Source organism: Blastococcus jejuensis (assembly GCF_039534705.1).
GTDB classification, from domain to species: Bacteria; Actinomycetota; Actinomycetes; order Mycobacteriales; family Geodermatophilaceae; genus Blastococcus_B; species Blastococcus_B jejuensis.
The window spans coordinates 227,022-281,125 of the sequence record NZ_BAAAVV010000002.1 but is presented as its reverse complement, the minus strand read 5'-3'; the positions used below and the strand labels follow the sequence as shown (position 1 = coordinate 281,125).

The following is a 54,104-nucleotide window of genomic DNA, read 5'->3' as shown; positions in this document are numbered from 1 at the left end:
GACCGTGCGCCCCTGGAAGCTGATCGGACTGGCCGGCCTCGCCGGCGTCGCCGCCACCGGGGCGGTGCTCGCCCGCAACGAGCGCCAGCGCCGCGCGTACACCCCCGACGACGTGCGGGCCCGCCTGCGCGAACGGCACGCCGAGATCGAGGCCGAACCCGAGATCGAGCGCGAGTCCGCGACGCCGGCGGAACTGGCACGCGGCCGTCGGCACCGGTTGGCCCGGTTGCTGCGTCGCCGCTGAGCTCAGCTCGCGGGCGCCTGCGGCAGCACCACGATGCCGTCGCGGTCGGCGCAGACCCACTCGCCCTCGCGGAAGACGACGCCGGCGAAGATCACCGGGATCCCGATCTGGCCCGAGTGCATGCCCTTCTCGCTGCGCCGTGGATGAGCGGCCAGGGCACGCACGCCGATCGGCTGGGCGTCGATCTCGTCGACGTCGCGCACGGCCCCGTTCACCACGACCCCGGCCCAGCCGTTCTCCGCCGCGAGCACGGCGAGGTTGCCGCCGACCAGGGCGCAGCGGAGCGACCCGCCGCCGTCGACGACGAGCACGCGACCCTCGCCCGGCTGCTCCACCGCCGCGCGGACCAGGCTGTTGTCCTCGAACACCTTGAGGGTCGCGATCGGTCCGCTGAAGGCGGTCCGCCCGCCGAAGCTCTGGAAGAGCGGGTCGCAGACCTGCGCCTCCGGGTGGGCGTCGGACACGTCCGTGGTGGCCGGCGACGGGGTGGAGGTCATCAGGGGATCACTCGCTCTCGCAGGAGGATGAGGCAACGGTTATAACCTATAATCAGGCCCGACCATGGGCCAGCGGAAAGGGGCAGCGTGCATCCGAGGACCCCTGACGCCAGGGCTGTCGACGACCGCGCCCCCTTCGCCACCAAGAGCGACCTCGCCTACACCCGGGTGCGCGCGCTCATCCTCTCCGGCGAGCTCGAGCCCGGCGCCGTCCTGCCCCAGGCCACCCTCGCGCGGACGATCGGCATCAGCACCACCCCGCTGCGCGAGGCCCTCCGGCGCCTCCGGCAGGAGGGGCTGGTCTCCCTCGACGCGCACCGAGACGCCCGGGTCGCGCCCCTGGACGCGACCGAGGCCCGGGAGCTGGTCGAGCTGCGGCAGCACCTCGACCCGCTCGCCGCGTCCCTGGCCGCCACCCGCCGCTCCGAGGACGAGCTGGCCGCGATCGCCACCGTGCTCGCCGGCCTCGAGTCGCTGTCCAGCCACCCCTCGCTCGACCAGCTGGAGCACCACCGGCGGTTCCACGCCGCCATCTACCGCGCCGCCCACAACGCCCTGCTCACCGAGGCCCTCGACGGACTCTGGGACAAGAGCGACCGCTACCGGCTGCACGCGCTCGCGGACGAGCGGGACGAGGCCGACCGCGCCCGGTCGGCCGAGGAACACCGCCTCCTGTTCGAGGCCGTGCGGGACGGCGACAGCGAGGCGGCGGCCGACGTGATGCGTCGCCACGTGGCCGCCAGCCTCGGTGCACGCGCCGCGGAGCGGCTCACCGGCGACCAGCACCGGGACGGCGGCCCGGACCGGTGACGGGGATGCTCGGGCGGCCCGGAGGACGACGCCTGCTCGGACTGCTGCTGCTGCACTCCGCGCTCACCCAGGTCGTCACGTTCGTGCTCCGGCCGACGTCGGCCTACCGCGCGATCGAGCTCGACGTGCCGGCGGCGTGGCTGGGGGCGCTGACCGCGAGCTTCGCCGTCGTCCCGCTGCTGCTCGCGGTGCCCTCGGGGCAGGCGACCGACCGCTTCGGCGAGCGACGCGTCATGCTCGTCGGCTCGGTCCTCGTGGCGCTGTCCGGGGTCGTGTTCCTCACCCAGCTCGGCGGGGCCGCGGGCCTGGTGCTCGGCAGCGTCGTGCTGGGCACCGGCCATCTGTTCTCCGTCGTCGGCCAGCAGGCGGCCGTCGCCAACACCGCGGGGCCCGGTCGGTTCGACACCGCCTTCGGCTACTACACCTTCGCCGCGTCGCTCGGGCAGGCGATCGGGCCGGCGCTGATCACGCTGCTCGGCGGCTCCAGCGCCCTCCCCGACACCCGCCCCATCTTCGCCGTCGCCACGGTGCTGGGCGTGCTGCTCATCGCCTGCACCGCCGTCCTGCGCATCCCGGCCGGCGAACACGCCGGGAGGGCAGCCGAGACCGGCGGCATGAAGACGCTGCTGCGCCTGCCCGGGCTGGTCCGCGCCCTCGTGATCAGCTGCGTCGTGCTGTCCGCCGTCGACATCACGCTGGTCTACCTGCCCGCCCTCGGCGCCGACCGCGGGCTGGCGGCCGGCCTCGTCGGCGTGCTGCTGACCCTCCGGGCGGTCGCGTCCATGACGTCCCGGTTCTTCCTCGGCCGGCTCGTGGCGTGGGTGGGGCGGCGCCGGCTGATGATCGTCAGCGTCGCGCTCTCGGCCGCGGCCATGGCCGCCGTCGCCGTGCCCATGCCGCCGGCCGCCACCGCCGTCCTGGTCGTGCTGCTCGGGCTCGGCCTCGGGGTCGGGCAGCCGCTGACGATGTCGTGGCTGGCCGAGGTCGCACCGGCGGGGCTGCGCGGCCGGGCCATGTCGCTGCGGCTCACCGGCAACCGGCTGGGGCAGGTCCTGATCCCGAGCGCGGTCGGGCTGGTCGCCGCCGGGGTCGGGGCGGCCGGGGTCCTGTGGGCGACCGCGGCCGCTCTGGCGCTGGCCGGAACCGCGGCCCGCCGGCTGGCGACCGACGGCCCGGCCGGCACCTGAGCCGCTAGCCGCCCGCGGCGATGTGCTCCACCACGGCGGCCATGAAGCTGCTCGTGGTGGCGGTGCCGCCGAGATCGCGCGTGCTGGTTCCCCCGTCGACGACGGCCCGGACGGCGTCGTCGACGACCCGGGCGGCGTCGACCAGGCGCTCGTCGCCCCGGCGGTTGCCGAGCCAGTCGAGCAGCATCGCTGAGGACAGGATCATCGCGATCGGGTTGGCGATGTCGCGGCCGGCGATGTCGGGCGCCGACCCGTGCGCGGCCTGGGCCATGGCCCGCGTGTCCGAGCTGTTCAGCGACGGCGCGATGCCCAGCGACCCGGCGAGCTCCCCGGTCAGGTCGGACAGGATGTCGCCGAACATGTTCTCGGCGACGACGACGTCGAAGTCCGCGCCGCGGCGCACGAGGTGCACGGTCATCGCGTCGATGTGGAGGTCGTCGACGACGACGTCGGGATAGCGCTCCCCCACCTCGCGGCAGACGTCGCGGAACAGCCCCATGGAGAGCCGCAGGACGTTCGCCTTGTGCACGATCGTCAGGTGCTTGCGGCGGCGCCGGGCGAGCTCGAAGGCGGCGACGGCGATCCGCTCCACCCCCGCCCGCGTGATGATGCCGATGGTCACGGCGACGTCCGGCGTCGGCATGAACTCACCGGTGCCGGCGAACGTGTTGCGGTCGGCGTAGAAGCCCTCGGTGTTCTCCCGCACGATCACCAGGTCGGCGCCCGGCACCACGGCCCGCCCGATGGCCCGCCCGAAGGCCCGGGCCGGCCGGACGTTGGCGTAGAGGTCGAAGTGCTTGCGCAGCGCGCCGCTGGGATTCAGCTGCGAACGCTGCGGCTCCGGGTAGGCCACGCCGTCGACGGGGCCGAGCAGCCACCCGTCGGTGCCGGCGAGGGCCTCGAGGGTCGATGCCGGCAGGGCGCTGCCGTGCTCCGGGATCGCGGCGAGCCCCATCGGCAGCTCGACCCACTCGATCGCCGGCGCCCCCACCGCGGCGAGCGCGGCGTCCACGACGGCCACCGCGGCCGGGGTGATCTCCGGCCCGATCCCGTCGCCGAGCAGGACGCCCAGGCGGCAGGTGCTCATTCGGCGGCCGGGGCGGTCGCGGCGGGCTCGTCGAGGACCCACCAGGTGCGGACGTTGACGAACTCGCGGATGCCGGCGGCGGCCAGTTCCCGCCCGTGGCCGCTGGCCCGAGTGCCGCCGAAGGGCATGCGGACGTCGGAGGCGACGAGGGCGTTGACGAACACCGCGCCCGAGCGGATCCGCCGGCCGACGGCGATCCCGCGCGCCGGGTCCGACGTCCAGACGCTGGCGCCGAGGCCGAAGCGGGTGTCATTGGCGATCCGGACGGCGTCGTCGTCGCCGTTCGCGACGATCACCGCGGCGATCGGGCCGAAGACCTCCTCGTCGTGCGCCGGCTGGCCGGGGACGACGTCGGCGAGCACGGTGGGTGCGTAGAAGGTGCCGGGGCCTTCCAGCCGGAACCCCCCGGCGAGCAGCCGGGCTCCGGCCGCGACGGACGCCTCCACCTGCCGGTGCACCCCGTCGAGCAGGTCGGCGCGGGCCATCGGGCCGACGTCGGTGCCCGGTGCCTCCGGGTCGCCGACGACCAGCCCCGAGACCTCGTCGACCAGCAGCCGGGTGAACTCCTCGGCCACGGACGCGTCGACGACGATCCGCTTGGGCGAGATGCAGCTCTGCCCGGCGTTGAGCAGGCGCCCCCGAGCGGCGAGGGCGGCCACCCGTGGCAGGTCGGCGTCGGCCAGGACGACGAACGGGTCGGACCCGCCGAGCTCGAGGACCGACTTCTTGATCGCGCTGCCGGCTGCCGAACCGACGGCGATGCCCGCCCGCTCGCTGCCGGTGATCGTGACCGCCCCGACGCGCGGGTCCCCGATCAGCCGCCGCGTCACCGCGGGGACGTCCGGCTCGGCGACGACGAGTGCGGTGAACAGCCCCTCGGGCGCCCCGGCGGCGTCCAGCACCCGCTGCACGGCCAGCGCGCAGCCGGTCGTGTTCGGCGAGTGCTTGAGCAGCGCGGCGTTGCCGGCCATCAGCGCGGGCGCGGCGAACCGCAGCACCTGCCAGAGCGGGAAGTTCCACGGCATGACCGCGAGCACGACACCGACGGGCTCGTAGCCGATCCAGCTGCGGTCGGCCGAGGTGGCGACCGGTTCGTCGGCGAGGAAGTCCCCCGCGTGCTCGGCGTAGTAGTCGCACGCCGTGGCGCACTTCTCGACCTCGGCGCGGGCCTCGGCGAGCGGCTTGCCCATCTCGCGGGTGACCAGCAGCGCCAGACCGTCGACCTCGGCTCGCAGGATCCCGGCGGCCCGGCGCAGGACGGCCGCCCGCTCGGCGAAGGTCAGCGCGGCCCAGCCGGTCTGCGCGACGGCCGCCCGGTCCAGGGCGGCGTCGACGTCGGCGTCGGAGAACGCGGGGTACTCCGCGAGGCGTTCCCCCGTGGCGGGGTTGACCGTGACGACGGCGGTCACGAGCGCGCCGCGCTATCGCCCCGGCGCACGGGTCCAGCGCCACGGTCGGCTTCGGAGAGGTGCTCGAAGGTCTCCCCCGTGGCCGTGATCGTGCGGGTGACATCGCGGCCGCCGTAGACCCAGTAGATGGTCATCGGCCCGGCGCCCCGGTTGCGGAAGCAGTGCGGCACGCCGGCCGGCACCCACGTGGCCTGACCGGCCACGAGGTCGAACTCGTCGTCGCCCACCACGGCGGTGGCCTCGCCCTCGTACACCAGCACCGTCTCCTCGACGTTGTGCGAGTGCAGCGGGATGCCGGTGCCCGGGGTGAAGACCGTCATGCCGGTCGTGACCTCGTTGTCGGCGCAGTTCCACTTGCCGACGAACGGCACGGTGACGACGCCGTTGCCCCGGTCGAAGCGCTCGATCTCCTCGGGCCGCAGCACCATCGACGGCGGCAGGGGCTGGGTCCTCGGCGCGCTCACGCCGCCACCTCCGCCGAGTTCGTGGCGACCAGCGTGCCGGGGGTGTTGTGCTGCGACGCGACCACGCGGTCGGCGACCTCGCGCCACGCGTGGAAGTGCGGCGCCTGCTTGTGCGCGGCGAACGCGTCGGCGTCGGCGTAGAGCTCGTAGAGGACGAACCGGTTCTCGTCGCCCTCGACCGAGCAGACGTCGAAGCGCAGGCACCCGGGCTCGTCCCGCACCGACGCCTGCGCGTTCGCGGTCATGCCGGCGAGGAACTCCTCGCGCGACCCCGGCCGCACCTCCAACTGGACCACCAGGCTGAACATCGCCGTCCTCGTTCCGTCGGTCTTGTGTATGCGTTACTGTATACAGCATGGGACACAGGGTGGAGCACGCGACCGGGCCGCGGATCGCGCCCGACCGACTGCGGGCTTTCGGCACCCGGGTGCTCGCCACCCTCGAGGTCCCCGAGGACGACGCCGCCCTGGTCGCCGACAGCCTCGTCCAGGCCGACCTGTGGGGCCACCAGTCGCACGGTTTCCTCCGCCTCCCCTGGTACGCAGCCCGCCTCCGCAGCCGCGCCATGCTGGCCCGCACCTCCCCGGAGGTGCTGTCCGACACCGGTCCCCTCCTGCTCCTCGACGGCCGCGACGGGATCGGCCAGGTGCTGGCCGAGCGGGCGCGGACGACCGCCGTGGACCGTGCGCGGCGGTTCGGTGTCGGTGTCGTCGGCGTGCGCAACTCCAACCACTTCGGGACGGCGATGTACTTCACCCGCCGCGCCGCGGCCGACGGGTGCGTCAGCGTCCTGACCACGAACGCGAGCCCGGCCATGGCGCCGTGGGGCGGCCGCGAGAAGGTGCTCGGCACCAACCCCTGGTCCATCGCGGCCCCAGGGCCGGGCGGGCGCGTCGTCGCCGTCGACATCGCGAACACCGCGGTGGCGCGCGGCAAGATCTACCTGGCGAAGAACCGGGGCGAGCCGATCCCCGAGACGTGGGCGATGGGCCCGGACGGTGCGCCGACGACCGACGCGGCGGAGGGGGTGCTGGGCGTGATCCTGCCCATGGCGGGCCACAAGGGGTACGCGATCACCTTCCTCATGGACGTCCTCTCGGGTGCGCTCACCGGCAGCGGTGTCGGCAGCGAGGTGCACGGGCCGTACGAGGCCGCGGCGCGGAGCCGGTGCGGGCACCTCTTCCTCGCCCTCGACCCCGCCGCGTTCGGCGACCGCGAGGGATACGAGGGCCGGGTCGAGCAGTTGATCGCGGAGGTGAAGGGCGTGCCGCTGGCCCAGGGCTTCGACGAGGTGTTCTACCCGGGCGAGGTCGAGGACCGCGCCGAGGCGGCGACCCTGGCCGCCGGCGGCATCCTCCTGGCCGAGCAGTCCCTCGGCGACCTGCGCGGCCTGGCCGCGGAGACCGGCGTCCCGTTCCCGGCGGCGGTGGCACGATGAGCTCCCCCCTGGCCGACGGGGCCGTCAGCAAGGCCGACCTCGTGCACCGGCAGCTCAAGGAGGAGATCGAGCTGGGCGAGCTGGCGCCCGGCACGCCGCTGTCCGAGCTGTCGCTGGTCGAGCGCACCGGCGCCTCGCGCACCCCCGTCCGGGAGGCACTGCGCCGCCTGGCCGCCGAGGGCCTGGTCGACCTGACCCCGCGGCAGGGGGCCCGCGTCTCCCGGGTCTCCCTGCAGAACGTGCGCGACCTGTTCGACTTCCGCGCGATGCTCGAGCCCGAGGCGATCCGCCAGGCGACCCAGGCCGCCGCCACCGACCCCGAGCTGAAGCGGGCGTTCGCGGAGCTGCGGACCGAGTTCACCCGCATCCAGCGCCGCGTCCCCTCGCAGGCACGGTCCCGGGCGTTCTACGAGCTGGCCGACCGGTTCGACTGGGCGATCATCGGCGCGACCCGCAACGAGCACCTGCGGCGCACGATCGCCGAGCTGCGGCCGCACACCGCGCGGCTGCGCAACCTCTCCCACGTCGACCCGCAGCGGGTCGACGTCTCGGTGGCCGAGCACCTGGTCATCTGCGACGCGCTGCTCGCCGGGGATGCCGACGCCGCGGCCGCCGGGATCGCCGCGCACCTCGCCGACAGCCTCCGGACCATCTTCCGCAACCTGGCCGAGGCTCCGGGCGCCGGCCTCGACCTCGCCTAGCCCGCCGGCCCAGAGCGGGGCCGTCAGGAGTCGGCTTTCACCGCCAGGACGGGGCAGTTCGCGTCGAGCAGGATCCGCTGCGCCTGGCTGCCGGTGATCAGCTTCCCGGTGGGCGTGCGCCGCCGGAGCCCGATGACGATCAGGTTGGCCTTCACCCGGTCGGCGGCCTCGACGACCTCCTCGGAGGCGTCGCGCCCGCGCACCTTCTGGTCGATCTCGTAGACGACCCCGGAGGCGTCGAGGCGGGCGCGCAGCTCCTCGAGTCCCTGCTCCTGCACGAACCGGCTGTCGATCAGCGAGTCGCCGCGGGCGGAGTTGACGACGTGCAGGGGCTGCTCGCGCAGCCGCGCCTCGGCCAGTGCTGCCGTCAGCGCGGCCTCGCCCTCGGGGGTGGGGACGTAGCCCACGACGATGGTCATGCGGGCAGCCTGGCGCAGCGAGCGCGTGTCGTCAGCATTACGGCGCTAACGGTGGTTGTGGTCGTTGCGTACAGGCGCCCGTCAGCCCGGCCGGCGCTGGCCGCGCAGCGTGAACCGCCGTTCCGGCCGGCCGGCCGTGCCGTACCGCTGGCGGACGTCCGCCTCCTGTTGGGCGACGAGTTGCTCGAGGTAGCGGCGCGCGCTCACCCGCGCCAGGCCACTGCGCTCGCTGCACTCCGTGGCCGACAGTCCCTCGGCACCGGCGGCGCCCAGCGTCGCTCGCACGAGCTCCAGTGTCTCAGGGGCGATCCCCTTCGGTGTCGCGGCCGGGGCAGAGGACACCGGACCGCGGGAACCCCCGAACACCCGGTCGACGTCGGTCTGGCCGGCCTCCTCCAGCTCGGCCAGGTCGCTGCGCAGCACGGCGTAGTCCCGCAGCCGGGTCTCGAAGGTCCGGCGGTCGAAGGGCTTCACGAGGTAGTGGAGGACGCCGCCGTGCAGGGCGGAGCGGATGCTGTCGACGTCCCGGGCCGCGCTGATGACGATCACGTCGGACGGGCAGGCGGCGGCCCGCAGCCGGCGGAGCACGTCCAGTCCCGTCATGTCGGGCAGGTACACGTCCAGCAGCACGAGATCGGGCCGGAGCCGAACGACGTCCTCCAGCGCCTGGGCGCCCGTCGACGCCGTCCCGACGACCTCGAAGCCGTCGAGCGCCGCCACGAAGCCGGCGTGCACCTTGGCGACCATGAAGTCGTCGTCGACGATCAGGACGCTGATCACGCGTCCACCAGCGTCTCGTCAAGCGTCTCGGCGTCGACCGGGAGGCGGGCGGTGAAAGTGGAGCCGCCGACCGCTGTCGCGGTCACGTCGCCGCCGCGGCGGGTGCAGATCAGGTGCACCAGGGAGAGCCCGATCCCCCGCTCGCCCGCCTGTTCCCCGTGCTTCGTCGAGACGCCGCGGCGGAAGATCTCGCGCTCCATACCTGGGGGCACTCCGGGTCCCGAGTCGCGGACGACGACGTCCACCTCGCCGTCGACCAGCCCGAGTGACACCTCCACCCAGCGCTGGGGCGCGGTGGAGGCGGCCTCCAGCGCGTTGTCGACCAGGTTGCCCACCACGGTGGCGACGTCCGCACTGAGCTCGTCCCCGAGCACCGGGAGGGAGGAATCGGGGGCGATCCGCAGGGCGACGCCCAGCTCCGCCGCCTGGCTGGCCTTGGCGATGAGCAGCGCGGCGATCGACGGATCGCGGACGGCGCCGGTCACCGCCGCGCTGAACTCCGACCGGCTGGAGCTGATCCGGTGGACGAAGCGCACCGCCTCGTCGCCCTCGCCGATCTCGATGAGGCCGGCGATGGTGTGCAGGCGGTTGTCGAACTCGTGGGCCTGGGCGCGGAGGGTGTCCGTGACGTGCCGGGTGAGTACGAGTTCCCGGCGCAGCTCGAGCAGCTCGGTCCGGTCGCGCAGCGTCGTGACGGACCCGATCTCGCGGCCGCGGTTGACGATCGGGCGCCGGTTGACCACGAGGACCCGCCCGGCGCTGGCGACCGCCCGGTCCTGCTCGACCTCACCGGCGAGGAGGGCGTCGCTCACCTCCTCGCCCACACCGAGGTCCTCCAGGGTCCGGCCGAGCGCGTCACCCGGAATGCGGAGCAGGCGGATGGCCTCGTCATTGACCAGCGTGACCCGACCGCGAAGGTCCAGGCCGACGATGCCCTCGCGGATGCCGTGCAGCATCGCGTCGCGGTGTTCGACCAGCCCGGTGATCTCGGCCGGCTCGAGGCCGAGCGTCTGCCGCTTGACCCGGCGCGCCACGAGCAGTGAGCCCCCGATGCCGATCGCGCTCGCCAACCCGAGGTACGTCAGCAGGTTGGGCAGTGCACGAACCAGCCCCTCGCCGACCGAGGGGAAGGCGCGGTACACCGCCGCGAAGCCGATCGTCTCGCCGTCGAGGTCGAGGACCGGCACCATCGCGATCGCGGCCGGCCGGCCGTCCCAGGAACCCTCGCCGGACCACGACCGGCCTCTGAGCACCGTGCTCTCCCCGATCGGGAACCGCGTGCCGAGCAGGTCGGACTCGGTGCTGGCCAGCACGGTGCGGTGCTCGTCGACGATGGTCACCGACGCCGCATCGAACGCGGTGCGGGTGCTGAGGGCGGCGATCCGGAGGTAGCGCACGCCCGACTCCTCGATCGCCTCGCGGGTGGCCCGCGCGTTCGCGATGAACTCCCCAGCGGCGAGCGCGCGGCGCCCCTCGTTCTCGTGCGCCCCCTGGATGGTCTGCGCGACCGTCACCGCGGCGACGCCGACGAGCACCACGCAGATGATGATCACCTGCAGGGCGAGCAGCTGGCCGGCCAGCGAGAGCCGCCGGGTCACGCGCCCTCCTCGCTGGCGCTCGTCGGCCACGTGACCAGCGGTGCTGTGTCCATGCGTGACCTCGCAAGCTCGGTCACGTGCATCTCCTGACGTCGGGGGCGGGACACGCCCAGTCCAGCACGGGGCCGACCCCGGCCGGGCCGTGGACACAACGACCACAAAGCTCATTGCGCACGCAAGGGTGACACGGACCACCCTGGTTGCGACCTTGCTGTCAATCGGCGGGCAATCCGCCGGACACACAGGAGGACACAATGCGCACTGCTTCCATGCGGAAGCTCACCGTCGGCGCCATCAGCAGTGGTCTCGCCGCCGGACTCGTGCTCACCGGATGCGGGACCACGGCCGAGGGCGGTTCCGCCTCCGGTAGCGGCAACGACGGCCCGATCAGCGGCCTGCGGTTCATGGTCCCCAACTCCACTGGCAGCGGCTACGACACGACGGCCCGCGCCGTCGCCGCAGCGATGGAGGACGGCGAGATCGCCGAGGGCGTCGAGGTGTTCAACGTCGAGGGCGCCGGCGGCACGGTCGGCCTCCAGCGGCTGGTGAACGAGGACGGCAACGCCGAGATGCTCATGCAGATGGGCCTCGGTGTCGTCGGCGCACAGTTCAGCAACCAGTCCGAGGCCACCCTCGACCAGACCACCCCGGTCGCGAAGTTGATCGAGGAGGCGGAGGCGATCGTCGTCCCCGGCGACTCCCCGTACGAGACGCTCGACGACCTGGTCACCGCGTGGAAGGCCGACCCCGGCAACACCCCCGTGGGCGGCGCGTCCAACCCCGGTGGACCCGACCACCTCACCCCGATGCTGCTCGCCCAGGAGGTCGGCGTCGAGCCGACGGAGGTCAACTACGTCGCCTACGACGGCGGCGGCGAGCTGCTGGCCGGCATCCTCGGCGGGGACGTGGCCTTCGCCGCGACCGGTGTCGGCGAGGTGGCCCAGTCGGCCGAGGTGGGCGACGTCCGCATCCTGGCCGTCACCAGCGAGGAGGCCGTGGAGGGCGTCGACGCCCCGACCCTCACCGACGAGGGCGTCGACCTGGTCTTCGCCAACTGGCGCGGCATCGTGGCGCCCCCCGGCATCTCCGACGACGACACCCAGAAGTGGGTCGACGCGATCACCGAGATGCACGACAGCGAGAGCTGGCAGTCGGCTCTCGAGGAGAACGGCTGGACCGACGCGTTCATCACCGGCGACGAGTTCAGCTCGTTCCTGAGCGACGAGAGCAGCCGCGTCGAGGACGTCATGACCCAGCTGGGGCTGGTGTGAGTTCTGCCGCCCCCGGCGGCACCCGGGAGCAGGGCCGCTCCGAGTACGGAGTGGCCCTGTTCCTGGGGGCGCTCGGCGCCCTCGTCGTCGTGCAGGCGCTGATGCTGCCGGAGAGCCTGATCGCACGTGGTCCCGTCGGCCCCTCCAGCGTCCCGATCGTGGTCGGCAGCATGCTCGTGATCGTCGGCGGCTTCCTCGCCCTCGACGTGTTCCGCGGTGGCCGTGGCGAGCCGGAGGGCGGCGAGGACGTCGAGCTGACGGGGCGCAGCGACTGGCGCACCGTCCTGATGCTCGCCGTGGCGTTCGTCTCCAACGCCTTGCTCATCGAGAGTCTCGGCTGGCCGTTCTCCGGCGCGATCCTGTTCTGGGGGTCGGCGTTCGCCCTTGGCAGCCGCCACTGGATCCGTGACGCGGCGATCGCCCTCGCCCTGTCCTTCGGCTCCTGGTACCTGTTCGCCCTCGGCCTCGGCGTGGTCCTGCCCGTCGGCATCCTGAAGGGCATCCTCTGATGGACGCGCTGAACCAGCTGCTCGTCGGGTTCGGTACGGCCCTGACGCCGGAGAACCTGCTGTACGCCTTCCTGGGCGTGCTCCTCGGCACCGCGATCGGCGTGCTGCCCGGCATCGGCCCGGCCATGACGATCGCCCTGCTCCTCCCGCTCACGCGGGGCCTGGACGTCACCAGCGCGCTGATCATGTTCGCCGGCATCTACTACGGCGGCATGTACGGGGGCTCGACGACGTCGATCCTCCTGAACACCCCCGGCGAGAGCGCATCGGTGGTCACGGCCATCGAGGGCAACAAGATGGCCAAGTCGGGCCGCGCCGCCCAGGCCCTGGCGACCGCGGCCATCGGGTCCTTCGTCGCCGGCACCATCGCCACGCTGGCGCTCGCGCTCGTGGCACCGACGGTCGCCGACCTGGCCGTGGAGGTCTCCCCCGCCGACTTCTTCGCGATCATGCTGCTCGCCTTCATCGCGGTCACCTCGGTGCTGGGCAGCTCCCGGGTCCGGGGTCTCGCGGCGTTGGGCATCGGCCTGACCATCGGTCTGATCGGGATCGACAAGACCTCCGGCCAGCAGCGGCTCACGTTCGGCATCCCCGAGCTCGCCGACGGCATCGACGTCATCGTCGTCGCGGTCGGCCTCTTCGCCGTGGGCGAGGCGTTGTGGACGGCAGCCCACCTGCGCCGCAAGCCGATCGACGTGATCCCGGTCGGCAACCCGCGGATGAACCGCAGCGACTGGAGCCGCTCCTGGAAGCCGTGGCTGCGCGGCACCGCGATCGGCTTCCCGTTCGGCGCGATCCCCGCCGGTGGCGCCGAGATCCCCACGTTCCTGTCCTACGTCACCGAGAAGCGGCTCTCCAAGCACCCCGAGGAGTTCGGGAAGGGGGCGATCGAGGGCGTCGCCGGTCCGGAGGCCACCAACAACGCCTCGGCCGCCGGTGGGCTCGTGCCGATGCTCACGCTGGGCATCCCGACGACGGCCACCGCGGCGATCATGCTGGCGGCCATCCAGAGCTACGGCATCGAGCCCGGGCCCCAGCTGTTCGACAACGAGCCCGAGCTGGTCTGGGGCCTGATCGCCAGCCTCTTCATCGGCAACACCGTGCTGCTGGTGCTCAACCTGCCGCTCGCGCCGGTCTGGGCGAAGCTGCTGCGGATCCCCCGCTCGTACCTCTACGCCGGGATCCTGTTCTTCTCCAGCCTCGGCGCGTACGCGGCGAACGCCAACCCGTTCGACCTGTTCCTGCTGCTGGTCATCGGCGCGCTCGGCTTCATGATGCGGCGCTACGGGTTGCCGGTGCTGCCGGCCATCATCGGGGTGATCCTCGGTCCGTTCGCGGAGGAGAAGCTGCGCATGGCGCTGCAGCTCAGCAACGGCGACGTCGGCGGCCTGTTCGAGCCGATCTCGGTGGTCGTGTACTGCATCGTCGGACTCATCGTGCTGTGGCCGTTGGTCCGCCGCCTCCTTCCCCGGAAGGCGGTACCGAGCGTCCTGGAGGAGGCCGCCCACGAGATCGAGGAGTCGCACCACCAGCACGGGCTCACCGACTCCGTGTCCGTGGAGACCAACAAGCGGTCCCACTGGGAGGGCCCCGGCATGTGACCGGGCGTCCGAGTGGAGGCCGGGAGCACGCTGCGCTCCCGGCCTCTGCTCATTCCAGGGCCGGGCCCTCGTCCTTGAGCGCCACCCCGGAGGCGCCGAGCTCGCGGGCGGCGGTGAGCAGGCGGGCCACGACGTCGCCGGCCTGCTCGTAGGACAGCCCGTGCGGCGGGCGCACGTTGGACACGCAGTTGCGCTCGGAGTCCGCCCGGCCGGGCCGCGGGTCCCAGGTCAGGTAGCAGCCGAGCGAGTCCGCCGCCGAGAGCCCCGGCCGCTCCCCGATCAGCACGACCACCGCCCGCACCCCGAGGGCCGCCCCGACCTCGTCGCCCAGCCCGACGCGGGCCTGCGCCGCGAGCACCACCGGCGCCATCGACCAGCCCGGCAGCCGCTCGCGCAGCGCCGTCACCACCCCCGCCGCGTGCTCGTGCACGGCGCGGGGCGAGAGTCCGTCGGCGACCACGATGCCGAGGTCGGCGTCGACCCGGGGCAGGTCGGTGCCCTCGGCCAGCCGGCGGCCGAGGTCGGGCCGCTGCAGGTAGGTCGCCCGGTCGGGAGCCGCCGAGTGCACCTCGAGCACCTCGAGACCGGCGAGCGCCGCGCGCAGCAGGTCGACGTCCAGCGCGTCGTGCACCGCGTCGCGGGCGGCGGCGTGCGCGGCCCGGAACTCCAGCTCCCGCGCCGTCGGCAGGCCGTCGCCGGCGCGGCCCAGCGCCACCCGGGCCCGGGTCGCCGCGCGGAGCACCGCCCACGGATCGTCGCCGACAACGGTCACGACGTCGCCGCCGCGAGCAGGGCCCGCGCGGCGGGTGCGTCGGGGGTCAGCTCGCGCACCCGCCCGCCCTCGTCGAGCAGGTCCATGCGGGCCAGCCACGCCTCGAACTCCGGTGCCGGCCGCAGCCCCAGCACCTGCCGCGCGGTGAGGACGTCGGAGAACGACAGCGACTGGTAGTGCAGCATCACGTCGTCCGACCCGGGGACGGCGATGACGAACGAACAGCCCGCCGCCCCGAGCAGCAGGGTGAGCGTGTCGGTGTCGTCGCCGTCGACCTCGGCGTGGTTGGTGTAGCAGACGTCCACGCCCATGGGCAGGCCGAGCAGCTTGCCGCAGAAGTGGTCCTCCAGGCCCGCGCGGATCACCTGCTTGCCGTCGTAGAGGTACTCCGGCCCGATGAACCCCACGACGGTGTTCACCAGCAGCGGCTCGAAGTGCCGCGCCACCGCGTAGGAGCGCGCCTCGAGGGTCTGCTGGTCGACCGGCCGCCCACCGATCCCACGGTGCGCGTCGGCCGAGAGCGCCGACCCCTGGCCGGTCTCGAAGTAGGTGACGTTGCCGCCCACCGTGCCGCGGCGCAGTTCCAGGGCCCCCGCCCGGGCTTCGGCGAGCAGGTCGAGGGTGACGCCGAACCCCCGGTTGGCCGCCTGCGTGCCGGCGACCGACTGGAAGACGAGGTCCACCGGCGCGCCCTGCTCCAGCGCGCGCAGCGTCGTCGTCACGTGGGCGAGCACGCACGACTGGGTGGGGATGTCGTAGCGGGTGATCACCGCGTCGACCAGCTCCAGCAGCGCGATCGTCTGGCCCGGCGAGTCGGTCGCCGGGTTGATGCCGATGACCGCGTCCCCGGAGCCCTGCAGCAGCCCGTCGACGATCGAGGCCGTCACGCCCAGCGGGTCGTCGGTCGGGTGGTTGGGCTGCAGCCGGGACGCGAGCCGGCCGGGCAGTCCCAGCGTGCTGCGCAGCGCCGTCACCACCCGCGTCCGGCGGCCGACCGCGATCAGGTCCGCGTTGCGCATCAGCTTCGACGTCGCCGCCACCATCTCCGGGGTCAGTCCCGGCGCCAGCCCGCTGATCGCGGCCTCGTCCCCCACCGCCGCCCACGACAGGAGCCGGTCGCGGAACTCCCCGACGGTGAGCGAGGCGACCGGCGCGAACGCGGCGGCGTCGTGCGTGTCGACGATCAGCCGCGTGACGTCGTCCTCGTCGTAGTCGACCACCTGCTCCTCGAGGAAGGTCGCCAGCGGCAGGTCGGCGAGCAGGGTCTGGGCGGCCACCCGCTCGGCGGCCGACTCCGCCGCGCACCCGGCCAGCACGTCGCCCGACCGGGCCGGGGTGGCCTTCGCCATGAGCTCGACCAGCGACGGGAACTCGTAGGTGTGCCCGCCCAGCGTGCCCCGGCGCGTGGTCACTCCATCTCCTCCTCCGCCCGGGCCAGCAGCTCGAACTCCTCCTCCGGAGCGGAGGCGACGAGGTGGTGGCGGCTGTAGACGGCGAAGTATCCGAGGAAGACGGCGTAGGCGGCCAGGGTCCACAGCGCGGCCTCGACGTCGACCAGGAACGTGGCGAGGACGGCGGCGGCGGCCAGCACCAGCGCCACACCGGTCGTGGCCACCCCACCGGGCGTGCGGTAGGGCCGCTCCAGGTCGGGCTCGCGGCGCCGCAGCACGATGTGGCTGACCATCATCAGCACGTAGGAGACCGTCGCCCCGAAGACGGCCATGTTCAGCAGCATCGCGCCCTGCCCGGTCAGCGACAGCACGAAGCCGATCGCGCCGGGCACGAGCAGCGCCAGCATCGGCGCCTTGCGGCTGTTGGTCACCGACAGGGCGCGGGGCAGGTACCCGGCCCGCGACAGCGCGAAGGTCTGCCGGGAGTAGGCGTAGATGATCGAGAAGAAGCTCGCCACCAGACCGAACAGGCCCGCGTAGTTGACGATCCTGGTCAGCCCGTCGGACACCCCGGCACCGGCGAGGGCGTCGACCGGCGGGTTGCCCGACCCCGCGATCGCCGCCGACCCGGCCGCGCCCGGGGTGAACACCAGCATCAGGGCGGCGAGAGCCACGAGCACCGCCATGGCCGCGACGATCCCCCGCGGCATCGCGCGGGCCGGGTCCCGGGCCTCCTCGGCCGCCAGCGGGACGCTCTCGACGGCGAGGAAGAACCAGATCGCGAACGGGAAGGCCGCCCAGATGCCGAGGATGCCGTACGGCAGGAAGTCCGAGGCGCCGGCGGCGTCGGTGGGCGCGATGTCGAGCAGGTTGGCCGAGTCGAACTGCGGGATCGCGCCGACGAGGAACACCACCAGGCCGAGCAGGGCGACCACGGTGACGGCGAACATCGCCTTGAGCGCCTCGCCCACGCCCATGAGGTGGATGCCGATGAACAGCGCGTACGCCGCCAGGTACACCCACCACCCGTCGGTGATGCCGAACAGGCCGAGCGACTCCACGTACGCGCCGATGAAGGTGGCGATCGCGGCCGGTGCGATCGCGTACTCGATGAGCACCGCGACGCCGGTGGCGTAGCCGCCCCAGGGGCCCAGCGCCCTGCGGGCGAAGGTGTAACCGCCGCCGGCGGTCGGCAGCGCCGAGCCGAGCTCGGCCAGCCCGAAGACCATGGCGGTGTACATGATCGCCATGAGGACGACGGCGATCAGCAGCCCGCCGAACCCGCCCTCGGCGAGCCCGAAGTTCCACCCGGCGTAGTCGCCGGAGATGACCGCGGACACCCCGAGCCCGGCGAGCAGCAGCCAGCCCGCGGTGCCGCTCTTGAGCTGCCGCTTGGCGTGGTAGCCGGCTTCGACGTTCTCGGCCTCCACGCCGGCGTGGTGGGACGCGGTGCGGGCACGCGGTTCGGCGGTCATCGGTGGCCTTCCGTCGGCCCCGCCGGTCGGGTGGGGCCAGCCTGGCCCCCTCCCGGGTCGCGGGCAACGCCCGGCGACGAGATGCAACCGACTCCTTACCCGCCCGTCACCGGCGGCCGGGCACCGGCACGGGGGTGACGACGGTGCGCGGGGTGGGCACCCGCACCATCGTCGCCGGCCAGCGTCAGGACCAGCCCGGCGGCGACGACGGCCAGCGCCGCGACCGAGCTCAGCGCGACCGGCAGGCCGCCCCGGGTCGTTGACCCGTCATACACCAGCGCCACTCAGTGTTCCTGGATCCGTCTGTGCAGGTCTGCTGATGAGCGGTGCCGCCGAGGCCTCGCACGAGGCCGTCTTCCACATCTCGCACAGCCAGTTCCAGCTGATCGACCACGGCGTCGTCCCGGAACTGGCAGCCGAGTTCGGCGAGCTGATCGTCCCCTTCGTGGTGGGGGGATTCGCCGTCCACTGCGGCATCAGCGACGGTCCGGTCCGGCTGCGGGCCGAGGTGGCGACCACGCCACCACCGCCGGACACCTCCGGCAGCTCAGATGCTGCGCCAGCCGCCCTCGGTCCGGTTGCCCTGCGGCCGGGAGGCGAAGACGTTGCCCTCGGTGGGCGGCACGTCGTCGTCCGCGATGGCCAGCCGCTGCAGCAGCGGGCCGACGAGGACGTCGTACAGACCCGGCGCGAGCCGGAACGCGGCGGTGATCAGCGGGTTGAAGATCCCGGCCTGCACCTGCCGCCGGGGGCGGTCGAGGAGGCTGACGATCCGCCGTCCCAGCCGCTGCGGCGAGTACACCGGCGGCGGGGGGCGGCCCGTGCTCCCCGTCCAGGACGCGGCCTGGACGTAGATCGGGGTGTCGACCCCGCCCGGCTGGATGGCGGAGACCGTGACCCCCGGGGCGTCGCGGGTCTCCTGCTGCAGCACGCGGATCAGCCCCAGCTGCCCCCACTTGGCCGCGACGTAGCTGCCCATCAGCGGCGTCGTGACCTGCCCCAGCAGCGAGTTGACCACCAGCAGGTGCCCCTCGCCCTGCTCCCGGAACAGCGGCAGGACGACGCGGGCCACCACGGCGGTCCCGTGCACGGCGGTCTCGACGACGGTCTCGAAGACCTCGCGCGGCACCTCCTCGATCGTCCCGTAGGCCATCACCTGGGCGGCGTGGACGACGGCGTCGAGGCGGCCGAAGCGCGCCACGGCGTCGTCGACGGCCGCCCGGATCGCGTCCTCGTCGGTGACGTCGGCCGGGCGCACGAGCACCTCCGCCGCGCCGGCCGCCCGGGCCTGGTCGGCGGTCTCCTCGAGCGCCTCCGCGCCGCGGGCGACGAGCACGAGGCGGGCCCCGCGGCCGGCCAGCTCCAGCGCGGTCGCGCGGCCGATGCCGCTGGACGCGCCGGTGATGAGCACCGTCTCGGGTGAAGGGAGGCTGGGCATGCGGGTCCGTTCAGGAGGTGTGCGCGGCGGGCCCGGCTGCCCGCCTCGGCTCGGCGTCCTCCCCCGGCTACCCGCGCCGGTCCAGCGTCATGCGCCGCCGTCGTCCAGGAGGGCCAGCAGCCAGCCGGGCCCGGCGACGGGGGTGCCGTCCGGCAGCCGGTCGCGCAGGCCGCGGTCGGCGGTGACGACCAGCAGGTCCTCCGCGGCCGCGAGCGCGGCGACGGTGTCGTCGCCGCTCCCCTCGGCCCGCACCACGGTGACGCCCCCGGGGTCGTCGGCCGCCCGCGCCTGCCCCTCGACGACCGCGGTCACCCCGCTGATCACCAGAGACCGGCCGTCCGGGCCGGCGACGGTCCGGCCGGGCAGCGCGGCCAGCCGCGCGAGCATCCGCGTGGTCGCCCCGGCGCGGTCGCGCCACCACCCGTCGGGGCGGGAGCCGACCACGTTGGCCACGTCGACCAGCAGCACCGTCATCCCGTGCCCTCCCCCGGTCGCCCGAACGGGCGACCCCTCCGGCGATCCGTTTGCACCGACCCGCTGGGGGCATCCAACCGGTCCACTGTCCGGGGGATCACTGCGGACCACCGCACGGAGGAGGGCCTCCCATGGCCGGCACCGACCACACCCAGCACGACCACGACGCGACCGTGGTGCAGACCGCGGGCGGCGCCCGCGCGACCCGCGGGGCGGCCCGAGACGCCGTCGACGTCCAGCGCGCCCGCTTCGGCGGCATCAAGTGGGGGGCGGCGTTCTTCGGCTGGCTGACCGCCAACGGCCTCGCGGTCATCCTCGTCGCGATCCTGTCGGCCGCGGGCGTCGCGCTCGGCCTGGCCCAGGGGGTTGACACCGCCGACGAGGCCGCCGAGCAGGTGGAGACCCTGGGGCTGGGCGGGGGCATCGCCGTCCTCGTCGTGCTGTTCCTGGCCTACCTCGCCGGCGGGTACGTGGCCGGCCGGATGGCCCGTTTCGACGGCGCCCGGCAGGGCGTCGCCGTGTGGGTGATCGGGCTGCTCGTCGTGCTGGTGCTCGCGGCGGCGGGGGCCATCCTGGGCTCGCAGTACAACGTTCTGCAGCAGCTGAACCTGCCGCGCATCCCGATCGACGAGGGCACCGCGACCACCGCGGGCATCATCACGCTGGTCGCCATCCTGGTCGTCACGCTGGTCGGCGCGCTGCTCGGCGGGAAGCTGGGCACCCGCTACCACCGCCGCATCGACCGCGCGGGCTTCGACGTGGCCGCACCGGTCGCCTGACGACACGCTCCCCGGGTCCCGGACGGCGCCGCTGTCCGGGACCCGCCGCGTGTCGGGGCCGGCTCCTAGGCTGCAGCGCATGTGCCGGAACATCCGCCCCCTGTCGAACTTCGAGCCACCGGCCACGGACGACGAGATCCAGGCCGCGGCGCTCCAGTACGTCCGCAAGATCAGCGGCGCCACGAAGCCGTCCCGGACCAACGCCGAGGCGTTCGACCGGGCGGTCGCCGAGGTGGCCGCGGCCTCGAGCCGGCTGCTCGACGCCCTGGTGACGACCGCGCCGCCGAAGGACCGCGAGATCGAGGCCGCCAAGGCCCGCGAGCGGGCGGCGCTGCGCTACGGCACCTGAATCCGCGTTTCGCGCGGCCCTTCCCGGCCGTGTCGCCGTGCGTCCGGCCCTCCCGCGGGGCATACAGTCCCCAGCCCACGGTCGGCATCGGAGGGACGACGGATGAGCGCGGCGGCAGAGCGGTCCGGGCACAGCAGCGGGCAGGAGACGCGCAAGGAGCGCATCGACCGCGAGCTCATCGAGCTGCTCAACGAGCTGCGGGTCGCCCTCCCCGGCGTGCAGTTCCTGTTCGCGTTCCTGCTGATCGTCCCGTTCCAGCAGACGGCCAGGAACCTCACGACGTTCCAGCTCGACGTCTACTTCGTCGCGCTGCTCGCCTCCGCCGTCGCCTCGGGGCTGCTGATCGCGCCGGCCGCCCAGCACCGCGTGCTCTTCCGGGCGCACGAGAAGGAGAAGCTGCTCGCGCGCAGCCACCGCTCGGCCTTCGCCGGCCTCGTGGTCCTGGCCGTCGCCATCTGCTCGGCCCTCCTGCTCGTCGTCGACGTCCTGTTCTCCCGGACGCAGGCGTGGCTCACCGCCGGTGGTGTCGGCCTGCTGCTGGCCTGGTGGTGGATCGCCGTCCCCTTCTGGCACCGCGCGCGCGGCCGCCAGGACCCGCTCCCCGACGGGGACGACACCCAGCGGTGAGCCGCCCCGGACGAAGGGTCGCCTAACCTTCGGTACGTGACGACGACGGCGACCGCCCCGGTGCCGCCGTCGGCACCGAGCGCGCCGCGCACCGGCCGTTGGTCGCCGGTCGAGCTGCTCCCGCCGCTGCTGGTCGTGGCGCTGGGCATCGTGCTGCTGCGCCCCGGCCACGCGCTGTGGTTCGACGAGCTGTTCACCGCCGAGGTGGCCCGGCTGCCGCTGGGCGACATCCTGCGCGCGATCGCCACCGGCGACGGGACCGCGCCGTACCTCGACGGCGTGCCGCCCTCGTACAACGCGCCGTACTACCTCGTGGCGCACCTGTGGACGTCGCTGCCCGGCCTCGGCGGGGACACCGCGCTGCGGGTGCTCTCGCTGCTGGCGACGGCCGGCGGCCTGGCGCTGATCACGCGGGCGGTCGCCCGGCTGGCCGGTCGGGCGAGCGGCGTCCTGGCCGGGACCGTCCTCGCCGTCAGCCCGCTGCTGCTGGAGCAGGCCGTCGAGGCGCGCAGCTACGGCCTGGCGGTGCTCGCCACCGGCGGCGCGGCGCTGGGTCTGGCCCGCTGGCTGCAGGAGGCACCGCGCGGCCTCGTCCTGTTCGGCCTGGCCGGCGCCGGCACGGGCCTGGCGCACTGGTACGCGCTCACCGTGCTCGCGGCGTTCGTCGTCGCCGCCCTGATGCTGCGCGGTCGACGGGCCGTGCCGATCGCCGTCGTGGGGGCCGTCGCGGCCCTGCCGGCGCTCGGTTTCGTCGCGCTGGCCGTGCTCAACGGCACCGGCGCGCGCAACGCCGAGCACCTGAAGGACACCGGGGGCCGGCTCACGGGCCTGGCGGTCGAGGCGTGGTCGGCCGGGTTGACGCCGCTGCTCGCGGTCACCGTGGCGCTGGCGCTGCTGGGCGCGCTGCGGGCGCGCGGCGTGCGGGTGGTCGGCGCCGCGTGGGTGCTCGTGCCGCTGGCGCTGCTGACCCTCGCCGAGCTCGCCCGCCCGGTCTACCTGCCGCGGTACCTGCTCGCCGGGTTGCTGGGCCTCGGCGTGCTCGCCGCCGCCGGGGCGATGACGCTCCCCCGCTTCCTCCGCGTGCCGGCGGCCGCCCTCCTCGTGGGGTTCAGCCTGCTGGCCGCGCAGCCGCTGGCCGAGCGCGGCCCGCGGGAACGCGGTGACGACGTCGTCGCGCGGCTGGTCGAGGTGCAGCGGGCCGGGGAACCGGTCGTGGCCGCCGACCAGCGCTCCGCGACCGCACTGGACCACTACGTGCGGCTGCTCGCGCCGGACCTGCGGGCCGACCTGGTCCTGCCGCCCGACGACGCCCCGGACGGCGCCGACCGGGTGTGGCTGGTCCGCCGCCTGTTCGACGGCGAGCCCGAGCCGACCGACGACGACGCGATCCTCCGCGGCGCGGGGCTGCGCATGGTCGACCAGGAGAGCTTCTGGGGCGGCAAGACCGACCTGGTGATCCAGCTCTGGGAGAGGTGACTCTCAGCGGCGGGCGGCCCAGCGCAGCGACCGCACCGACTGACGCAGCCGGGCCCGCCGGGTCCAGGCCGAGGTGCCCTCGGTGCGCCGGTCCCGGGGCACCGGGACGCTGGTGACCGGCCGGCCGGCCCGGCCGACGGCGAGCACGACGCTCGGGGCGCCGTCGTCCATGGCGGCCAGGACCGCGCTGCGCACCGCGGGTCCCATCGCCAGGAAGGCGCCGGCGTCGGCGGGCAGGCCGGTCAGCCGGGCCGCGACCCGACGGTGCAGGGTGCCGGTCAGCCGCCGCCCGAGCGACTCGTAGGCCCCGCGGCGCCCGGCGAACACGGCGTCGACGTCCCCGCCGGCCAGCCGGTCGAGCAGCACGGGCAGCGCCTCGGGCGGGTCCTGGAGGTCGGCGTCGAGGCACACCCACGCGTCGGCGTCGGGCTCGTCGGCCAGGCCGCGGGCGAGCGCGGCGTGCTGGCCGACGTTCGCGCTCAGCTCGGTCACGGCGATCCGGCCGTCGGAGGCCGCGAGCTCGCGGGCGACCGCGGCGCTGCCGTCCGGGGAGGCGTCGACGACCAGCCGCAGCCGCCAGTCGCAGCCGGCGAGGGCCGCGGCCAGCCGGGCCGACAGCGGCCGCAGCGTGGCCTCGTTGCCGTACACGGGCACGACCACGGCGACGGTGACGGTCCCAGCGCCGGTCACAGCGCCGCCCAGGTGCGTGCGAGCCCCTCGGCCAGGTCGACGGTCGGCGACCAGCCGAGCAGGTCGCGAGCGGCGGCGGGGTCGCACACCCAGTCGGCGGTGTCCCAGTCGCGCCCCGGGTGGGCGCCGGGCACGGTGGCGATCGGCCGGCCGACCACCCGCGAGGCGGTCGCGACGAGCTCCTCGGTGCTGGTCTGCACGCCGGTGCCGATGTTGAGCACCACACCCGGCGGCAGCGCGTCGTCGACGGCGGCGCGCACGCACGCGTCGACGACGTCGCCGACCCACACCCAGTCCCGCCGGCTCAGCCGCGCCGGCAGGGGCACCGCCGTCCCGGCGCGGGCGGCCGCGAGCACGACCGGCACCAGCCGGGTGGCGTGGTCGCCGGGACCGTAGACCTGGAAGGCCCGCAGCACGGCGGACCGGATCCCGCGCTCGGCCGCGGTCGCCCGGAGCAGCAGGGAGCCCGCGGCCTTGGTCGCGCCGAAGAAGCCCCGCGGCTCGAGGGCGGCGTCCTCCGCGAGCGGCCGCGGCGACGCCGCGTACTCGGTGGAGGAGCCGAGCCGCACGACCGCCCGGCAGCGGTCGGGCAGGGCGTCGACCAGCCACGGGCTGGTGTTGACCGCGATCGTGGCCGCCCGCTCGGCGGGGGTGGCCTTGGCGCGGCCCGCGGCGAGGGAGAACACGACGTCGGGATCGGCGGCCCGGACGGCCGCCGCGCCGGCGACCGGGTCGGCGAGGTCCACGGCGCGGCGGGTCAGCCCGACGACGTCCCAGCCGTCGCGGCGCAGCCGGTCGACGAGGTGCCGGCCGACGAAGCCGCCGGCGCCGGTGACCAGGGCGCGCACAGCCACTACGCCGAGCGGGTGGCCGGCGGGCCGACGGCGGCCAGGGCGGGCCGGACGGCCGCACCGGTCACCGCAGCGACGAAGTCGGCGCGACGCTCGGCGACCTCCGCTGCCCCGGCGCAGCGCAGCCGGTCGAGGCTCGCCAGCAGCCGCGGCACCTCGACGAACGGGTCGCGGCCGGCGATGTCGGCGGTGAAGGCACGACGCAGGAAGGTGAACTCCGCGCCGGTGCGGACCAGTTCGGCGGCCAGCAGGTCGCTGGGCACCGGGAACCCGCCGCCGGGCAGGGTCATGCCGGCGACGCCGAACGGCTGGTGGACGACGGCGCGCACCGCCTCGACCGTGCCGTCGACGAGGGGCCGGAACAGCTCGGTCGAGCGCCGGTCGATGCGCAGGTCGTTGAGCCCGACGTAGATGCGGGACAGCGGCCGCCGGGCCAGGTCGGCGGCCCGGTCGACGGCGTCCTGGGTCTCGATCAGGATGCCCAGGCCGCAGCGACCGGCGACCGAGTCGAGGGTGCGGTCCACCTCGTCGGCGGAGCGGACCATCGGCAGGAGGATCTCGTCGGCCCCGGCGGCGACGGCGTCGTCGACCTCGCCCCTGGTCCACGGCCCGAACCCGTTGATCCGGCAGAGCAGCCGGCCGGGGGCGGCCGCCCGCATCCGAACCAGGTCCTCGAGGGTGTCGGAGTTGATCTGGGTCCCCTCACCCTGCTGGCGGCGCGCCTTGCCGCGGCGCTCCCAGTCGACGACGATCCCGGCCGCCCCGGCAGCGACGACGTCGCGCCCCCAGGACGGGTCGACGGTGAAGAGGAACAGGTCCACGCAGGCGAGCTTAGGCTTCCCTAACTCGACCGCGCGGGCGGGGGGTGCGCGGGCGTGTCAGACCGACTCGGCCGGGACCGCGTCCATCTCCGTGCCGGCGCTCAGGGCCACGGCGCCCGACAGCGCCGCACCCGGCACGGCGGGGAACGGCAGGGCCCGGCCGACGACGGTGATCCCGACGTCCTGACCGACCAGGGGCAGCTCGGCGCCTTCCAGGCGGGCGATCACGGTGGCACCGCCGGGCAGGTCCAGCCAGACACGGGAGTCGTGGCCGTAGAAGTCGACGCTGCGGACGCGGGCCTGCGGCACCGCTCCGGTGGGGGCGCCGAGCCGGAGCTGCTCCGGGCGCAGCAGCACGCGCGCCGGGCCGTCGGACGCGGCGCCGTCGAGGGCGAGCTCGCCCAGGATGCTGTGCGCCCGACCGTCGCGGACGTCGGCCTCGAGCACGACGGACTCGCCGACGAAGGTAGCCACGTCGAGGTCGGCCGGGTGCCGGTAGAGGGTGCGCGGGTCGGTCAGCTGCACCAGCCGGCCCCCGCGGAGCACGGCCACCTGGTCGGCCATCGACAGCGCCTCGGCCTGGTCGTGGGTGACCAGCACGGCGGTGGCCCCGGTCGCGGTGAGCGCCGCGGCGACGGCCTGCCGGGTCTCCTCGCGCAGGGTGGCGTCGAGGGAGGAGAACGGCTCGTCGAGCAGCACGACCGACGGCTCCGGGGCCAGGGCGCGGGCCAGGGCCACGCGCTGCTGCTGGCCGCCGGAGAGCTGGTGCGGGGCCCGGTCGGCGAGGTCGCCGTCCAGGCCGACGAGGGCGAGCAGCTCGCGGACCCGGCCCGCGTCGCGGCGCAGCCGCCGGGGCAGGCCGAAGGTGACGTTCCCGGCGACGCTCAGGTGCGGGAACAGCCCGCCCTCCTGGGGCACGAAGCCGATGTCCCGCCGGCGGGCCGGCACGCTGCGGCCGGGGCCGGCGACCAGCCGCTCCCCCACGGTGACCGTGCCGGTGTCGGGGTCGTCGAAGCCGGCGATGACCCGCAGCAGCGTCGTCTTGCCACAACCGGACGGGCCGAGCAGGGCGGTCAGGCTCCCGACCGGGACGTGCAGATCCACCCCGGTGAGCACCGGGGTGGTGCCGAAGGACTTGGTAATGCCCTGGAGAGCCAGCGCGCTCATGGGAGGCGGTTCCCTCGGAAGTCGCGGTGGGGAGGACAGTCCTTCACGGTCAGGGAGCTCATGTCGTCAGACCTCGTCGGGCATCGCGGGACAACAGCACGGTAGCCGGTGCGCTGAGCAGCACCATGACCACCGCGTACGGGGCGGCAGCTCCCCACTCCAGGGCGCTGCTCGCCGACCAGAACGCCGTGGCCAGCGTCGTCGTCCCGGTGGGGGCCAGGAGCAGCGTCGCGGTGAGCTCGGTGACCACGGCGAGGAAGACCAGCGCCGCGCCCGCACCGATGCCGGGGGCCAGCAGCGGGAGCGTCACCCGGCGCAGCCGGTCGGGGGCGGACGAGCCGAGCGAGGCCGCGACGTCGTCGTAGAGCCGCGGCGACTGCTCGACCGCCGCGCGCACGGTCACGATCGCTCGCGGCAGGAACAGGATCGCGTAGGCGGCGAGCAGCACCGGGACGGTCTGGTAGAGCCACGGCGTGGCCCGGATGCTCAGGGTGACCAGCGCGAGGGCGACGACGATGCCCGGCACCGAGCTGCCCAGGTAGGTCGCCCGCTCCAGCAGGGTGGACACCCGGCCGCGGGCACGGACGGCGAGCCAGCCGGTGGGCAGCGCCATGGCCACGGTCACCGCAGCCGCGACGGCGGCCAGCCCCAGGGTCGTCCCGGTGGTGGTGGCCAGCGCGCCGGCGTCGAAGGCGGTCGAGGCGCCGGCGACCATCCAGTACGCGAGGCTGCCCAGCGGCACGGCCAAGGCGAGGACGACGACGGCGGCCAGCCCGGCGAGCGCCGGCACGGTCAGCCCGCCCAGGACGACGGGGCGCGGCGGGCGCGAGGCGCCGCGACCGGTGCGGGCGTAGCCGCGCCGCCCGCGCAGCCGGATCTCGGCCAGCAGCAGCACCAGGCACAGCAGCACGAGGACGCCGGCCAGCATCGTCGCGCCGGGCCCGTTGAAGGTGGCCCGGTACTGGTCGTAGATCGCGGTGGTGAAGGTCGGGTAGCGCAGCATCTGCAGCGCGCCGAACTCGGCCAGCAGGTGCAGCGCCACCAGCAGGCTGCCGCCGAGCAGCGCGACGCGCAGCTGGGGCAGCTGGACCCGGAGGAAGACCGACCAGCTGGACAGGCCCAGCCCGCGAGCGGTGTCCTCCAGCGCGGGGTCCAGCCCGCGGAAGGCGGCGGCCACCGGCAGGTACACGAACGGGAAGTACGACAGCGAGACGACCAGCAGCGCGCCGGCGTAGGTGTCGACGCCGGGCAGCAGCGAGATCCACGCGTAGCTGTTGACGAACGCCGGCACCGCCAGCGGCGCGACCAGCAGCACGTGCCAGGCCCGGCGGAAGGGCACGTTCGAGCGCTCCACCAGCCACGCGGCCCCGACGCCGAGCACCCCGCAGACGACGACGGTGCCCAGCGCCAGCCGCGTCGTGTTCCACAGCAGCTCCGCCACCCGCGGCCGGAACACCAGCTCCTGCACGCCCGCCCAGCCGACGTCGACCGTCGAGGAGGCGATGTAGCCCAGCGGCAGCAGGGCCAGCGCCGCGACGCAGACCGCCAGCGCGAGGGTGACCGGCGAGCGCCGCAGCCGCGGCCCGGACGCGCGGGGACCCCGGGCCGCCGGTGCGGCGGTGCCCGGGGTCGCGAGCGTCGGGGTGGTCAGAGCAGGCCCACTTCCTGCATGAGCTCGGTGACCAGCGGCGCGTTGAGCGCGCCGGGGTCGACGACCGGCGCCCCGAGCTCGGCCAGCGGGGGCAGCGCGTCGGCGGAGTCGACCCCGGTGCCGACGGCGTACTCGAGCGCGCTGCTCTCGGCCAGCCGCTGCTGGGCCTCCGGGCCGGTCAGGTACTCGACCAGTCGCTGGGCGTCCTCGGCCTGGTCGGAGGAGGCGAGCACCCCGGCGCCGGAGACGCTGATGAATGCGCCTGGGTCCTCGTTGCCGAAGTAGTGCAGCTCGGCGTCGTCGCCGATGAGGCCGTTCTGGGCCTGGTCGCGGTACCAGTAGTAGTGGTACGTGATGCCGACCGGGACCTCCGCCTCGTCGACGGCCTTCATCACCGCGGTATTGCTCGAGTAGATCTCGGCGTTCTCCGCGAGGCCGGTGAGCCACTCCCGGGTGGCGTCCTCGCCCTCGAGTTCGAGCACCGCGCTGACGATCGCCTGGAAGTCCGCCCCACCGGCGGCGATGCCGACCCGGCCCGCCCACTCGGGGTCGGCGAGGTCGAGCATCGAGGCGGGCAGCTCGTCGTCGGCCACCTCCGCCGGGTTGTAGATCAGGACGGTCGACCGCGCGGCGAAGCCCACCCAGGTGCCCGACGAGGGGCGGTAGGCCTCGTCGACCTGCTCCAGCGTCGCGTCGTCCAGGGGGGCGAGCAGCCCGGCCTCGTCGACGACGTCGATCGCGGGGCTGTTCTCGGTGAGGAAGACGTCGGCCGGCGACGCCTCGCCCTCCTCGACGATCTGGTTGGCCAGCTCGGAGTCGTTGGCGTCGCGGAACTCCAGCTCGATGCCGGTCTCCTCGGTGAAGCCCTCGAGCATCGTGCGGACCAGGCTCTCGTGCTGAGCGCTGTAGACGGTGAGGACGTCGCTGTCGGAGCCGCACGCCGTCAGCCCGGCGACGACGCCGAGCGCGGAGACGAGGCCGGCGGTCGTGCGGCCGAGCTTGGTCACGCGGGGGTCCTCCGAAGGTGGGCTGCCGTTGGATAGGCAAGGTATACCTAACCATTCTGCGCGCTGCCGCCGCGGAGGGAACAGCCCGGGGTCACCGGCGCGGGAGACGTCGGTTACAACTGCCTGGTGACCGAGGACCCTGCCGCTGTCCCGCTTCGTCTGCGCAGGGCCCGGTTCGCGGAGCTGACCCCGTTCGAGGTGTACGGGCTGTGCCGGCTCCGGGTGGACGTCTTCGTGGTCGAGCAGGAGTGCCCGTACCCGGAGCTCGACGGACGGGACGTCGAGCCCGCGACCGAGCACCTCTGGTTCGAGGACGGCGACGGCACGGTGGCGGCCACCATCCGCGTGCTCGACGACGGCGGAACCCGCGCGATCGGCCGGGTCGCCACGGCGGCCGGGTACCGCGGCCGCGGGCTGGCCGCCCAACTGCTGGACGAGGGCATCGCCCTGTGCGGCGACGTGCCGATCACGCTCGGCGCCCAGGCCCATCTCGAGGACTGGTACGCGCGCTTCGGCTTCCGCCGCAGCGGACCGGGCTACGTCGAGGACGGCATCCCGCACGTCCCGATGCGCCGCGACCCCGCCTGACCCGTGGGGTCTCCCGGCCGTCCCGGCAGGATGGGCCTCATGGACGACCGTGCGCTGATCCGTTCCGTGGCCGACCGACTGGAGGCCCTCGCCGACCGGACGACGGGCGGCGACTGGCGGTCGGCCGGTCTGCTGGCCAGCCGGCCGGAGGTCGTGGCCCACGGCGCCGACGGCGGGACGGAGCACGTCGCGGAGGCCCGCGCCCGGACCGCCGCGTGGATCACCGCGCTCTCCCCCGCCGTCGCCGGACCGCTGGTCACCCTGCTGCGGGTGGCCGGCGGCGCCGATCCGCTCGAGCCGGCGGCGGTCGACCTCGCCCGCGAACTCGCCGCGCGCCTCCCCTGACCTGCTTTTTCGTCACACCGCGCCGCACGTCGCTGCGATGTTAGACGTCTAATCGTTAGATGCCTAAGATCGCCGTCGTGCAGTCCGCGGACGACTCCCTCGGCCTTTTCGTCACACGCGCAGCCCGCGAGCTGAGCCGGGCGTTCGAGGACACGCTGGTGGCGGCGGGTGGCTCCACCCCTACCTGGCTGGTGCTGCTGGCACTGTCGGACGGCCCGCACGCCACGCAGCGCGAACTCGCCGAGGCGGTCGGCGTCCGGCAGCCGACGCTGGTCCACCACCTCGACGCCCTGGAGCGCGCGGGGCTGGTCACCCGCGATCGGGGGCCGTCGAACCGACGGGTGCAGCAGGTGCGGCTGACCGACGCCGGCGAGCGGTTGTTCCTGCGGCTGCGCCGAGCGGCGTCGTCCTTCGACGGGCGGCTGCGGGCCGGCCTGGGCGAGGACGACGTCGCGGACCTGCGGCGGCTGCTCGGCCAGCTCGTCGAGAACGCGCAGCCCGACTGAGTCGCCGGGACATCACCCCTTGACCGATCCGCCGTTTGGCTACACCCTCTAGCCATGGCTACGGAGTCAAGCGTGCGCTCCCGGGTCGAACGCCGTCGCGCCGCCGTGATCGACGAGGCCGTCGAGCACGCGATCGCGATCATGAGCGAGCAGGGCGTCGGGGCGCTGAGCATCTCGGAGGTCGCCCGCCGCATGGGCATGCGCGGGCCGTCCCTCTACAAGTACTTCCCGTCGCTGCACGCGCTCTACGACGCCCTCTTCGCCCACGGCATCCGCACCCAGCAGGACTTCTTCTACCCCGACGTCGAACGCCTGCCGCGCGGGATCCCGCGGATCCGGGCCGCGACGGTCGGCGTCGTCCGCTGGTCGGTGGAGAATCCCGCGCTCGCCCAGCTGCTGCACTGGCGGCCGGTGCCCGGATTCGAGCCGTCTCCCGAGAGCTTCGCGCTCAGCGTCCGCGACATGGAGTTCGCCCGCGACGAGTTCGCCGAGGCGGTGCGGCTCGGCCAGCTCTCGCCGGACGCCGGCACCGACGAGGCCCTGCGGCTCTACACCGTCGTCCTCTCGGGCCTGATCTCCCAGCAGCTGGCGAACGAACCCGGCGTCCCCTACGAGGACGGCGCCTTCAGCCGGCTGACCGAGACCGCCGTCGACCTGTTCCTCTCCACCTACCGCCGCTGAGATCCCGAGGAGCCCACCATGCAGACGCTCGATCGCGACGAGGCCAGCATCGTCGTCGCCGCGCCCCCGGAGGACGTGTACGCCCTGGTCGCGGACGTCACCCGGACGCCGGAGTTCAGCCCCGACATCGTCAGCTGCCGCTGGCTCGACGGTGCCGCCGGTCCGGCCGTCGGTGCCCGCTTCGAGGCGGTCAACGTGAGCAAGATCGGCAAGCGCTGGAAGAACCGGCCAGTGGTCACCGTCGCCGATCCGGGGCGGGAGTTCGCGTTCGTGCGCACCGAGCCGTTCGCCGGCCGGGTCGCCTGGCGGTACCGGTTCGAGCCCGCGGACGGCGGGACCCGAGTGGTCGAGAGCTACGAGGTGGAACGGCCGGTGAGCCGGCTCGGGTGGGTCGTGATCGAGAAGATCTTCAAGGACGGCAACCGGCGCGAGGCGCTCCGGTCCGGCATGGAGAGCACGCTCGACCGGCTCAGGGTCACCGCCGAGGCCGCCCGCTCCGACACCGACGCGACGTGACCGCCGTCCCGGTTCCGCAGGTCGAGCTCGGGGCGGACGGGGCCATGACCGTCACCGTGCGGCTCGTGCTCACGGCGGGACCATCCGGCGTCGCACCACCGCCGAGCGGCGTCCGGGCGCTCACCACCGTCCCCCCGCCGCCGGATCCGACACCGGACGACCTCTCCGCGCGTGAGGAGGAGGTGCTCCGGCTGCTCGCCGACGGCCTGTCCAACGTCGAGATCGCCCGCCGGCTGTTCGTGAGCGAGTCGACCGTGAAGTCGCACGTGGCCGCGATCCTGGCCAAGCTCGGCGTTCGCGACCGGGTACAGGCGGTCGTGCACGCCTTCCGCACCGGACGCGTGTCCTGACCGGGACGGCGATGCGCGACCGCCGGCTGGTGGTCAGGCGCCCAGCCGGCGGTCGGTGAGGACGTCGCACGCCGCGGCGCGGTCGAGCAGCAGCGCCCGCTCCCGGTCGTTGCGGGTCATGCCCGCCGCCCGCTCGAACTCCGCGCGCGCCTCGCCGAGCCGGCCGAGCTGGACGAGGAGGTCCCCACGGACGCTGGGCAGCAGGTGGTAGCCGCGCAGGGCGGGCACGTCGGCCAGCGCGTCGACGAGGTCGAGCCCGGCCGCGGGACCGTAAGCGCGGGACACCGCGACGGCGCGGTTGAGCTCCACCACCGGCGACGGCGTGAGCGCCGCCAGGGCTTCGTAGAGCGCGGCGATCCGCGGCCAGTCGGTGGTCTCCACCGAGCCGGCGCGGGCGTGACAGGCGGCGATCGCGGCCTGCAGGGCGTAGGGCCCCAGCGACGCGCCGGTCCGTTCGGCGCGGTCGAGCGCGGTCAGCCCGCGCCCGACGAGCACCCGGTCCCAGCGGCTGCGGTCCTGGTCCTGGAGCAGCACCGGCTCGCCGGACGGGCCGACGCGGGCCGGGAGTCGCGAGGCCTGGATCTCCATCAGCGCGACGAGCCCGTGCACCTCGGATTCCCCCGGCGTCAGCTCGGCCAGGATCCGCCCCAGCCGCATGGCCTCCTGGCACAGCGCCGGCCGGGTCCAGTGCTCGCCCGCGGTGGCCGAGTACCCCTCGTTGAACACCAGGTAGAGCACCTCGAGGACCGACCCGAGCCGGGCGGTGAAGTCCGCTCCGACCGGAACCTCGAAAGGCACGCGGGCGGCGCCGAGGGTGCGCTTGGCCCGCACGATCCGCTGGGCCACGGTCGGCTCGGCCACGAGGAACGCGCGGGCGATCTCGTCGGTCGACAGGCCACCGACCAGGCGCAGGGTCAGCGCGACCCGCGCCTCGCGGGAGAGCACCGGGTGGCAGGCGATGAAGACCAGCCGCAGCAGGTCGTCCTCGACCACCTCGTCGAGCGCGCGCTCCACCGCGGCGACCCAGTCGGGTTCCTGCGCCTCGTGCTGCTCCAGCTCGCGACCGAGCTCGGCGGTCTTCCGGGTCAGCCGCTCGGACCGCCGGAAGGTGTCGATCGCGCGGTGCTTGGCGGTGGCCATGAGCCAGGCGCCCGGCTTGTCCGGGACACCCGACTCCGGCCACCGCTCCAGCGCCGCCACGAGCGCGTCCTGCGCGAGCTCCTCGGCGAGGCCGACGTCACCCGTGACGCGGGTCAGCGCGGCGATCAGCCTGGCGGACTCCATCCGCCACACCGCGTCGACCACCCGGCGGACGTCGACCGTCATCCGCCGTGCTGGGCCTCGACGGTGGCCCGCAGCCGGTCCTCCTGCTCGCGCAGTTCGGGCGTGTAGGCGTCACCGAAGTCCTCGGCGCTGGACACCTGCCGGATCTCGACCTCCCCGCCGCGGAAGGGCGCCTTCCTGACCCACTCGACGACCTCCTCGCGGGAGGACACCTCGAGGATCCAGAAGCCGGCGACCAGCTCCTTGGTCTCGGCGAACGGGCCGTCGATCACGGTGCTGCGGCCGTTCTCGTCGAAGCGGACGCGGGCGCCCTTCGAGCTGGGGTGCAGGCCCTCGCCCGCGAGCATGACGCCGGCCTTGACCAGCTCCTCGTTGTAGGCGCCCATCTCGGCGAGCTCTGCCTCGGTGGGCATCACGCCGTTCTCGGTGTCCTGGCTGGCCTTGACGATCACCATGTACCGCATGACTGGTCTCCCTGTCGGTCGTCGTGTCCGGAGATGGTGCTGAGTCGGGTGCCGGTCGGTGGTCCGGCGGAGGCCCGCTCCACTGACTCGTCGAACGGGCACGCGACCGATCGACATCGTGGTGAGAGATTCCTCGAGAAAGTTCTCCGGGTCGGGATCAGGTGTCCGACGCGGCGATGTCGGCCGCCCCGAACGAGACCGAGAAGCGGTCGCACCAGACGACGACACTCGTGTAGCCCAGCGGGTCGACCTCGGCCGGGATCACGTAGTTCTGGTCGCCGATGTTGCCCTTCAGCTCGCCCAGGTCGAGGTAGTCGTCGTCGAAGAGACCGTCCTCGCCGTCGGCCGGGTTCTGCGAGAGGTAGACGTACAGCGCGGGGCCGTTGGAGGTCTCGAAGCCCTCGAGGCGGAGGATCTGCTGCCCGTCGGCCAGGCGCAGGATGCGGGCCGTGCCGGTGGTCTCGTGCTCGCGGCTGATGAACGTGCCGCTGGCCAGCTCCACCGGCTCGGTGGGTGCGGGGGTCGCCGTCCCGTCCGTGCCCTCCCCGGTCGGCTCCGCCGGGGCCGAGACGGTGGGCAGCGCCTCGTCGACGGTGTTGTCGTAGAACAGCTTCTGCGGCTGGAACCAGATCAGGGTGACCGCCCCCAGGACCACCAGCACCGCCGCCGCCAGGATGATCCAGGTCCTCCGTCGCATGGAGGGCGACGATAGTGATCGCGGACCGCCGCCGGGACCGGTTCGCGCGCCGGGACCGACGACACGGTGTGTCGGACGCGCGAGTGCCCCGCCGGCACGCCGACGGGGCACTCGGACAGGGTCGGCGGAGCCGCCCAGGTCGGACCGCGGTCAGACCGCCTCTGCGCAGTAGACGGTCCCCTCCTCGGTCATCATGTCGCTGCCCGTCCAGAGAGCCACCTCGGTGGTCGCGAACTCGCGGCAGCTCTCGGGGTCGTCCACGAACGTCGGGTACGTCTGCTGCTCGGCCTGGATGCCCACGATGCGGTACTCCGCCTCGGCGGAGCCGCAGTCGACGACGGAGAACTCGGTCTCGCCGGTCAGCTGGATGCAGTCGCCGACCGACGGGTCGCCGATGCCGAACCACCCGGTGAGCGACCCGGCGCCGAGGACGCCGGCGACGGCCAGTGAGCCGGCGATGGGCACCCACTTCGCGACGCCCTTCTTCTCGGTCGGTGCCGTCGCGGCGGGGTCGACGGTGGCGGAGGTGGCACCGTGCGGCTGAGCCGTCGGGTTGGCGTCGGGGCCGGATTCGGTCATGGGTTGCTCCTGGGTGCTCGGTTCGGTGATCCCGGGCAGCTTGGCCGGGACGACGGGGGCCGAGTGCCGCCGCCGCGGTAGGCGCGGACACGATCCGGTAACGAACGGTTCCCCCGCGTCCCGGGGTCTCCTCGACAGCTCGGGTGTCCCAGCCGTTCGGTCGTCCACCCTCGCCCGTCGGTGGCCGCTCCCCCGCGCGAGGGACGACGGGTGCTGGACGCGCTGAGTAGCGTCAGGGGCAGACATCCCCTCACGACCCGGGAGGCACCCCGTTCCCGTTCGGTCCGGCCGCTGCGCCGAAGCCCACCTCGGTTGCCCCTGCAGGGGTGACGCGAGCATCCACGAGGAGCGCTCCAAGGAGATCGCCGCAGCCCGCGCCCAGGCCGGGGAGATGGTCGACTGCCCGGAGTGCGGCCTGACCACCTCGCCGCTGAACATCGTCACCTGGGGGCACTGCCGGGCCTGCCGGACGGCGCAGTCGAGGGAGATCTACCCGCTGCGCTGGTGAACCGCGGAATGGCCCGCCGACCGTCGATGGTTGAGCGGTACATGACCATCGCCACCTGGAACGGCACCGTGATCGCCGAGTCCGACGACATCGTCACCGTCGAGGGCAACGCCTACTTCCCCCGCGAGTCCGTGCGCGACGACGTCCTGCGCCCGTCGGACACCCACACCGTCTGCCCGTGGAAGGGCACCGCCTCCTACTTCACCCTCGAGGTCGACGGCCAGGTCAACCGCGACGCCGCCTGGTACTACCCGCAGCCGAAGGACGCCGCAGCGGAGATCACCGGCCGCGTGGCCTTCTGGAAGGGCGTCCAGGTCCGCTGACCGCGCGACCGGGAACAACTCCCGGCCGGGCCGGGAATCCGGCTCATGCCCAGGGTCGGGGCTGCCCCGCACCGTAGGTCCGACGCGCACCCCGCGCGCAGCCCACGGACCGAAGGCGGACCCATGACCACGCAGACCGCGCCCGCGCCTCTCCGGCACCGGCCCGCGACGGGCAGCACCCGGCTCGGCGCCGCCCTCGGGATCGCCGGCATCGTCCTGATCGCGACCGGCTTCGCGATCGCCGCCCCGACCGAGGCCACGATCACCTCGCCCGAGAGCGAGGTGGTGGCCTTCTACACCGGCGCCGGGCTGGCGACGACGCTCACCGGCGGGCTGGTCGAGTCGCTCGGCCTGCTGCTGTTCCTGCCGTTCGCGGCCATGCTCACGGCGCGCCTGCGGGTGCCCGGCACGACGGCCGACCTGCTCGCCCCCACCGCCCGCATGGCCGCGACCGTCTACGTGGCCATCTGCCTGGCACCAGGGATGTCGGCCGGGGCCACCGCGCTGTGGCTGGCCCAGCACGGCTCGGCCGACCCCACCGTCCTGACCGCGCTCAACGACCTGCGCGCCCTCAGCTACTTCGTGGCGCTGCTGGCCTACGCCGTCTTCCTGCTCGCCGCCGGCGCCGCCGGGCTGACCTCCGGGCGACTGCCCCGGTGGGCGAGCTGGGCGGCGGTCGCCCTCGGCGGAGCACTGGCCGCCGGCGTCCCCTTCGCGGCGGACGGCTTCGCCGACGTGTTCGGCCTCCTCGGCCTGGTCTGGGTCGTGGTGGTCTCGGTGGCCCTGCTGCGCCGACCCGGGATCGTCGTGAGCGCCGCGGAGCCCGTCGACTCCGACGCGTGACGATCCCCCGTCGAAGCCCGCGCTGCGCCACCATGCCCGGCATGCCCGAACCCCAGGCCGCGCGGCGACCCGAGCGGGTGCGCACCACCGCGCTCTGGGCGACCGCCCTGGCGGCGACGGTGGCGGCGGTCGCCGCAGCCGTCGTCGCGTGGGAGGCGGGGCTGGGCCAGGAGACCGCCCGGATCGCGGAGATCCCGGTGATCGCCGCGTGCTCCGGCATCGGGGCGCTGATCCTCACCAGCCGGCCGGGCCAGCCGGTCGGTCGAGCCCTCCTCACCGGCGGTGCGGGGTGGGGGCTGGCGTCCCTGCCCGTGGAGCTCCTGGTGGTGGAGGTCAGCCGGACCGAGGGCCGGGTCGCGGCGACCCTGCTGGCGGTCGCCTTCACCGTGCGGGGACTGGGGTGGCTGGTCCTCGCCGTCGTCCTGCCGCTCGTGTTCCCCGACGGCGCCGACGGGAAGTCGCGGTGGTGGCTCCGACTGGCAGGCGCCGACCTGGCGGTGTTCGCCGCGATGATGCTCGCCCAGCCCGTCCTGATCGACGACCGGCTCACCGACGAGCCGAACCCGCTCGGTCTGCCCCTCGACCGGCAGCCGGTCACCGACGCCGCCGCGCTGGTGGTGGTCGCGCTCGGCGTCGCGTGCGTCGTCGCCGGGCTGGTCGCGGTGGCCGGACGGTGGCGGAGCGGGACCCCCCTGGTCCGCCAGCAGGTGGGCTGGTTCGCCGCCGGCCTGGTCGTGACGCTGGCCGCGATCGGGCTGCTCGTCTCCGGTGTCGACGCCGCCCCGGTGTTCGCCCTGGGCGTCGCGGCGCTGCCGATCGCGGTGGGGTTCGCCGTCCTGCAGCACCGGCTCTACGAGGTCGACCTGCTGGTCAACCGCGCGCTGCTCTACCTCCTGCTCACCAGCGCCGTCGTCGCCGTGTACGTGCTGGTCGTGGCCGGTGCCGGCGCGATGCTCGACGAGCGCGGTGCCGGCTGGCTGCCGTGGGTGGCCACCGCCGTCGTGGCCGTCGCGGTCCAGCCGCTGCGCGAGGCCATCCAGGGCGCGGTCAACCGGATGACCTACGGCGCGTGGGACGAGCCGCAGACCGTCGTCCGCTCGCTGCACACCCGGCTGGCCGACGCCGCCTCCCCGGAGCACGCGCTCCCCGACGTCGTCGCTGCGCTGCGCGACGCCTTGCACCTGGCCCACCTGTCGGTGAACGGCATCGACGGCACGCTGCTGGCCTCGGCCGGCGGGCCGCCCGGGGCGGGCGCCCGGCGGCTCCCCCTCGTGCACGGTGGCGTGACGGTCGGCGAGCTCACCGTCGACGGTGGACGACGTCGGCGCCGGGACGACCGCGTCCGCGAGGAACTCGCCGCCGCTCTCGCCCCCGCCGTCCAGGCCGCCCGGCTGCGGTCGGACCTCGTCCGCTCCCGCGAGCGGTTGGTGGTGGCGCGCGAGGAGGAACGCAAGCGCCTGCGGCGCGACCTGCACGACGGCCTCGGCCCGGCGCTGGCCGGGCTCACGCTCAAGCTCGACACCGCCCGCAACCTGCTCGGCGACGACCCGCTGCTGCGGGAGATGCGCGCCGACGTCCAGGCGACGATCACCGACGTCCGCCGGATCGTCGACGGGCTGCGACCGGTCGCGCTGGACGAGCTGGGCCTGGTCGAGTCGCTGCGCCGCCTGGTCGACCGCGCGCCGAGCGGCGGCCCCGCCGTCCGGCTGGTCGCCGAGGAGGCCGATTCCCCGGCGGCCGCGGTCGAGCTGGCCGCCTACCGGATCGTGCAGGAGGCGCTGACCAACGTGCTGCGGCACTCCGGCGCCGGCGAGTGCGAGGTCCGGGTCCAGGGCGACGACGGCACGCTCGTCGTCCGTGTCAGCGACGACGGCCGCGGGCCGGCCGCGCTGGACCGCCGCACCGGCTCGGGCCTGGAGACCATGCGCGAGCGGGCCGAGGAGCTCGGCGGCTCGCTGGAACTGCTCGACCGGCCCGGCGGCGGCACCGTCGTGCGCGCCGTCCTGCCGAGGAACCCCGCATGAGCCCGCTGCGCATCCTCGTCGTCGACGACCACCCGCTCTTCCGCGGCGGCGTCACGGCGCTGCTGAGCTCGGTCCCGGACACCGAGGTCGTCGGCGCCGCGGGCGACGGCGACGCCGCCGTCCGGGAGGCGGTGCTGACCCGGCCCGACGTGATCCTCATGGACCTGGACCTGCCGGGGACGTCGGGACTGGAGGCGACCCGCCGCATCGCCAAGGCCAGCCCGGAGTCCGCCGTCCTGGTGCTGTCGATGCTGGACGACGACGAGTCGGTGCTCGCCGCGATGCGCGCCGGGGCCCGCGGCTACGTACTCAAGGGAGCGGGTCAGGAGGAGCTGCTCGCCGCGATCCGCGCCGTCGCGACCGGCGGGGCCGTGTTCGGCGCCGCCGTGGCCGGCCGGATGCTGGCCGCGCTGGACCGCCCCGGCCCGGCGGCGCCGCAGTTCCCCGAGCTCACCGACCGCGAGGCGCAGGTGCTGTCGCTGATGGCCGAGGGCCGCGACAACCGGGCGATCGCCACGGAGCTCGGGGTGAGCGCCAAGACCGTCGCCAACCACGTCTCGCACGTGCTGACCAAGCTCCAGGCCCGGGACCGGGTGGAGGCGGTCCTGCGGGTCCGCGACGCGCAGCGTCCCTGACGTCAGCGACCGGGGCGGGCGCCGGCCAGTTCGCGTGCCGACGCCGCGGCCTCGGCGTCGAGCTCGGTGGAGACGGCGCTGGTGTAGTCGTCCCACGCCTGCTGCGGCGTCCGGCCGAGCGCGGTCGCGATCGCCTCCCAGTCGGCACCGCCGCGCAGAGCCGCACGGATGCCGATCAGCCGGCTGTCGTGCGCCTTGCGGGCGACCACCTCGCCGAGCGCGAGCAGCTCCAGCGACTCGTGCACGTCCAGCGAGGTGTCGGCGGCGGCGAACCCCAGCCAGTTCTCGTCGTCGTCCTGAGCGACGGTGTTCAACGCGGTGTCCCCGTTGTCGCGACGGCTCAGGAAGTCCAGTCGCGTGGCGGCCGTGGTCAGTGAGAACTCCTGCTCCAGGGCCTCAGGCGTGATGTGCATGCCCCGAGCGTGCCCTCCCGCGGCGGCGCGGCAAACCCGGGAGCCGGGTGATACCCGCAACGCGGGCCCGACGCTGCGCGCCGCGAGCGGGTGCGCACGGACCGCTGAACGCGCGGAGGGCCCGCACCCCCGTGGGGTGCGGGCCCTCGCGTGGAGCCGGTCGCGTCAGTTGGAGACGCCCACGGCCTCCTTGGCCAGCGCGGCCAGCTGGGTCTGCGCGGCGCTCACGACGCTCGAGCGGTCCTTGTGGCTCTCCTCGTAGTGCACGACCACGTGGATGTCGCGCGGCGTCGTCAGGCCCTTGATGGCCTTCACGGCGTCGCTGACCGACAGGTCGTCGTAGTTCTTGATCGGCAGCTCGGCGGCGGAGACGTCGCCGAGCTCCTCGCGAGCGGTCTTGGCGGTCTTCGCGGCACCGGTGTTGCCCTCGCGGCGGGCGATCGTCTCGGCCTTGCGCAGCGAGGCGCCCCGGCCGGCCGTCAGCGTCTCGCGGACGGCCTCGGTGAGGGCGGCCGCGCGGTTGGCGACGGCGCCGATCCGCTCGGAGGTCTCGTCACCGGCGCGCTGCACGGAGTCGACGGCGTGCTGCGCCGTGTCGACCGCGCTGTTGACGGTGTTGGCGACGAACCGCACCGGGGCGTTCACCGCGCGGGCGACACCGCCGGCGACCTTCTGCAGCGGGGTCGGGACCAGTGCGGCCGGACCACCCATGGCCTCCTCGGCGAGCACCACGGTCAGCCACTCGACGGTGGCCTTGTGCGCGGTGATGAGCTTCTCGGCGAGCTGGCGCACCCCGGTCTCCTTGGCCTGGTCGGCCAGCACCTTGAGGTAGGTCGCGCGGTCGAGCAGCTGGTGCTCGAGCTGCAGGTCGGTGAACAGCGCCTCCTCGAACGGGGCGGCCTGCTCGAAGGTGGCCTTGAGCAGCGCGGACGCCTTCCCGATCGCCGGGGTGACGACGTCGGGAACCCCGCCGAGGGTGCGCAGCTTCTCGGTGATCTCGAGCGAGCGCTTGGCGGCGTTGTCGGCGTTCTGGGTCAGTTCCCGGCGGACCGCGTCGGTCCGGGCCTGCGAGATCCGCGTCCGTGCGACCTGCTCCTCGGTCTGCGTGAGCAGGACGAGGGCGCGCAGCTGGTTGATGATCTTCGTGTTGTGGGACATGACGTCTCCATGCCCACCGATCGCCGCGCGCTAACTCTTGCAAGCGAATTGCTAGCGGTGAGCCTCGTCACTCCCACCCGGGACCCGGCCGTCTCGCATGCGTTACGGTCCGCCACGGGAGGGCAGATGACCGACCTGCAGGTACGCCCGCTGGACGTCAGCACCTGGCCCGACTTCGCCCGCGTCATGGAGGCGCACAACGGCGTCTGGGGCGGCTGCTGGTGCATCGCCTTCCACCCGGCCCGGCGCCCCCGTTCCGAGGCGGACCCCGCCAACAACCGCCCCGACAAGGAAGCTCTGGTCCGGGCCGGGGAGGCGCATGCGGCGCTCGTGTACGACGGCGCCGACGTCGTGGGCTGGGCGCAGTTCGGATCGGTCGACGAGCTGCCCCGGATCAAGCACCGGCGGGCCTACGACGCGGGCGCCGGCGAGCCGCCGGACTGGCGCATCACGTGCTTCTTCGTGGCGAGCACGCATCGCAAGCGGGGGGGTGGCCTCGGCCGCGCTCGCGGGTGCGCTGCGGGAGATCGGCCGGCTCGGCGGCGGAACGGTTGAGAGCTACCCCGAGGACACGGCCGACCGGAAGGTGTCGTCGTCCTTCCTCTACAACGCCACCGTCTCGCTGTTCGAACGGCACGGCTTCGAGCGGACCCGCCGCCTCGGGAAGAACCACTGGGTCGTCACGACCGTCGTCGCCTGACGCGGGCGACGAGAGCCGCCGTCCAGCCGCGAGGGCCGCGGTGCAGTCCGGCTCCGGCGGCCGCGCGGCGGCTCTCGCGAGCGGACGACGAGGCGGCGGTGAGCCCAGCGCTCAGGTGGACGGCGGCCGGTACTCCTGCGCCGCGCCCAGGAGGCCGGCCAGGTCGCGCAGCTCGGCCTCGAACATCGGCTGTGGGTCCTCGAGGGCGAAGCGCAGGTGCCCGAAGACCTCCATGCAGACCATGCCGTAGAGCCGGATCCAGCAGGAGAGGAAGACGTGCATCACGCCGAGCGGCAGCGGGACCGGGAGCGTGTCGCACCAGGTGGTGAGCTGCTCCTGCAGCGCCGGCTCGATCTCGTCGTCGGCCGGGATCGGGAAGCCGCGGTCGAGGTAGATCTGCGCCACGAGGGTGCCGAACACCTGGCCGAAGCGACGCGCGGCCTGCTGCGCCGGCCCCTCCCCCTCGCCGTGCGTGGCGATTCCGACGCTCTCCGCGGGGCTGCCGAACAGCAGGCCGAACTCGGCGTGGTGCGTCGTCGCCCAGGCCCGGAAGGCGCGGCTGACGGCGAGCAACTGGGGGCCCGGCTCTGCGGGGACGACCGCGTCCCGCGCGGCCTCCAGCACGGAGACCAGTTCGTCGTAGAGGTCTGCGACGACGTTCTCGACGAGGTCTTCCCGGCTGTCGAAGTACCGGTAGAGGGCGGGCGCCGTCATGCCCATCTCGCGGGCCACCGCGCGCAGGGCCAACCCGTCGACCCCCTGGGCCACCAGCACCTGACGGGCCGCCTGCTTGATCTCACGCAGCGTGTCGGCGCGCAGCCGATCCCGGCGGCTGACCGGCTCCGCACTGAGCTCCGCCATCTCTCCCCTTGTGTCGCGCCTTGACATACGTGAACAGTGTATGCAGAGTGAGCGGCGTTAGCGAACACCGTTCACTCGCACCCCGACGGTAGCACTGGAGATCCCATGTTCGAGGCCCTCGGCCGGATGATGTTCCGCAGGCGGCGCTGGGTCGTCGCACTCGCCCTGGCCTTCGTCACCTTCGCCGTCACCTGGGGCACCGGGGTCTTCGGGCAGCTGACCGGGGGCGGCTTCGAGGACCCCGACAGCGAGAGCACCCGCGCGGGCGAGGTCGCCGCGCAGGAGCTCGGCCGCGAGGGGTCGGACGTGATCGTGCTCTACCGCAGCGACGGTCTCACCGTCGACGACCCCGCGTTCCAGGAGGCGGTCACCGAGAGCCTCGACGCGCTGCCCGATGACGTCGTCGAGCAGGCGACGACGTTCTGGGCCACCCAGGCGCCGCAGCTGGTGAGCGAGGACCGGCGCTCCACGTACGCCGTCCTCACGCTGGCCGGCGACGACGACCAGCGCGAGGCCGGCCTCGAGGAGATCCAGGCCGACCTGGCCGCCGACGGCCTCGACGTCTCGGTCGGCGGCGGCGTCGCGATCAACCGCGACATCAACGAGATGGTCAGTTCCGACATCGCCCGCGCGGAGATGATCTCGCTGCCGATCCTCGCCGTGCTGCTGGTGATCATCTTCGGCAGCATCGCGGCGGCGAGCCTGCCGCTGGCGATCGGCGGCGTCGCGATCCTCGGGGCGTTCACCGCCCTGCGCGGCTTCGCGCAGGTCACCGACGTCTCGATCTTCGCCGTCAACGTCGTGACGATCATCGGCCTGGGCCTGGCCATCGACTACGGGCTGTTCATGGTCAGCCGGTTCCGGGAGGAGATGCGCCGGCAGGGGTCGGTCGAGGATGCCCTGGCCCGCACCATGGCCACCGCCGGGCGCACCGTCGCGGTCTCGGGCGTCACGGTCGCGATCTCGCTGGCCGGGCTGTTGATCTTCCCCCAGGTGTTCCTGCGCTCGATGGGCTTCGGCGGCATGAGCGCCGTCCTGATCGCGATGCTGGCCGCCCTGACCCTGCTGCCCGCGCTGCTGGCGATGCTCGGCCCGAAGGTCGACGCGCTCTCGGTCCGGCCGTGGCTGCGCCGGGTGTTCCACCGCCCGCCGGCCCGCCCCGCCGGCGACGAGCACGGCGCCTGGGCGCGGATCGCGCACGCCGTCATGCGCCGGCCGGTGCTGATCACCGTCGGCGTCGCCGGCCTGCTGCTCGCGCTCTCCCTGCCGTTCCTGCGGGTGGAGTTCGGCGGCGTCGACGAGCGGGTCCTGCCTCAGGGCACCGAGAGCCGCGAGGTGTCGGAGACGCTGAAGGCGGAGTTCCCGCCGAGTTCGTCCGGGCCGATCCAGTCGGTCGTCACCCTGGCCGACCCGGTCGAGTCCCCCGCGGGCGGCGCGGCGCTGCAGGCCTACGTCGACGACGTCGCCGCCGTGCCGGGTGTCGACGGCGCCACGGTGACCGCCGCGGCCGGCGACACCGCGCGGGTGTCGGTCGCCTACGCCGGCGACCCGATCGGCGAGGAGGCCCGGGCGCTGGTCGGCGAGATCCGCGACGTGCCGGTGCCCGACGGCGGGGAGGCGCTGGTGGGCGGTCAGGCCGCGGCGCTGGAGGACCTGCTCGACAGCCTCGGCTCGCTGCTGCCGTGGATGGGCCTGTTCGTCGTCGCGACGTCGTTCGTGCTGCTGTTCCTGGCCTTCGGCTCGGTCGTGCTGCCGATCAAGGCCGTGGTGATGAACGTGCTGTCGCTGGGTGCCTCGTTCGGCGCGCTGGTCTGGATCTTCCAGGACGGGCACCTGTCGGGGTTCCTCGACTTCACGCCCACCGGGTTCATCGAAGCAACCCAGCCGATCCTCATCCTGGCGATCATCTTCGGGCTGTCGATGGACTACGAGGTGTTCCTCATGTCGCGCATCCGGGAGCAGTACGACCTGACCGGCGACAACACGACCGCGGTGGCGACCGGGCTGCAGCGCACCGGCGGGATCATCACCAGCGCCGCGCTGCTGCTGCTCGTCGTGATCGGCGCGTTCTCGCTGTCGGGGATCGTGTTCATCAAGATGATCGGCGTCGCGATGCTGATCGCGATCGTCGTGGACGCGACGATCGTCCGGATCCTGCTGGTGCCGGCCACGATGCGGCTCCTGGGCCGGGCCAACTGGTGGGCGCCGGGACCGCTCGGCCGGCTCTACGCCCGCTACGGGATCAAGGAGGACGAGCCGGCCCGCGAGCCCCAGCGCGAGCTCGCCGGCACCCACTGACGCGACCGGGCTCCGGTGCCCTCCGTGGGGAGAGCGCCGGAGCCCGGTCGGTGCGGGGTCAGGACGCGGCCGTGACCTCCTCGGTCTGCGGGACGCGGGGCCGCGGGACGCCGTGCCGCAGCCGGAGCACCGGCTGGGTCATGTCGTCGGTCAGGTAGGGGCGGGCCGCCAGCCGGATGCGGCGCGGGGTGTCCAGGTTCGGCGGCATCGTCTTGCCGCAGCCGACGCAGAACCGGCCGCGCTGCTCGACGGCCCCGCAGTGTGCGCAGGACATGGTGCCTCCTCGTGTCGGGTGGACCCGGTGTCGGGTGGACTCGCTCCAGAGCGACGATGCCAGGCGCGACCGACCATCCGGACCCGTTCGGGCTCGGTGGGGTGACCTGTAACCGGACCGTCATGTAGGTGGAGATCCCGGTCCCGGGCACGGATACGCCTACCGGGCGGCGACCTGCTCCAGCAGTCGGTCGAGGAACGGGACCTGCCCCGTCACCAGCTTCGCGCGGGCCTCCGCGGCGCCGAACCAGGCGGAACGGTCGACCTCGGGGAACTCCTGGAACCGGCCCGAGCGCGGGGGCCACTCCAGCTCGAAGGTGTTGCTGACGCAGGCGCCCGCGTCGAGGTCGCCCTCGGCGGCCCACAGGGCGAGCACCTTGCCGCTGGTCACGCGGAGCTCGCCGAGCGGCACGAGATCGGGGGGCGCGGGCGAGCCCGTCTCCTCCTCGAACTCGCGCCGGGCGACGTCGACCGGCTCCTCGTCCGGGCCGTGCTCGCCCTTGGGGAAGGACCAGGCACCGTCGTCCTTCCTCGGCCAGAACGGCCCGCCCATGTGCCCGAGCAGCACCTCGACGCCGTCGGCCCCCCGCCGCCAGAGCGCGATCCCCGCGCTCCTCCTCACTCCCGGGCCAGGTGATCGAGGGCCTCGCGCAGGTCGATCACGTCGGCGTACTTGGCGTCGAGGTCGGCCAGGTTGTTGTCGTGCAGTGCCGGCGTCCGGTCGGCACACGCCTGGCGGACGACCTGCGGGTGGAAGCCGGAGTTCAGCGCGTCCATCGCGGTGGCCCGCACGCAGCCCGACGTCGAGACCCCGGCGAGCACCAGCGTGTCGACGCCGGCGGCGTGCAGCGTCGGGGCCAGCGAGGTGCCGAAGAACGCCGAGGCGTACTGCTTGACGACGACGACCTCGCCGGCCTCCGGTTCGAGCGCGAGATCGCCCCAGTCGCCGGCCGCGTCCTCAGCGAAGCAGGCCAGCGCCGGCACCTTGCGCACGAACAAGCCGCCGTCGGCGAGGTCGGGCGCGTACCGGACGACGGTCCAGACGACCGGCACGTCCTCGTCCCGCGCCGTCTCGACCAGCTCCGCGGTGGCCTCGACGGCAGCCCGGGCCTCGGGCAGGGCGAACGGCCCCTCCGGGTGGGTGTAGGCCCGGACCAGGTCGATCACGACCACGGCCGGCTTCGAGCCCCACCCCACCCGGCCGGAGAACGCCTCCCCGTGCGGCCCGCTCATCGCACTCCCCCACTCGGCGAGCTCACACCCACACGGGCCGCTTCGGTGCCGGCAGGCCGGTCTCCGCCTCGCAGTTGGCGAGCAGCTCCTCGATCGGCGGCCCCATGTCGAAGACGGGCAGCTCGGCCGGCCGGTCGGCGCGCATCTGGTCGCGCAGGTTCTCGGTCGCCTCGGTGTTCACGGTGCCGTCGTCGTCCACGCAGACGCCGTAGCGCTCCGCGCCCTTCGCCGTCACCAGGCCGCGCCGGACCTCCAGCGCCACCAGCTCCGGGTCGCGCTCGAGCGGGTCGCCCCAGCCGCCGCCGCCCCAGGTGACGAAGTGCAGGACATCGCCGGGCGAGACCGGCACGTCGTGGCACTTGCTGGGCAGCACCTGGCGCGTGCCGTCGGCCCGCTCGACCCACTTGGTACCGCGCGCGCCGGGGGTGCCGCCGTTGACGCCCCACGGGTAGGTCAGCCAGCGGTCGTCGTGGATGGCGATCGTGCCGGGCTCCTCGAAGACGTAGGCGACGTCGACGCCGTTGCCGCCGCGGTGCAGGCCGGCGCCGCCGGTGTCGGCCACGGTCTCCCACTTCTCGATCCGCAGCGGGTAGTAGGACTCGAGGTACTCGCAGGGGATGTTCACGAACGACGGCCACAGCGAGTGGCCGTCGGGGCCGTCGCCGAGCGGACGGCCGGGGATGCCGCCGAACCCGATCGAGTACAGCTGGAACCACTCCCCCTTCCGCTTCCCCGCCGAGTAGTGCCCGGAGTACATGAAGTGCGGCGAGGACGAGAACCCGGCGGCGTTGAGCAGCGCCGGGTTGGTCTGCCCGAGCAGCCCGCCGAACAGGTCGAAGACCCGGCCGATGCCGTGGTTGCGGCCCGACAGCGCCGCCGGGAACTTCGGCTTCCAGTACGAGCCGTCGGGGATCGTCACGTCGACCAGCGGGTAGAAGCCGTCGTTCCAGAGGATCTGCGGGTCGGCGACGGTGATCATGTAGATCCCGAAGAACATCCGGGTCAGGTTCTCGTTGATGTAGTAGTTGATCGGCCCGATCGCCTGGGGCGAGGAGCCGGTGAAGTCGATGTGCACCTTGTCGCCGGTGCGGGTCAGCGACATCTTCAGCTCGTACGGGCCGTTGCCCACGCCGTCGTCACAGATGTAGTCGGTGAAGGAGAGCGTGCGGCCCTCCTCGAACACCATCGAGAGCAGCACCTTCATGGCGTCGTAGTTGCGCTTCAGCAGCGCGTCGAGTGCCGACAGGTAGGTGCCGGTGCCGAACCTGTCGCACATCTCGGTCACCCGCCGGGCGGCGGTGCGGCAGGCGGCGACCAGGCCGTTGAGGTCGGCGCGGTTCCAGTCGGGCTTGCGCACCTGGTTGAGGATGATCCGCAGCGCGTCGTCGTTCGGCACGCCCTTCTGGTAGAGCTTGAAGGGCGGGATGACCACGCCCTCCTCGTAGATGGTGGTCGCGTCGGTCGGCATGGACGACGGCGTCTTGCCGCCCACGTCGGACATGTGCCCGAACATCGACGCCCAGCCCACGACCCGGCCGTCCTTGAAGATCGGGACGACGACCAGCCAGTCGTTGGCGTGGCTGATCGCGGCGCCGCAGGAGTAGGGGTCCGACGTCAGCAGGACGTCGCCCTCCTCGATGGTGCCGTCGAAGCCGTCGAGGAAGTCGGGGATCGACAGGCCGAACTGGCCGACGACCATCTTCCCGTCGGGATCGGCGATCAGCGGGAACTCGTCGTGCTGCTCGCGGATGCCCGGCGACAGCGCCGTCCGGAAGAGCACCTCGTCCATCTCGTAGCGGGCGTTGCGCAGCCCGTTCTCGATGAGGTCGAGGGTCACCGGGTCGACGTCGACCTTCTCGATCGTGTCGGTCGCGGTCTCGACGATCTGCGCCATGGTCAGTTCTCCGAGGGGTTGATGAGGAGCGAGCCCGACGCGTGCACTTCCGCCGCGTGTCCGGGCAGGACGAGGGTCGTGGAGTCCATCTCGGTGACGATCGCGGGGCCCGCGATCACGTCGCCCGCGCGCAGCTTCGCCCGGTCGTAGACCCGCGCGGTCACCTGCTCGCCGCCGACGTGGATCGGGTGCTCGGTGACGAGGGCGGCCTTCGGGTCGCCGTCCCCCTGCTCCAGGTGCACGGGCGTGACGTCGGGGCGCGGGCCGGTGACCGTGGCGCGGGCGTTGACCAGCTCGTGGTCGACGTCGAGGAGGAACGAGAACAGCCGGTTGTGCTCGGCGTCGAAGGTCTCCCCCAGCCGCGCGAACGCACCGTCGGGATCGTCGAGCCAGCCCGCGTCGACGACGACCGGGATCTCGAAGCCCTGCCCGTGGTAGCGGACGTCGACCTGGTAGGTCACCGTCTGGTCCTCGCGCGGCGTGCCCTGGTCGGCCAGCCGCTGCCCGGCGTCGTCGGCCAGCTCGCGCAGGATCGCGACCAGGTCGGCGCCGGACAGCTCGGCGAACCGGCGCAGCACGGTGCGGGCCGACTCGTCGCGGCGGCTGGTGGTCGCGTCACCGAGGGCGCAGAGCACGCCGGGCGACGGCGGCACGATGACCGGCCAGGCGCCGGTGAGCTTGCCGAGCGCGTTGGCGTGCAGCGGGCCGGCGCCGCCGAAGGCGACCAGCGCGAAGTCGCGGGGGTCGAAGCCCTGCTGGACGCTCACCAGCCGCAGGCCGCCGAGCATGTTCTCGTTGACGATGTCGACGATCCCGGCGGCCGCGGCCTCCGGTGACTCCAGCCCCATCGCCTCGGCGATCTTGCCCACCGCCGCGCGGGACGCCTCGACGTCGAGGGTGATCTCGCCGCCGGCCAGCGACGAGGGCAGGTACCCGAGGACGACGTTGGCGTCGGTGACCGTCGGCTCGGTGCCGCCCTTGCCGTAGGCGGCCGGGCCCGGGTCGGCGCCGGCGGACTGCGGGCCGACCCGCAGCGCCTTGGTCAGCTCGGGCACGTGCGCGATCGAGCCGCCCCCGGCGCCCACGGTGCGGACGTCGACGCTGGACGCGCGCACGGTGAGGTCGCCGACCTTGGTCTCCCGGCCGATCCGCGGGGAGAGGTCCTGGACGAGGGCGACGTCGGTGGAGGTGCCGCCCATGTCGAAGGTGATCAGGTCGCGGTAGCCGCACTGCTCGGCGACCCAGACCGCGCCCGTGACGCCGCCGGCCGGGCCGGACAGCAGCATCGTGACCGGGGCGTCGATCGCCCCCTGCGGGGCCTGCAGGCCGCCGTCGCTGCGGAGGATCGCCAGCTCGCCGCCGACGCCGCTCTCGGCGAGGGAGTCGGTGAGGGTCTGCACGTACTTCTTCACCTGCGGCTGGACGTAGCCGTTGGCGACCGTGGTGAGGGTGCGCTCGTACTCGCGCATCTCCGGCAGCACGTCCGACGACAGCGACACCGGGACGCCGGGCAGCACCTCGGCGGCGATCTCGGCGATCCGCTTCTCGTGCGCGGCGTCGGCGAAGGAGTTGATCAGGCTGACCGCGAGCGCCTGGATGTTCTGCCCCTCGAGCTTGGCCAGCTGGGTGCGCACGTCGGCCTCGTCGAGCTCGCGGATGACGGCGCCGTCGCTGGCGATCCGCTCGTCGACCTCGACGGTGTTCTCCAGCGCGGCCAGCGGCTCGGGCTTGGGCCAGATGATCCAGCCGGCCAGCCCGCCGGGCACGTAGGAGCGGGCGATCTGCAGCACCTGGCGGAAGCCCTTGGTCGTGACCAGTCCGACGGTGGCGCCCTTGCCCTCGAGGATGGCGTTGGTCGCGACCGTGGTGCCGTGCAGCACCTGGGCGATGTCGCTGAGCTCGATCCCGGCCTCGGCGCACGCCTTGCCGATGCCGTTGAGCACCCCGACCGCCTGGTCGGCCGGCGTGGAGGCGGTCTTGGCCCGCCACGTCGAGCCGCTGTCCTCGTCGACCAGCAGGACGTCGGTGAACGTGCCTCCGACGTCGACTCCGAGCCGGTAACTCATGAGGCCTCCTCGTGGTTGTTGTCAGGGGTCGACTGGTGGCGGGCGGCCCGGACCATGACCGCCCGGGCGTTGTGGATGTGCGCGGTCATGACCGCCCGGGCCCACGTGGCGTCGCCGGCGCGCAGGGCGGCGACGATCTCGACGTGGTGGGCGAGGCTGCGGCGCAGCGACGCCTCGTCGTAGGCGTGGAAGTTGCGCAGCACGATCGGCGGGCGGATCGCGCCGGCCAGCGCCGTCGCCAGCGCGGGGTGGTCGGCGAGGGCGACCAGCCGGTCGTGGAAGGCGCGGTTGAGCGGCACCAGCGCGTCGAGGTTCTGGTCGGGACCGGGGCAGCCGACGGCGACCATGCGCTGCGCGAGCTCTTCGAGTTCCTCGACGTCGGCCGGGGTCGCATTCGGGACGGCGAACCCCGTGAGCTGCGGCTCGAGGCTGGACCGCAGGTCGAAGACGCCCTCCAGCTCGGCGACGGTCCAGGTGGCGACGCGGGCGCCGCGGTTGGGCTGGATCTCGACGATGCCCTCGGCCGCCAGCCGGCTCAGCGCCTCGCGGACGGGGGTGCGGCTGACCCCGAGACGCTCGGCCAGCTCGACCTCGCCGAGGCGCGAACCGGCGGCCAGGTCTCCGCCCAGGATCAGCTCCCGCAGGGCGTGCAGCGCCCGCTCGGCGGACGTCAGAGACCGTGTCACCCGTCACACTCCCCGGAAGATTGTGTGCAAACCTAGGAGCGAGCGGTTCCGCTGTCCACCCTTTCGGGCGTAAATTCCGCGTGACTGCATACAACCGGGAGGCCGATGTGGCGGATCTGCTGAGCAATGGTCGCGCTCCGCGAGCACGCCTGCGCGAGCTGCTGTCGGCCGACGCCCCGCTGGTGGCTCCGGGCGCCTACGACGCCCTGTCCGCGCGGCTGATCGAGCAGGCCGGCTTCGACGTCGTCTACATGACCGGCTTCGGGACGACGGCCTCGCTGATCGGCCGCCCCGACGTCGGGCTGCTCTCGGCCGCGGAGATGGTCGACAACGCCCGCCGGATCGTCTCCGCCGTCGACGTGCCGGTGATCGCCGACGCCGACACCGGGTACGGCAACGCGATCAACGTCGTCCGCACGGTGCAGCTCTACGAGCAGGCCGGGGTCGCCGGGATCCAGCTCGAGGACCAGGTGATGCCCAAGAAGTGCGGGCACATGAGCGGCAAGGCGCTGATCGGCGCCGACGAGATGGCCGGCAAGCTGCAGGCCGCGATCGCCGCGCGCACCGACCCCGACCTGGTGGTCATCGCCCGCACCGACGCCGTCGCCGTGCAGGGGCTGGACGAGGCCATCTCCCGCGCCCGCTCGTTCGCCGAGGCCGGGGCCGACGTGCTGTTCGTCGAGGCGCCGACGTCGGAGGACGACATCGCGACCGTCGCCCGCGAGCTCGCAGGCGTCGCGCCGCTGGTGTTCAACTGGGCCGAGGGCGGGCGCACGCCGCCGCTGTCGCTGGAGCGGATCGCCGAGCTCGGCTTCTCGCTGGTCATCTACCCGATCGGCACGCTGCTGGCGGCGACCGCGGGCATCCGCTCGCTGCTGACCACGCTCAAAGGCGAGGGCACGCCGGTCTCGGCTCTGGGGTCGCTGCCGAACTTCGAGGAGTTCACCGACCTGATCGGCCTGCCCGAGGTGCAGCAGCTGGAGCAGCGCTTCTCGGGCACCTGAGCTGCGCGCCCCGCCCGTGGTCCCCCGTGCCGGGCGGGGCGCGCGCAGGTGTCGCAGATTGCGACACCTCTGGCCCTCCGGAGGGCGGACACTCGGGCCACCACCGGCCGGTGCCGGCCCGACCGCCGTCGATCGGGCACCACTCCAGGCGCGGGTCGGACCTGCGCCGTCCGCGCGCAGGTGGGCAGGAGCCATTGCCATGAGCCAGGTCTCCGATGCGCCGGTGCGGCGCACCACCGAGGGCGCAGTACCCACTCCCCGCGCGGGGTCGGCCCCGGCCGTCGAGGAAGCACCGCCGGCGGCCGCACCGCCGGCCGGCGACCCCGCGATGGTCGGCCTACCCAGCTTCCTGGTCGGCTCGGTGGCCCTCGGGCTGGTCCTGGTGGAGTTCGCCCCCGCCACCGCCGTCGGGGCCTCGATCCCGATCATCATGACCGCCACGGGGGTCGGGCTGCTGATCGCGACCATCTGGGCGGCGCGGCTGCAGCAGAGCGCCGTCGCCGGGGTGTTCGGGGTCTTCTCCGGCTTCTGGTTCAGCTACGCGGCCCTGGTGCTCGGGCTCACGCACAACTGGTTCGGCGTCGCGCCCGAGGCCGTGGCCCGCACGCAGGAGCTGTTCCTGACCTCGTGGCTGGTGGTGATCGGCCTGCTGACCATCGCGACGCTCCGGCTGCCAATGGCGTTCACCGCGCTGTTCGTCCTCGTCGAGGTGGCATTGGCCCTGGTGCTCATCAGCGTGATCTCGGCGGACACCACGTGGAGTCGTCTCGGCGGCTACGTGGTCTTCGGCTTCGCCGCCGTGGGCGCCTACCTGTACGTGTCCGGGATGACCGTCGCGACCGGTGGCCGCGCGTTGCCGACGGGGCGGCCGCTGGCGCGCTGATCCCGGCGGGGCAGGGGCGGCGCACGCAGCGCCGCTCCTGCGGGACCATGCCGCCATGGCCGGGCGGTGGCGGGTCGCGACGGCCGTCGCCGCGTGCTGGATGCTGGCCGCGTGCTGGCTGCTGACCGGGTGCCCCTCCCCCGCTGACGGCGAGCCCGAGCCGACGACCGCGCCCACCGCGCAGGCGCTGCCGGCCCTGCCGACCGGCGCCTCGACGGGCCTGCCCGCCTACAACGGCCCGCCGCCGGATGCGCCGCCGAGCCTCGGCCCGCTCCTCGCGCTGCGTGCCGCGGTCGACCTGACCCCGGCCACGCCCGGGGTGTTCGCGCGGGCGCAGTGGGCGGTCGCGGCGCCCGACGGCGGCGCCCACGTCGTCCTCACCCCCGCCGATGGCGACCTGCCGCAGCAGCTGGTCACCGTCGGCGGTGTCTCCGCCGGGTACTCGATCACCGGCGTGGTGGCGATGCCCCGCGTCGTCGACGTCTGGGGAATGCACGTGCTGCCCGACGGCGCCGTGGTCGTGGTGGGCGACCTGGAGGAGGGCAGCAGCTACGGGGCGGTCGTGGTCGACCCGGCGTCGGGGACGGCACGGACCACGGCCGTCGTCCCGGCGAGCGACGACCGGCTGTCGGCCGACGGCCGGTCGGCGCTGTCGGGGTCGACGCTGTACCTGTTCCTGACGGTGCAGACCGGCAGCGGCCAGCTCGAGCGGCTGGCCGCCGTCGACCTCGCGTCCGACGTGGCGCCGACCGTCCGGGACCTCGTCTCGGACGTGGCCAGCGCGTCCCGGTTCCCGATCAGCCGCCAGTTCGGCGGGCTGGTGCCGCGGCCCGACGGCGGGGTGACCCTGGCGTTCGACGCGTCGCCCACCGAGGATGCGGTGCTGCGCATCCCGACGCTGCTCCGGTTCGACGCGCGGCTCGAGCCGGTCGGCGAGCCGGTGCGCGCGACCGACCTGGCCGAGGGCGGGGAGATCCAGGCGATCAGCGGCGGGGTCGACGGGACGGTGTTCCTGCTCGTCGAGGTGCGCGACGCGACGTGGTTGCTCGCGGTGCCCGACGGCGGCGGGGCGGGGCCGGTGCTCGCCCAGCTGGAGGACCGGATCTACGACTACGCCCTGGCGGTGGAGCCGGCCCAGGTGTGGGGGCTGCTGCCCTCCCCCGTGGGCGTGCGGGCGGTGGACCTCACGACGGCCGAGGAGCGCGGTCCGCTGCGCCTGGAGTGCGGGCCGAACTTCGACGTCCGCCAGGTGCTCACCGCTCCCGGCGGTGCGGTCCTGCTGGGTGAGTGCGACGACCCGCGCGAGGAC

The 54,104-nt window shown here is 73.9% G+C and carries 60 protein-coding genes (1 of these 60 only partly in view); 27 read left to right on the top strand and 33 right to left on the bottom strand.

The features are described 5' to 3' along the window. Window positions 1–4: 4 nt before the first annotated feature. On the top strand, window positions 5–244 hold the full coding sequence (locus ABD644_RS05085; RefSeq protein ID WP_344687524.1) for a hypothetical protein: 240 nt from the start codon (window positions 5–7) through the stop codon (window positions 242–244). 2 nt (window positions 245–246) lie between these two features. On the opposite strand, the gene rraA is transcribed toward ABD644_RS05085, so the two are convergent. Beyond that, the gene (gene rraA / locus ABD644_RS05080) at window positions 247–741 is read right to left on the bottom strand and encodes a ribonuclease E activity regulator RraA (protein WP_344687523.1); all 495 of its coding nucleotides are present in this window, start codon (window positions 739–741) and stop codon (window positions 247–249) included. Window positions 742–828: 87 nt separating this feature from the next. Here rraA and ABD644_RS05075 point away from each other — a divergent pair, with 87 nt between their 5' ends. Together ABD644_RS05075 and ABD644_RS05070 are read left to right on the top strand one after the other, a co-directional pair. After that, window positions 829–1,551, top strand: a complete 723-nt coding sequence (locus ABD644_RS05075; protein WP_344687522.1) for a GntR family transcriptional regulator — start codon at window positions 829–831, stop codon at window positions 1,549–1,551. A gap of 5 nt (window positions 1,552–1,556) precedes the next feature. Continuing rightward, window positions 1,557–2,738: an MFS transporter gene (locus ABD644_RS05070; RefSeq protein WP_344687520.1), complete on the top strand. Its 1,182-nt coding sequence runs from the start codon at window positions 1,557–1,559 to the stop codon at window positions 2,736–2,738. A 4-nt stretch (window positions 2,739–2,742) separates the two neighbouring features. Here the strand turns inward: ABD644_RS05070 and ABD644_RS05065 are convergent, their stop codons facing one another. From ABD644_RS05065 to ABD644_RS05050, 4 genes are read right to left on the bottom strand one after another with little or no spacing between them, the layout of a single operon-like run. Next, window positions 2,743–3,825 (bottom strand): isocitrate/isopropylmalate dehydrogenase family protein, encoded by a 1,083-nt coding sequence (locus tag ABD644_RS05065; RefSeq protein ID WP_344687519.1) that lies wholly within the window; start codon window positions 3,823–3,825, stop codon window positions 2,743–2,745. Further along, complete coding sequence (locus ABD644_RS05060; RefSeq protein ID WP_344687518.1) at window positions 3,822–5,234, bottom strand: NAD-dependent succinate-semialdehyde dehydrogenase; 1,413 nt, start codon at window positions 5,232–5,234, stop codon at window positions 3,822–3,824. Before ABD644_RS05060 ends, ABD644_RS05065 begins: the two co-directional genes overlap by 4 nt. Beyond that, window positions 5,231–5,698 carry a cupin domain-containing protein gene (locus ABD644_RS05055; RefSeq protein WP_344687517.1) on the bottom strand — a complete coding sequence of 156 codons (468 nt, stop codon included), beginning with the start codon at window positions 5,696–5,698 and terminating at the stop codon, window positions 5,231–5,233. Before ABD644_RS05055 ends, ABD644_RS05060 begins: the two co-directional genes overlap by 4 nt. Then, complete coding sequence (locus tag ABD644_RS05050) at window positions 5,695–6,006, bottom strand: putative quinol monooxygenase (RefSeq protein ID WP_344687515.1); 312 nt, start codon at window positions 6,004–6,006, stop codon at window positions 5,695–5,697. Before ABD644_RS05050 ends, ABD644_RS05055 begins: the two co-directional genes overlap by 4 nt. Window positions 6,007–6,053: 47 nt before the next feature. Between ABD644_RS05050 and ABD644_RS05045 the strand changes: the two genes are divergently transcribed. Next, window positions 6,054–7,136 carry an Ldh family oxidoreductase gene (locus ABD644_RS05045; RefSeq protein WP_344687514.1) on the top strand — a complete coding sequence of 361 codons (1,083 nt, stop codon included), beginning with the start codon at window positions 6,054–6,056 and terminating at the stop codon, window positions 7,134–7,136. Then, on the top strand, window positions 7,133–7,837 hold the full coding sequence (locus tag ABD644_RS05040) for a GntR family transcriptional regulator (protein ID WP_344687512.1): 705 nt from the start codon (window positions 7,133–7,135) through the stop codon (window positions 7,835–7,837). Before ABD644_RS05045 ends, ABD644_RS05040 begins: the two co-directional genes overlap by 4 nt. A 23-nt stretch (window positions 7,838–7,860) precedes the next feature. On the opposite strand, the gene ABD644_RS05035 is transcribed toward ABD644_RS05040, so the two are convergent. The 3 genes from ABD644_RS05035 to ABD644_RS05025 form a co-directional block, all read right to left on the bottom strand. Next, a complete protein-coding gene (locus ABD644_RS05035; protein WP_344687511.1) occupies window positions 7,861–8,256 on the bottom strand; it encodes a universal stress protein in 396 nt (131 codons plus the stop codon). Window positions 8,257–8,337: 81 nt separating this feature from the next. Next, window positions 8,338–9,036: a response regulator gene (locus ABD644_RS05030; protein ID WP_344687510.1), complete on the bottom strand. Its 699-nt coding sequence runs from the start codon at window positions 9,034–9,036 to the stop codon at window positions 8,338–8,340. Further along, complete coding sequence (locus ABD644_RS05025; protein WP_344687508.1) at window positions 9,033–10,634, bottom strand: sensor histidine kinase; 1,602 nt, start codon at window positions 10,632–10,634, stop codon at window positions 9,033–9,035. The genes ABD644_RS05030 and ABD644_RS05025 overlap by 4 nt, the downstream gene beginning before the upstream one ends. 254 nt (window positions 10,635–10,888) lie before the next feature. Between ABD644_RS05025 and ABD644_RS05020 the strand changes: the two genes are divergently transcribed. From ABD644_RS05020 to ABD644_RS05010, 3 genes are read left to right on the top strand one after another with little or no spacing between them, the layout of a single operon-like run. Beyond that, a complete protein-coding gene (locus ABD644_RS05020) occupies window positions 10,889–11,905 on the top strand; it encodes a Bug family tripartite tricarboxylate transporter substrate binding protein (RefSeq protein ID WP_344687507.1) in 1,017 nt (338 codons plus the stop codon). Beyond that, the gene (locus ABD644_RS05015) at window positions 11,902–12,414 is read left to right on the top strand and encodes a tripartite tricarboxylate transporter TctB family protein (RefSeq protein ID WP_344687506.1); all 513 of its coding nucleotides are present in this window, start codon (window positions 11,902–11,904) and stop codon (window positions 12,412–12,414) included. The genes ABD644_RS05020 and ABD644_RS05015 overlap by 4 nt, the downstream gene beginning before the upstream one ends. Further along, complete coding sequence (locus ABD644_RS05010) at window positions 12,414–14,015, top strand: tripartite tricarboxylate transporter permease (protein ID WP_344687505.1); 1,602 nt, start codon at window positions 12,414–12,416, stop codon at window positions 14,013–14,015. Before ABD644_RS05015 ends, ABD644_RS05010 begins: the two co-directional genes overlap by 1 nt. A 49-nt stretch (window positions 14,016–14,064) precedes the next feature. On the opposite strand, the gene eutC is transcribed toward ABD644_RS05010, so the two are convergent. The 6 genes from eutC to ABD644_RS04980 all read right to left on the bottom strand — a co-directional run bounded on the left by eutC (window position 14,065) and on the right by ABD644_RS04980 (window position 19,565). Further along, on the bottom strand, window positions 14,065–14,787 hold the full coding sequence (gene eutC / locus ABD644_RS05005; RefSeq protein WP_344687503.1) for an ethanolamine ammonia-lyase subunit EutC: 723 nt from the start codon (window positions 14,785–14,787) through the stop codon (window positions 14,065–14,067). Further along, on the bottom strand, window positions 14,784–16,199 hold the full coding sequence (locus tag ABD644_RS05000) for an ethanolamine ammonia-lyase subunit EutB (protein WP_344687502.1): 1,416 nt from the start codon (window positions 16,197–16,199) through the stop codon (window positions 14,784–14,786). The genes eutC and ABD644_RS05000 overlap by 4 nt, the downstream gene beginning before the upstream one ends. Next, window positions 16,196–17,653 carry an ethanolamine permease gene (gene eat / locus ABD644_RS04995; RefSeq protein WP_344687500.1) on the bottom strand — a complete coding sequence of 486 codons (1,458 nt, stop codon included), beginning with the start codon at window positions 17,651–17,653 and terminating at the stop codon, window positions 16,196–16,198. Before eat ends, ABD644_RS05000 begins: the two co-directional genes overlap by 4 nt. A gap of 95 nt (window positions 17,654–17,748) precedes the next feature. Then, window positions 17,749–17,937 (bottom strand): hypothetical protein, encoded by a 189-nt coding sequence (locus ABD644_RS04990; protein WP_344687499.1) that lies wholly within the window; start codon window positions 17,935–17,937, stop codon window positions 17,749–17,751. Window positions 17,938–18,200: 263 nt separating this feature from the next. Continuing rightward, window positions 18,201–19,091: an SDR family NAD(P)-dependent oxidoreductase gene (locus ABD644_RS04985; protein WP_344687498.1), complete on the bottom strand. Its 891-nt coding sequence runs from the start codon at window positions 19,089–19,091 to the stop codon at window positions 18,201–18,203. Window positions 19,092–19,178: 87 nt separating this feature from the next. Then, window positions 19,179–19,565 carry a hypothetical protein gene (locus ABD644_RS04980; RefSeq protein ID WP_344687497.1) on the bottom strand — a complete coding sequence of 129 codons (387 nt, stop codon included), beginning with the start codon at window positions 19,563–19,565 and terminating at the stop codon, window positions 19,179–19,181. Window positions 19,566–19,696: 131 nt separating this feature from the next. Here ABD644_RS04980 and ABD644_RS04975 point away from each other — a divergent pair, with 131 nt between their 5' ends. The 4 genes from ABD644_RS04975 (at window position 19,697) to ABD644_RS04960 (ending at window position 22,796) form a co-directional block, all read left to right on the top strand. Beyond that, a complete protein-coding gene (locus ABD644_RS04975) occupies window positions 19,697–20,344 on the top strand; it encodes a hypothetical protein (protein ID WP_344687496.1) in 648 nt (215 codons plus the stop codon). 79 nt (window positions 20,345–20,423) lie between these two features. Next, window positions 20,424–20,693, top strand: coding sequence for a DUF2277 domain-containing protein (locus ABD644_RS04970; RefSeq protein WP_344687494.1), 270 nt, complete (start codon window positions 20,424–20,426; stop codon window positions 20,691–20,693). Window positions 20,694–20,795: 102 nt separating this feature from the next. Continuing rightward, window positions 20,796–21,320, top strand: coding sequence for a DUF6328 family protein (locus ABD644_RS04965; RefSeq protein ID WP_344687493.1), 525 nt, complete (start codon window positions 20,796–20,798; stop codon window positions 21,318–21,320). 36 nt (window positions 21,321–21,356) lie between these two features. Next, a complete protein-coding gene (locus ABD644_RS04960) occupies window positions 21,357–22,796 on the top strand; it encodes a hypothetical protein (protein ID WP_344687492.1) in 1,440 nt (479 codons plus the stop codon). Window positions 22,797–22,799: 3 nt separating this feature from the next. Here the strand turns inward: ABD644_RS04960 and ABD644_RS04955 are convergent, their stop codons facing one another. The 6 genes from ABD644_RS04955 to ABD644_RS04930 form a co-directional block, all read right to left on the bottom strand. Then, window positions 22,800–23,486: a glycosyltransferase gene (locus tag ABD644_RS04955; protein ID WP_344687491.1), complete on the bottom strand. Its 687-nt coding sequence runs from the start codon at window positions 23,484–23,486 to the stop codon at window positions 22,800–22,802. Continuing rightward, window positions 23,483–24,334 carry an NAD-dependent epimerase/dehydratase family protein gene (locus ABD644_RS04950; RefSeq protein ID WP_344687490.1) on the bottom strand — a complete coding sequence of 284 codons (852 nt, stop codon included), beginning with the start codon at window positions 24,332–24,334 and terminating at the stop codon, window positions 23,483–23,485. The genes ABD644_RS04955 and ABD644_RS04950 overlap by 4 nt, the downstream gene beginning before the upstream one ends. 5 nt (window positions 24,335–24,339) lie before the next feature. Further along, window positions 24,340–25,158 carry an aldolase gene (locus tag ABD644_RS04945; RefSeq protein WP_344687489.1) on the bottom strand — a complete coding sequence of 273 codons (819 nt, stop codon included), beginning with the start codon at window positions 25,156–25,158 and terminating at the stop codon, window positions 24,340–24,342. A 57-nt stretch (window positions 25,159–25,215) separates the two neighbouring features. Continuing rightward, window positions 25,216–26,325: an ABC transporter ATP-binding protein gene (locus tag ABD644_RS04940; protein ID WP_344687488.1), complete on the bottom strand. Its 1,110-nt coding sequence runs from the start codon at window positions 26,323–26,325 to the stop codon at window positions 25,216–25,218. A gap of 58 nt (window positions 26,326–26,383) precedes the next feature. Continuing rightward, complete coding sequence (locus tag ABD644_RS04935; protein ID WP_344687486.1) at window positions 26,384–27,793, bottom strand: ABC transporter permease; 1,410 nt, start codon at window positions 27,791–27,793, stop codon at window positions 26,384–26,386. A gap of 179 nt (window positions 27,794–27,972) precedes the next feature. Continuing rightward, entirely contained in the window at window positions 27,973–28,983 is a 1,011-nt protein-coding gene (locus ABD644_RS04930; RefSeq protein WP_344687485.1) for an iron ABC transporter substrate-binding protein, read from the bottom strand. 126 nt (window positions 28,984–29,109) lie between these two features. On the opposite strand from ABD644_RS04930, the gene ABD644_RS04925 reads away from it, so the two are divergent. Genes ABD644_RS04925 through ABD644_RS04900 form a run of 6 tightly spaced genes read left to right on the top strand, consistent with a single transcriptional unit; the run spans window position 29,110 to window position 31,969 of the window. Next, window positions 29,110–29,571: a GNAT family N-acetyltransferase gene (locus ABD644_RS04925; protein WP_344687484.1), complete on the top strand. Its 462-nt coding sequence runs from the start codon at window positions 29,110–29,112 to the stop codon at window positions 29,569–29,571. 39 nt (window positions 29,572–29,610) lie between these two features. Further along, window positions 29,611–29,916, top strand: coding sequence for a hypothetical protein (locus tag ABD644_RS04920; protein ID WP_344687482.1), 306 nt, complete (start codon window positions 29,611–29,613; stop codon window positions 29,914–29,916). Window positions 29,917–29,975: 59 nt separating this feature from the next. Beyond that, a complete protein-coding gene (locus ABD644_RS04915; RefSeq protein WP_344687481.1) occupies window positions 29,976–30,422 on the top strand; it encodes a MarR family winged helix-turn-helix transcriptional regulator in 447 nt (148 codons plus the stop codon). Window positions 30,423–30,476: 54 nt separating this feature from the next. Next, entirely contained in the window at window positions 30,477–31,103 is a 627-nt protein-coding gene (locus ABD644_RS04910) for a TetR/AcrR family transcriptional regulator (protein ID WP_344687480.1), read from the top strand. Window positions 31,104–31,121: 18 nt separating this feature from the next. Next, entirely contained in the window at window positions 31,122–31,619 is a 498-nt protein-coding gene (locus ABD644_RS04905) for an SRPBCC family protein (RefSeq protein ID WP_344687479.1), read from the top strand. Next, window positions 31,616–31,969, top strand: a complete 354-nt coding sequence (locus ABD644_RS04900; protein WP_344687478.1) for a response regulator transcription factor — start codon at window positions 31,616–31,618, stop codon at window positions 31,967–31,969. The genes ABD644_RS04905 and ABD644_RS04900 overlap by 4 nt, the downstream gene beginning before the upstream one ends. 33 nt (window positions 31,970–32,002) lie before the next feature. Here the strand turns inward: ABD644_RS04900 and ABD644_RS04895 are convergent, their stop codons facing one another. The 4 genes from ABD644_RS04895 to ABD644_RS04880 all read right to left on the bottom strand — a co-directional run bounded on the left by ABD644_RS04895 (window position 32,003) and on the right by ABD644_RS04880 (window position 34,993). Then, a complete protein-coding gene (locus ABD644_RS04895) occupies window positions 32,003–33,295 on the bottom strand; it encodes an RNA polymerase sigma factor (protein WP_344687477.1) in 1,293 nt (430 codons plus the stop codon). Beyond that, on the bottom strand, window positions 33,292–33,717 hold the full coding sequence (locus tag ABD644_RS04890; RefSeq protein ID WP_344687476.1) for a YciI family protein: 426 nt from the start codon (window positions 33,715–33,717) through the stop codon (window positions 33,292–33,294). The genes ABD644_RS04895 and ABD644_RS04890 overlap by 4 nt, the downstream gene beginning before the upstream one ends. Window positions 33,718–33,874: 157 nt before the next feature. Next, the gene (locus tag ABD644_RS04885) at window positions 33,875–34,414 is read right to left on the bottom strand and encodes a DM13 domain-containing protein (RefSeq protein ID WP_344687475.1); all 540 of its coding nucleotides are present in this window, start codon (window positions 34,412–34,414) and stop codon (window positions 33,875–33,877) included. 150 nt (window positions 34,415–34,564) lie between these two features. Further along, entirely contained in the window at window positions 34,565–34,993 is a 429-nt protein-coding gene (locus ABD644_RS04880; RefSeq protein ID WP_344687474.1) for an LppU/SCO3897 family protein, read from the bottom strand. A gap of 549 nt (window positions 34,994–35,542) precedes the next feature. On the opposite strand from ABD644_RS04880, the gene ABD644_RS04875 reads away from it, so the two are divergent. From ABD644_RS04875 to ABD644_RS04860, 4 genes are all read left to right on the top strand, one after another. Beyond that, entirely contained in the window at window positions 35,543–35,824 is a 282-nt protein-coding gene (locus ABD644_RS04875; protein WP_344687472.1) for a DUF427 domain-containing protein, read from the top strand. A 123-nt stretch (window positions 35,825–35,947) separates the two neighbouring features. Continuing rightward, a complete protein-coding gene (locus ABD644_RS04870) occupies window positions 35,948–36,667 on the top strand; it encodes a hypothetical protein (RefSeq protein WP_344687471.1) in 720 nt (239 codons plus the stop codon). A 41-nt stretch (window positions 36,668–36,708) separates the two neighbouring features. Continuing rightward, window positions 36,709–38,691 (top strand): sensor histidine kinase, encoded by a 1,983-nt coding sequence (locus ABD644_RS04865; RefSeq protein WP_344687469.1) that lies wholly within the window; start codon window positions 36,709–36,711, stop codon window positions 38,689–38,691. After that, complete coding sequence (locus tag ABD644_RS04860; protein ID WP_344687468.1) at window positions 38,688–39,326, top strand: response regulator; 639 nt, start codon at window positions 38,688–38,690, stop codon at window positions 39,324–39,326. The genes ABD644_RS04865 and ABD644_RS04860 overlap by 4 nt, the downstream gene beginning before the upstream one ends. A gap of 2 nt (window positions 39,327–39,328) precedes the next feature. Here ABD644_RS04860 and ABD644_RS04855 read toward each other — a convergent pair whose 3' ends face one another. Together ABD644_RS04855 and ABD644_RS04850 are read right to left on the bottom strand one after the other, a co-directional pair. Further along, window positions 39,329–39,739 carry a hypothetical protein gene (locus ABD644_RS04855; RefSeq protein ID WP_344687465.1) on the bottom strand — a complete coding sequence of 137 codons (411 nt, stop codon included), beginning with the start codon at window positions 39,737–39,739 and terminating at the stop codon, window positions 39,329–39,331. Window positions 39,740–39,904: 165 nt separating this feature from the next. After that, a complete protein-coding gene (locus ABD644_RS04850) occupies window positions 39,905–40,897 on the bottom strand; it encodes a ferritin-like domain-containing protein (protein WP_344687463.1) in 993 nt (330 codons plus the stop codon). A gap of 126 nt (window positions 40,898–41,023) precedes the next feature. Between ABD644_RS04850 and ABD644_RS04845 the strand changes: the two genes are divergently transcribed. Continuing rightward, window positions 41,024–41,452 (top strand): hypothetical protein, encoded by a 429-nt coding sequence (locus ABD644_RS04845; protein ID WP_344687462.1) that lies wholly within the window; start codon window positions 41,024–41,026, stop codon window positions 41,450–41,452. A 256-nt stretch (window positions 41,453–41,708) separates the two neighbouring features. On the opposite strand, the gene ABD644_RS04840 is transcribed toward ABD644_RS04845, so the two are convergent. Beyond that, window positions 41,709–42,458 (bottom strand): TetR/AcrR family transcriptional regulator, encoded by a 750-nt coding sequence (locus ABD644_RS04840; RefSeq protein ID WP_344687460.1) that lies wholly within the window; start codon window positions 42,456–42,458, stop codon window positions 41,709–41,711. 105 nt (window positions 42,459–42,563) lie between these two features. Between ABD644_RS04840 and ABD644_RS04835 the strand changes: the two genes are divergently transcribed. Beyond that, a complete protein-coding gene (locus ABD644_RS04835) occupies window positions 42,564–44,756 on the top strand; it encodes an MMPL family transporter (RefSeq protein ID WP_344687459.1) in 2,193 nt (730 codons plus the stop codon). A 58-nt stretch (window positions 44,757–44,814) separates the two neighbouring features. Here the strand turns inward: ABD644_RS04835 and ABD644_RS04830 are convergent, their stop codons facing one another. From ABD644_RS04830 to ABD644_RS04805, 6 genes are all read right to left on the bottom strand, one after another. Next, window positions 44,815–45,030 carry a hypothetical protein gene (locus ABD644_RS04830; protein ID WP_344687457.1) on the bottom strand — a complete coding sequence of 72 codons (216 nt, stop codon included), beginning with the start codon at window positions 45,028–45,030 and terminating at the stop codon, window positions 44,815–44,817. A 159-nt stretch (window positions 45,031–45,189) separates the two neighbouring features. Continuing rightward, the gene (locus tag ABD644_RS04825; RefSeq protein ID WP_344687455.1) at window positions 45,190–45,651 is read right to left on the bottom strand and encodes an NUDIX hydrolase; all 462 of its coding nucleotides are present in this window, start codon (window positions 45,649–45,651) and stop codon (window positions 45,190–45,192) included. Further along, the gene (locus tag ABD644_RS04820; protein ID WP_344687454.1) at window positions 45,648–46,262 is read right to left on the bottom strand and encodes an isochorismatase family protein; all 615 of its coding nucleotides are present in this window, start codon (window positions 46,260–46,262) and stop codon (window positions 45,648–45,650) included. The genes ABD644_RS04825 and ABD644_RS04820 overlap by 4 nt, the downstream gene beginning before the upstream one ends. Window positions 46,263–46,284: 22 nt before the next feature. Next, the gene (locus ABD644_RS04815) at window positions 46,285–48,156 is read right to left on the bottom strand and encodes a hydantoinase B/oxoprolinase family protein (RefSeq protein ID WP_344687452.1); all 1,872 of its coding nucleotides are present in this window, start codon (window positions 48,154–48,156) and stop codon (window positions 46,285–46,287) included. A gap of 2 nt (window positions 48,157–48,158) precedes the next feature. Continuing rightward, window positions 48,159–50,222: a hydantoinase/oxoprolinase family protein gene (locus tag ABD644_RS04810; RefSeq protein WP_344687451.1), complete on the bottom strand. Its 2,064-nt coding sequence runs from the start codon at window positions 50,220–50,222 to the stop codon at window positions 48,159–48,161. Continuing rightward, complete coding sequence (locus ABD644_RS04805; RefSeq protein ID WP_344687450.1) at window positions 50,219–50,908, bottom strand: GntR family transcriptional regulator; 690 nt, start codon at window positions 50,906–50,908, stop codon at window positions 50,219–50,221. The genes ABD644_RS04810 and ABD644_RS04805 overlap by 4 nt, the downstream gene beginning before the upstream one ends. An 80-nt stretch (window positions 50,909–50,988) precedes the next feature. Between ABD644_RS04805 and ABD644_RS04800 the strand changes: the two genes are divergently transcribed. From ABD644_RS04800 to ABD644_RS04790, 3 genes are all read left to right on the top strand, one after another. After that, complete coding sequence (locus ABD644_RS04800; protein WP_344687449.1) at window positions 50,989–51,912, top strand: isocitrate lyase/PEP mutase family protein; 924 nt, start codon at window positions 50,989–50,991, stop codon at window positions 51,910–51,912. Window positions 51,913–52,111: 199 nt separating this feature from the next. Next, complete coding sequence (locus tag ABD644_RS04795; protein ID WP_344687448.1) at window positions 52,112–52,795, top strand: GPR1/FUN34/YaaH family transporter; 684 nt, start codon at window positions 52,112–52,114, stop codon at window positions 52,793–52,795. 55 nt (window positions 52,796–52,850) lie between these two features. Further along, window positions 52,851–54,104, top strand: the 5' portion of a protein-coding gene (locus ABD644_RS04790) for a hypothetical protein (protein WP_344687447.1). Its footprint extends 30 nt past the window's final position; the window shows 1,254 of its 1,284 coding nt (coding positions 1–1,254); the start codon lies at window positions 52,851–52,853; its stop codon lies off the right edge, out of view.

Coding starts and splice junctions, on each gene's coding strand:
- ABD644_RS04895 (WP_344687477.1), bottom strand. CDS start 33,295: ATGACGGTCGACGTCCGCCGGGTGGTCGACGCGGTGTGGCGGATGGAG.
- ABD644_RS04905 (WP_344687479.1), top strand. CDS start 31,122: ATGCAGACGCTCGATCGCGACGAGGCCAGCATCGTCGTCGCCGCGCCC.
- ABD644_RS05070 (WP_344687520.1), top strand. CDS start 1,557: ATGCTCGGGCGGCCCGGAGGACGACGCCTGCTCGGACTGCTGCTGCTG.
- ABD644_RS04865 (WP_344687469.1), top strand. CDS start 36,709: ATGCCCGAACCCCAGGCCGCGCGGCGACCCGAGCGGGTGCGCACCACC.
- ABD644_RS04985 (WP_344687498.1), bottom strand. CDS start 19,091: ATGCCCAGCCTCCCTTCACCCGAGACGGTGCTCATCACCGGCGCGTCC.
- ABD644_RS04815 (WP_344687452.1), bottom strand. CDS start 48,156: ATGGCGCAGATCGTCGAGACCGCGACCGACACGATCGAGAAGGTCGAC.
- ABD644_RS04840 (WP_344687460.1), bottom strand. CDS start 42,458: ATGGCGGAGCTCAGTGCGGAGCCGGTCAGCCGCCGGGATCGGCTGCGC.
- ABD644_RS04890 (WP_344687476.1), bottom strand. CDS start 33,717: ATGCGGTACATGGTGATCGTCAAGGCCAGCCAGGACACCGAGAACGGC.
- ABD644_RS04980 (WP_344687497.1), bottom strand. CDS start 19,565: ATGACGGTGCTGCTGGTCGACGTGGCCAACGTGGTCGGCTCCCGCCCC.
- ABD644_RS04835 (WP_344687459.1), top strand. CDS start 42,564: ATGTTCGAGGCCCTCGGCCGGATGATGTTCCGCAGGCGGCGCTGGGTC.
- ABD644_RS04920 (WP_344687482.1), top strand. CDS start 29,611: ATGGACGACCGTGCGCTGATCCGTTCCGTGGCCGACCGACTGGAGGCC.
- ABD644_RS04940 (WP_344687488.1), bottom strand. CDS start 26,325: ATGAGCGCGCTGGCTCTCCAGGGCATTACCAAGTCCTTCGGCACCACC.
- ABD644_RS04810 (WP_344687451.1), bottom strand. CDS start 50,222: ATGAGTTACCGGCTCGGAGTCGACGTCGGAGGCACGTTCACCGACGTC.
- ABD644_RS04975 (WP_344687496.1), top strand. CDS start 19,697: ATGGCCGGCACCGACCACACCCAGCACGACCACGACGCGACCGTGGTG.
- ABD644_RS04875 (WP_344687472.1), top strand. CDS start 35,543: ATGACCATCGCCACCTGGAACGGCACCGTGATCGCCGAGTCCGACGAC.
- ABD644_RS04860 (WP_344687468.1), top strand. CDS start 38,688: ATGAGCCCGCTGCGCATCCTCGTCGTCGACGACCACCCGCTCTTCCGC.
- ABD644_RS04915 (WP_344687481.1), top strand. CDS start 29,976: ATGCCTAAGATCGCCGTCGTGCAGTCCGCGGACGACTCCCTCGGCCTT.
- ABD644_RS04910 (WP_344687480.1), top strand. CDS start 30,477: ATGGCTACGGAGTCAAGCGTGCGCTCCCGGGTCGAACGCCGTCGCGCC.
- ABD644_RS05020 (WP_344687507.1), top strand. CDS start 10,889: ATGCGCACTGCTTCCATGCGGAAGCTCACCGTCGGCGCCATCAGCAGT.
- ABD644_RS04795 (WP_344687448.1), top strand. CDS start 52,112: ATGAGCCAGGTCTCCGATGCGCCGGTGCGGCGCACCACCGAGGGCGCA.
- ABD644_RS04820 (WP_344687454.1), bottom strand. CDS start 46,262: ATGAGCGGGCCGCACGGGGAGGCGTTCTCCGGCCGGGTGGGGTGGGGC.
- ABD644_RS04855 (WP_344687465.1), bottom strand. CDS start 39,739: ATGCACATCACGCCTGAGGCCCTGGAGCAGGAGTTCTCACTGACCACG.
- ABD644_RS04830 (WP_344687457.1), bottom strand. CDS start 45,030: ATGTCCTGCGCACACTGCGGGGCCGTCGAGCAGCGCGGCCGGTTCTGC.
- ABD644_RS04850 (WP_344687463.1), bottom strand. CDS start 40,897: ATGTCCCACAACACGAAGATCATCAACCAGCTGCGCGCCCTCGTCCTG.
- ABD644_RS04965 (WP_344687493.1), top strand. CDS start 20,796: ATGAGCGCGGCGGCAGAGCGGTCCGGGCACAGCAGCGGGCAGGAGACG.
- ABD644_RS04880 (WP_344687474.1), bottom strand. CDS start 34,993: ATGACCGAATCCGGCCCCGACGCCAACCCGACGGCTCAGCCGCACGGT.
- ABD644_RS05010 (WP_344687505.1), top strand. CDS start 12,414: ATGGACGCGCTGAACCAGCTGCTCGTCGGGTTCGGTACGGCCCTGACG.
- ABD644_RS04845 (WP_344687462.1), top strand. CDS start 41,024: ATGACCGACCTGCAGGTACGCCCGCTGGACGTCAGCACCTGGCCCGAC.
- ABD644_RS04870 (WP_344687471.1), top strand. CDS start 35,948: ATGACCACGCAGACCGCGCCCGCGCCTCTCCGGCACCGGCCCGCGACG.
- ABD644_RS05035 (WP_344687511.1), bottom strand. CDS start 8,256: ATGACCATCGTCGTGGGCTACGTCCCCACCCCCGAGGGCGAGGCCGCG.
- ABD644_RS04970 (WP_344687494.1), top strand. CDS start 20,424: ATGTGCCGGAACATCCGCCCCCTGTCGAACTTCGAGCCACCGGCCACG.
- ABD644_RS05050 (WP_344687515.1), bottom strand. CDS start 6,006: ATGTTCAGCCTGGTGGTCCAGTTGGAGGTGCGGCCGGGGTCGCGCGAG.
- ABD644_RS04885 (WP_344687475.1), bottom strand. CDS start 34,414: ATGCGACGGAGGACCTGGATCATCCTGGCGGCGGCGGTGCTGGTGGTC.
- ABD644_RS05040 (WP_344687512.1), top strand. CDS start 7,133: ATGAGCTCCCCCCTGGCCGACGGGGCCGTCAGCAAGGCCGACCTCGTG.
- eat (WP_344687500.1), bottom strand. CDS start 17,653: ATGACCGCCGAACCGCGTGCCCGCACCGCGTCCCACCACGCCGGCGTG.
- rraA (WP_344687523.1), bottom strand. CDS start 741: ATGACCTCCACCCCGTCGCCGGCCACCACGGACGTGTCCGACGCCCAC.
- ABD644_RS05045 (WP_344687514.1), top strand. CDS start 6,054: ATGGGACACAGGGTGGAGCACGCGACCGGGCCGCGGATCGCGCCCGAC.
- ABD644_RS05065 (WP_344687519.1), bottom strand. CDS start 3,825: ATGAGCACCTGCCGCCTGGGCGTCCTGCTCGGCGACGGGATCGGGCCG.